This window comes from Campylobacter sp. LR291e (assembly GCF_008633915.1).
Taxonomy (GTDB): domain Bacteria; phylum Campylobacterota; class Campylobacteria; order Campylobacterales; family Campylobacteraceae; genus Campylobacter_D.
Window position 1 is genome coordinate 55,742 of sequence record NZ_VJNV01000015.1, and the last position, 56,108, is coordinate 111,849.

Annotated in this window: 60 protein-coding genes, 6 tRNA genes and 1 pseudogene (2 of these 67 running past the window's edge); 37 read left to right on the top strand and 30 right to left on the bottom strand. The window is 30.5% G+C overall.

The genetic code is table 11. The features are described from left to right. Positions 1-93, bottom strand: the 5' portion of a protein-coding gene (locus FMM58_RS02610; RefSeq protein ID WP_150151541.1) for a hypothetical protein. It extends 729 nt beyond the left edge of the window; the window shows 93 of its 822 coding nt (coding positions 1-93); its start codon is at positions 91-93; its stop codon lies off the left edge, out of view. Positions 94-159: 66 nt separating this feature from the next. Between FMM58_RS02610 and gltX the strand changes: the two genes are divergently transcribed. The 11 genes from gltX to FMM58_RS02665 all read left to right on the top strand — a co-directional run bounded on the left by gltX (position 160) and on the right by FMM58_RS02665 (position 10,069). Then, positions 160-1,560 carry a glutamate--tRNA ligase gene (gene gltX / locus FMM58_RS02615; protein WP_150140132.1) on the top strand — a complete coding sequence of 467 codons (1,401 nt, stop codon included), beginning with the start codon at positions 160-162 and terminating at the stop codon, positions 1,558-1,560. Then, positions 1,544-2,779 (top strand): malic enzyme-like NAD(P)-binding protein, encoded by a 1,236-nt coding sequence (locus FMM58_RS02620; RefSeq protein WP_150140134.1) that lies wholly within the window; start codon positions 1,544-1,546, stop codon positions 2,777-2,779. The genes gltX and FMM58_RS02620 overlap by 17 nt, the downstream gene beginning before the upstream one ends. After that, positions 2,776-3,405 carry a uracil phosphoribosyltransferase gene (gene upp / locus FMM58_RS02625; protein ID WP_150140135.1) on the top strand — a complete coding sequence of 210 codons (630 nt, stop codon included), beginning with the start codon at positions 2,776-2,778 and terminating at the stop codon, positions 3,403-3,405. Before FMM58_RS02620 ends, upp begins: the two co-directional genes overlap by 4 nt. Position 3,406: 1 nt before the next feature. Beyond that, positions 3,407-4,084, top strand: coding sequence for an MqnA/MqnD/SBP family protein (locus FMM58_RS02630; protein WP_150140136.1), 678 nt, complete (start codon positions 3,407-3,409; stop codon positions 4,082-4,084). A 242-nt stretch (positions 4,085-4,326) separates the two neighbouring features. Continuing rightward, complete coding sequence (locus tag FMM58_RS02635) at positions 4,327-4,533, top strand: hypothetical protein (protein WP_150140137.1); 207 nt, start codon at positions 4,327-4,329, stop codon at positions 4,531-4,533. A 176-nt stretch (positions 4,534-4,709) separates the two neighbouring features. Next, complete coding sequence (gene nhaA / locus FMM58_RS02640) at positions 4,710-5,861, top strand: Na+/H+ antiporter NhaA (RefSeq protein WP_150140138.1); 1,152 nt, start codon at positions 4,710-4,712, stop codon at positions 5,859-5,861. Continuing rightward, complete coding sequence (nhaA, locus tag FMM58_RS02645; protein ID WP_150140140.1) at positions 5,858-7,021, top strand: Na+/H+ antiporter NhaA; 1,164 nt, start codon at positions 5,858-5,860, stop codon at positions 7,019-7,021. The genes nhaA (FMM58_RS02640) and nhaA (FMM58_RS02645) overlap by 4 nt, the downstream gene beginning before the upstream one ends. A 22-nt stretch (positions 7,022-7,043) precedes the next feature. Then, on the top strand, positions 7,044-7,526 hold the full coding sequence (locus tag FMM58_RS02650; RefSeq protein ID WP_150140141.1) for a C40 family peptidase: 483 nt from the start codon (positions 7,044-7,046) through the stop codon (positions 7,524-7,526). Continuing rightward, entirely contained in the window at positions 7,526-8,266 is a 741-nt protein-coding gene (gene murI, locus FMM58_RS02655) for a glutamate racemase (protein WP_150140143.1), read from the top strand. Before FMM58_RS02650 ends, murI begins: the two co-directional genes overlap by 1 nt. Positions 8,267-8,275: 9 nt before the next feature. Continuing rightward, entirely contained in the window at positions 8,276-9,034 is a 759-nt protein-coding gene (gene map, locus FMM58_RS02660; protein WP_150140144.1) for a type I methionyl aminopeptidase, read from the top strand. Further along, a complete protein-coding gene (locus FMM58_RS02665) occupies positions 9,035-10,069 on the top strand; it encodes an ATP-binding protein (protein WP_150140146.1) in 1,035 nt (344 codons plus the stop codon). On the opposite strand, the gene FMM58_RS02670 is transcribed toward FMM58_RS02665, so the two are convergent. From FMM58_RS02670 to obgE, 10 genes are all read right to left on the bottom strand, one after another. Further along, on the bottom strand, positions 10,058-11,716 hold the full coding sequence (locus FMM58_RS02670) for a sensor histidine kinase (protein WP_150180368.1): 1,659 nt from the start codon (positions 11,714-11,716) through the stop codon (positions 10,058-10,060). The genes FMM58_RS02665 and FMM58_RS02670 overlap by 12 nt on opposite strands. Then, entirely contained in the window at positions 11,713-12,375 is a 663-nt protein-coding gene (locus FMM58_RS02675) for a response regulator transcription factor (protein WP_150140150.1), read from the bottom strand. Before FMM58_RS02675 ends, FMM58_RS02670 begins: the two co-directional genes overlap by 4 nt. A 31-nt stretch (positions 12,376-12,406) precedes the next feature. Continuing rightward, positions 12,407-12,955: a PhoU domain-containing protein gene (locus tag FMM58_RS02680; protein WP_150140152.1), complete on the bottom strand. Its 549-nt coding sequence runs from the start codon at positions 12,953-12,955 to the stop codon at positions 12,407-12,409. Then, the gene (gene pstB, locus FMM58_RS02685) at positions 12,955-13,710 is read right to left on the bottom strand and encodes a phosphate ABC transporter ATP-binding protein PstB (RefSeq protein ID WP_150140154.1); all 756 of its coding nucleotides are present in this window, start codon (positions 13,708-13,710) and stop codon (positions 12,955-12,957) included. Before pstB ends, FMM58_RS02680 begins: the two co-directional genes overlap by 1 nt. 2 nt (positions 13,711-13,712) lie before the next feature. After that, the gene (pstA, locus tag FMM58_RS02690) at positions 13,713-14,540 is read right to left on the bottom strand and encodes a phosphate ABC transporter permease PstA (RefSeq protein WP_150140156.1); all 828 of its coding nucleotides are present in this window, start codon (positions 14,538-14,540) and stop codon (positions 13,713-13,715) included. Beyond that, a complete protein-coding gene (gene pstC / locus FMM58_RS02695) occupies positions 14,537-15,382 on the bottom strand; it encodes a phosphate ABC transporter permease subunit PstC (protein WP_150140157.1) in 846 nt (281 codons plus the stop codon). Before pstC ends, pstA begins: the two co-directional genes overlap by 4 nt. A gap of 2 nt (positions 15,383-15,384) precedes the next feature. After that, positions 15,385-16,251: a substrate-binding domain-containing protein gene (locus tag FMM58_RS02700; RefSeq protein ID WP_150140159.1), complete on the bottom strand. Its 867-nt coding sequence runs from the start codon at positions 16,249-16,251 to the stop codon at positions 15,385-15,387. A gap of 115 nt (positions 16,252-16,366) precedes the next feature. Further along, on the bottom strand, positions 16,367-17,200 hold the full coding sequence (locus FMM58_RS08640; RefSeq protein WP_190317930.1) for a hypothetical protein: 834 nt from the start codon (positions 17,198-17,200) through the stop codon (positions 16,367-16,369). Positions 17,201-17,212: 12 nt separating this feature from the next. Continuing rightward, positions 17,213-17,497 (bottom strand): hypothetical protein, encoded by a 285-nt coding sequence (locus tag FMM58_RS08645; RefSeq protein WP_190317931.1) that lies wholly within the window; start codon positions 17,495-17,497, stop codon positions 17,213-17,215. Between the two features lie 295 nt (positions 17,498-17,792). Further along, the gene (gene obgE / locus FMM58_RS02715; RefSeq protein WP_150140163.1) at positions 17,793-18,809 is read right to left on the bottom strand and encodes a GTPase ObgE; all 1,017 of its coding nucleotides are present in this window, start codon (positions 18,807-18,809) and stop codon (positions 17,793-17,795) included. Positions 18,810-18,882: 73 nt separating this feature from the next. Between obgE and queC the strand changes: the two genes are divergently transcribed. Beyond that, positions 18,883-19,557 (top strand): 7-cyano-7-deazaguanine synthase QueC, encoded by a 675-nt coding sequence (queC, locus tag FMM58_RS02720; RefSeq protein ID WP_150140290.1) that lies wholly within the window; start codon positions 18,883-18,885, stop codon positions 19,555-19,557. A 97-nt stretch (positions 19,558-19,654) separates the two neighbouring features. Beyond that, positions 19,655-20,100: pseudogene (locus FMM58_RS09315) on the top strand (aldo/keto reductase). Positions 20,101-20,483: 383 nt separating this feature from the next. On the opposite strand, the gene FMM58_RS02730 reads toward FMM58_RS09315, so the two are convergent. From FMM58_RS02730 to FMM58_RS02745, 4 genes are all read right to left on the bottom strand, one after another. After that, entirely contained in the window at positions 20,484-21,224 is a 741-nt protein-coding gene (locus FMM58_RS02730) for a polysaccharide pyruvyl transferase family protein (RefSeq protein ID WP_150180369.1), read from the bottom strand. Continuing rightward, the gene (locus FMM58_RS02735) at positions 21,224-21,694 is read right to left on the bottom strand and encodes a hypothetical protein (protein ID WP_150180370.1); all 471 of its coding nucleotides are present in this window, start codon (positions 21,692-21,694) and stop codon (positions 21,224-21,226) included. The genes FMM58_RS02730 and FMM58_RS02735 overlap by 1 nt, the downstream gene beginning before the upstream one ends. A gap of 84 nt (positions 21,695-21,778) precedes the next feature. Next, positions 21,779-22,966 carry a metallophosphoesterase gene (locus tag FMM58_RS02740; RefSeq protein WP_150151560.1) on the bottom strand — a complete coding sequence of 396 codons (1,188 nt, stop codon included), beginning with the start codon at positions 22,964-22,966 and terminating at the stop codon, positions 21,779-21,781. 38 nt (positions 22,967-23,004) lie between these two features. Next, positions 23,005-23,808, bottom strand: coding sequence for a TerC family protein (locus FMM58_RS02745; protein ID WP_150140171.1), 804 nt, complete (start codon positions 23,806-23,808; stop codon positions 23,005-23,007). A gap of 134 nt (positions 23,809-23,942) precedes the next feature. Here FMM58_RS02745 and topA point away from each other — a divergent pair, with 134 nt between their 5' ends. After that, positions 23,943-26,039, top strand: a complete 2,097-nt coding sequence (topA, locus tag FMM58_RS02750; RefSeq protein WP_150140173.1) for a type I DNA topoisomerase — start codon at positions 23,943-23,945, stop codon at positions 26,037-26,039. A gap of 10 nt (positions 26,040-26,049) precedes the next feature. After that, on the top strand, positions 26,050-26,775 hold the full coding sequence (locus tag FMM58_RS02755; protein ID WP_150140175.1) for a winged helix-turn-helix domain-containing protein: 726 nt from the start codon (positions 26,050-26,052) through the stop codon (positions 26,773-26,775). A 199-nt stretch (positions 26,776-26,974) separates the two neighbouring features. Here FMM58_RS02755 and FMM58_RS02760 read toward each other — a convergent pair whose 3' ends face one another. Continuing rightward, positions 26,975-28,330, bottom strand: coding sequence for a hemolysin family protein (locus tag FMM58_RS02760; protein ID WP_150140177.1), 1,356 nt, complete (start codon positions 28,328-28,330; stop codon positions 26,975-26,977). A 112-nt stretch (positions 28,331-28,442) separates the two neighbouring features. Between FMM58_RS02760 and FMM58_RS02765 the strand changes: the two genes are divergently transcribed. After that, on the top strand, positions 28,443-29,579 hold the full coding sequence (locus FMM58_RS02765) for an MFS transporter (protein WP_150140292.1): 1,137 nt from the start codon (positions 28,443-28,445) through the stop codon (positions 29,577-29,579). Here the strand turns inward: FMM58_RS02765 and FMM58_RS02770 are convergent. The 3 genes from FMM58_RS02770 to FMM58_RS02780 are packed head-to-tail and all read right to left on the bottom strand — an operon-like array spanning position 29,569 to position 31,484. Continuing rightward, positions 29,569-30,345, bottom strand: coding sequence for a UDP-N-acetylmuramate dehydrogenase (locus FMM58_RS02770; protein WP_150140179.1), 777 nt, complete (start codon positions 30,343-30,345; stop codon positions 29,569-29,571). The genes FMM58_RS02765 and FMM58_RS02770 overlap by 11 nt on opposite strands. Further along, a complete protein-coding gene (gene fliQ / locus FMM58_RS02775) occupies positions 30,342-30,617 on the bottom strand; it encodes a flagellar biosynthesis protein FliQ (RefSeq protein ID WP_150140181.1) in 276 nt (91 codons plus the stop codon). Before fliQ ends, FMM58_RS02770 begins: the two co-directional genes overlap by 4 nt. 9 nt (positions 30,618-30,626) lie before the next feature. After that, complete coding sequence (locus FMM58_RS02780; protein ID WP_150140182.1) at positions 30,627-31,484, bottom strand: menaquinone biosynthesis family protein; 858 nt, start codon at positions 31,482-31,484, stop codon at positions 30,627-30,629. A gap of 146 nt (positions 31,485-31,630) precedes the next feature. On the opposite strand from FMM58_RS02780, the gene recA reads away from it, so the two are divergent. The 10 genes from recA to FMM58_RS02830 all read left to right on the top strand — a co-directional run bounded on the left by recA (position 31,631) and on the right by FMM58_RS02830 (position 36,184). Continuing rightward, a complete protein-coding gene (gene recA / locus FMM58_RS02785) occupies positions 31,631-32,659 on the top strand; it encodes a recombinase RecA (RefSeq protein WP_150140184.1) in 1,029 nt (342 codons plus the stop codon). Between the two features lie 3 nt (positions 32,660-32,662). Next, the gene (eno, locus tag FMM58_RS02790) at positions 32,663-33,907 is read left to right on the top strand and encodes a phosphopyruvate hydratase (RefSeq protein ID WP_150140186.1); all 1,245 of its coding nucleotides are present in this window, start codon (positions 32,663-32,665) and stop codon (positions 33,905-33,907) included. A gap of 65 nt (positions 33,908-33,972) precedes the next feature. Beyond that, positions 33,973-34,176, top strand: a complete 204-nt coding sequence (locus FMM58_RS02795; RefSeq protein WP_150140188.1) for a hypothetical protein — start codon at positions 33,973-33,975, stop codon at positions 34,174-34,176. Then, a complete protein-coding gene (locus FMM58_RS02800; RefSeq protein ID WP_150140190.1) occupies positions 34,166-34,825 on the top strand; it encodes an AMIN domain-containing protein in 660 nt (219 codons plus the stop codon). The genes FMM58_RS02795 and FMM58_RS02800 overlap by 11 nt, the downstream gene beginning before the upstream one ends. After that, on the top strand, positions 34,800-35,663 hold the full coding sequence (locus tag FMM58_RS02805; RefSeq protein WP_223810191.1) for a DNA ligase: 864 nt from the start codon (positions 34,800-34,802) through the stop codon (positions 35,661-35,663). The genes FMM58_RS02800 and FMM58_RS02805 overlap by 26 nt, the downstream gene beginning before the upstream one ends. Before the next feature lie 96 nt (positions 35,664-35,759). Continuing rightward, positions 35,760-35,837 (top strand) — tRNA-Pro (locus FMM58_RS02810). Between the two features lie 11 nt (positions 35,838-35,848). After that, positions 35,849-35,925, top strand: a tRNA-His gene (locus FMM58_RS02815). Positions 35,926-35,929: 4 nt separating this feature from the next. Then, positions 35,930-36,006: transfer RNA gene (locus tag FMM58_RS02820), tRNA-Arg, on the top strand. A gap of 9 nt (positions 36,007-36,015) precedes the next feature. Further along, positions 36,016-36,092: transfer RNA gene (locus FMM58_RS02825), tRNA-Arg, on the top strand. Between the two features lie 7 nt (positions 36,093-36,099). After that, positions 36,100-36,184: transfer RNA gene (locus FMM58_RS02830), tRNA-Leu, on the top strand. 246 nt (positions 36,185-36,430) lie between these two features. On the opposite strand, the gene fliI is transcribed toward FMM58_RS02830, so the two are convergent. After that, positions 36,431-37,837 (bottom strand): flagellar protein export ATPase FliI, encoded by a 1,407-nt coding sequence (gene fliI / locus FMM58_RS02835; protein ID WP_150140194.1) that lies wholly within the window; start codon positions 37,835-37,837, stop codon positions 36,431-36,433. Continuing rightward, complete coding sequence (gene folE / locus FMM58_RS02840; protein WP_150140196.1) at positions 37,837-38,409, bottom strand: GTP cyclohydrolase I FolE; 573 nt, start codon at positions 38,407-38,409, stop codon at positions 37,837-37,839. The genes fliI and folE overlap by 1 nt, the downstream gene beginning before the upstream one ends. 124 nt (positions 38,410-38,533) lie before the next feature. On the opposite strand from folE, the gene tig reads away from it, so the two are divergent. From tig to purN, 8 genes are read left to right on the top strand one after another with little or no spacing between them, the layout of a single operon-like run. After that, positions 38,534-39,820, top strand: a complete 1,287-nt coding sequence (gene tig / locus FMM58_RS02845) for a trigger factor (protein WP_150140197.1) — start codon at positions 38,534-38,536, stop codon at positions 39,818-39,820. Positions 39,821-39,830: 10 nt separating this feature from the next. After that, entirely contained in the window at positions 39,831-40,415 is a 585-nt protein-coding gene (clpP, locus tag FMM58_RS02850; protein ID WP_150140199.1) for an ATP-dependent Clp endopeptidase proteolytic subunit ClpP, read from the top strand. Between the two features lie 9 nt (positions 40,416-40,424). Then, complete coding sequence (def, locus tag FMM58_RS02855) at positions 40,425-40,958, top strand: peptide deformylase (RefSeq protein ID WP_150140201.1); 534 nt, start codon at positions 40,425-40,427, stop codon at positions 40,956-40,958. Then, a complete protein-coding gene (locus FMM58_RS02860) occupies positions 40,945-42,450 on the top strand; it encodes a YifB family Mg chelatase-like AAA ATPase (protein ID WP_150140203.1) in 1,506 nt (501 codons plus the stop codon). The genes def and FMM58_RS02860 overlap by 14 nt, the downstream gene beginning before the upstream one ends. Further along, positions 42,451-42,834: a hypothetical protein gene (locus tag FMM58_RS02865; protein WP_150140205.1), complete on the top strand. Its 384-nt coding sequence runs from the start codon at positions 42,451-42,453 to the stop codon at positions 42,832-42,834. Next, positions 42,831-43,922: a DNA recombination protein RmuC gene (locus tag FMM58_RS02870; protein ID WP_150140207.1), complete on the top strand. Its 1,092-nt coding sequence runs from the start codon at positions 42,831-42,833 to the stop codon at positions 43,920-43,922. Before FMM58_RS02865 ends, FMM58_RS02870 begins: the two co-directional genes overlap by 4 nt. Further along, on the top strand, positions 43,919-45,277 hold the full coding sequence (locus FMM58_RS02875) for an NAD(P)H-hydrate dehydratase (RefSeq protein ID WP_150140209.1): 1,359 nt from the start codon (positions 43,919-43,921) through the stop codon (positions 45,275-45,277). Before FMM58_RS02870 ends, FMM58_RS02875 begins: the two co-directional genes overlap by 4 nt. Further along, positions 45,268-45,834: a phosphoribosylglycinamide formyltransferase gene (purN, locus tag FMM58_RS02880; RefSeq protein WP_150140211.1), complete on the top strand. Its 567-nt coding sequence runs from the start codon at positions 45,268-45,270 to the stop codon at positions 45,832-45,834. The genes FMM58_RS02875 and purN overlap by 10 nt, the downstream gene beginning before the upstream one ends. Positions 45,835-45,836: 2 nt before the next feature. Here purN and FMM58_RS02885 read toward each other — a convergent pair whose 3' ends face one another. The 5 genes from FMM58_RS02885 to FMM58_RS02905 form a co-directional block, all read right to left on the bottom strand. After that, positions 45,837-46,613, bottom strand: coding sequence for a hypothetical protein (locus FMM58_RS02885; RefSeq protein WP_150140213.1), 777 nt, complete (start codon positions 46,611-46,613; stop codon positions 45,837-45,839). Positions 46,614-46,696: 83 nt separating this feature from the next. Then, positions 46,697-47,452: a 3'(2'),5'-bisphosphate nucleotidase CysQ gene (locus tag FMM58_RS02890; protein ID WP_150140215.1), complete on the bottom strand. Its 756-nt coding sequence runs from the start codon at positions 47,450-47,452 to the stop codon at positions 46,697-46,699. Then, positions 47,449-48,714, bottom strand: a complete 1,266-nt coding sequence (locus tag FMM58_RS02895; RefSeq protein ID WP_150140217.1) for a citrate synthase — start codon at positions 48,712-48,714, stop codon at positions 47,449-47,451. The genes FMM58_RS02890 and FMM58_RS02895 overlap by 4 nt, the downstream gene beginning before the upstream one ends. A 116-nt stretch (positions 48,715-48,830) precedes the next feature. After that, positions 48,831-50,003, bottom strand: coding sequence for a cation:proton antiporter (locus FMM58_RS02900; RefSeq protein ID WP_150140219.1), 1,173 nt, complete (start codon positions 50,001-50,003; stop codon positions 48,831-48,833). Next, positions 49,984-50,841 carry a biotin synthase gene (locus tag FMM58_RS02905; protein WP_317845487.1) on the bottom strand — a complete coding sequence of 286 codons (858 nt, stop codon included), beginning with the start codon at positions 50,839-50,841 and terminating at the stop codon, positions 49,984-49,986. Before FMM58_RS02905 ends, FMM58_RS02900 begins: the two co-directional genes overlap by 20 nt. Before the next feature lie 83 nt (positions 50,842-50,924). Here FMM58_RS02905 and FMM58_RS02910 point away from each other — a divergent pair, with 83 nt between their 5' ends. Then, positions 50,925-51,629 carry an NAD(P)H-binding protein gene (locus FMM58_RS02910; protein ID WP_150140223.1) on the top strand — a complete coding sequence of 235 codons (705 nt, stop codon included), beginning with the start codon at positions 50,925-50,927 and terminating at the stop codon, positions 51,627-51,629. An 8-nt stretch (positions 51,630-51,637) separates the two neighbouring features. On the opposite strand, the gene FMM58_RS02915 is transcribed toward FMM58_RS02910, so the two are convergent. The 3 genes from FMM58_RS02915 to FMM58_RS02925 form a co-directional block, all read right to left on the bottom strand. After that, on the bottom strand, positions 51,638-52,054 hold the full coding sequence (locus tag FMM58_RS02915; protein ID WP_150140225.1) for a tyrosine-type recombinase/integrase: 417 nt from the start codon (positions 52,052-52,054) through the stop codon (positions 51,638-51,640). Between the two features lie 349 nt (positions 52,055-52,403). Then, positions 52,404-52,709, bottom strand: coding sequence for an Arm DNA-binding domain-containing protein (locus tag FMM58_RS02920; protein ID WP_150140227.1), 306 nt, complete (start codon positions 52,707-52,709; stop codon positions 52,404-52,406). 218 nt (positions 52,710-52,927) lie between these two features. Further along, positions 52,928-53,003: transfer RNA gene (locus tag FMM58_RS02925), tRNA-Phe, on the bottom strand. A gap of 136 nt (positions 53,004-53,139) precedes the next feature. Between FMM58_RS02925 and FMM58_RS02930 the strand changes: the two genes are divergently transcribed. Together FMM58_RS02930 and FMM58_RS02935 are read left to right on the top strand one after the other, a co-directional pair. Continuing rightward, positions 53,140-54,486: a TrkH family potassium uptake protein gene (locus FMM58_RS02930; RefSeq protein WP_150140229.1), complete on the top strand. Its 1,347-nt coding sequence runs from the start codon at positions 53,140-53,142 to the stop codon at positions 54,484-54,486. A gap of 10 nt (positions 54,487-54,496) precedes the next feature. Beyond that, a complete protein-coding gene (locus FMM58_RS02935; RefSeq protein ID WP_150140231.1) occupies positions 54,497-55,147 on the top strand; it encodes a potassium channel family protein in 651 nt (216 codons plus the stop codon). On the opposite strand, the gene ribD is transcribed toward FMM58_RS02935, so the two are convergent. Next, positions 55,144-56,108: the 3' portion of a bifunctional diaminohydroxyphosphoribosylaminopyrimidine deaminase/5-amino-6-(5-phosphoribosylamino)uracil reductase RibD gene (ribD, locus tag FMM58_RS02940; protein ID WP_411675288.1), read on the bottom strand. Its footprint extends 10 nt past the window's final position; the window shows 965 of its 975 coding nt (coding positions 11-975); its start codon lies off the right edge, out of view; its stop codon occupies positions 55,144-55,146. The genes FMM58_RS02935 and ribD overlap by 4 nt on opposite strands.

Consider the following 56,108-nt stretch of genomic DNA (forward strand, 5'->3'; position numbering starts at 1 on the left):
AATAGGTTCGCTTTCTACTACTATGGCTACTGAGTTTATAACAGCACTAAAACAAGTGCTTAAAAAAAGCAAAATTATCACAATTTTTTTCATTATCAAACCTTTATTTAAGTATAAATATAGCATTATACCAACAAATTATTTAATAAAGAGGTAAAGATGAATGAAATTATAACAACTCGTTTTGCTCCATCTCCAACTGGATATTTGCATATAGGTGGTTTAAGAACAGCACTTTATAATTATTTATATGCTAGGAAAAATAAGGGTAAGTTTTTACTTCGCATTGAAGATACTGATTTACAAAGAAATAGTGAAGAGGCCACTAAGGCGATTTTAGAGGCCTTTGAGTGGATAGGATTAAATTACGATGAAAAAGTAGAGTATCAATCAAAACGTTTTGATATATACAAAAAATATATTCAAAAGCTTTTAGATGAAGGTAAGGCGTATTATTGTTATATGAGTAAGGATGAGTTAGAAGCACTTAGAAAAGAACAAGAAGCAGCCAAACAAAGACCAAGATATAATGGTAAATTTAGAAATTTCAAAGGTGCTCCCCCAAGCGATATAAAGCCCGTTGTTCGTATAAAAGCACCTTTGATGGGTGAAATTTGCTTTAATGATGGTATAAAAGGAGAGATGAAATTTAAAGTAGAAGATATACTAGATGATTTTATAATAGCAAGGAGTGATGGAAGTCCTACTTATAATTTTACCGTGGTTGTAGATGATGCACTGATGGGCGTAAGTGATGTGATTAGGGGAGATGACCACCTTTCAAATACACCTAAGCAAATTATCTTATATGAGGCCTTAAATTTTAAAATTCCAAAATTTTTCCATGTGGCAATGATACATGGAGAAGATGGTAAAAAGCTTTCTAAAAGGCACGGGGCTACTGATGTTATGGAGTATAAAAAAATAGGAATTTTACCTCAGGCCTTGCTAAATTTCTTAGTTAGACTTGGTTGGAGCCATAATGATGATGAAATTTTTTCCTTGCAAGAACTTGAAAACATTTTTGACCCTCATAACATAGGAAAATCTGCTTCTTCTTATAATTTTAAAAAACTAGAATGGCTTAACGCACATTATATTAAGACCCTGCCCTTTGATGAACTTAACAAGCAATTAAAAGAATTTAACTTTGATTTAAGCAAATTTGAAAAGGCTGGTTTTTTGTTAGATTTATTAAGACCTAGGGCAAAGAACTTGCTAGATATTATTAATTCGGCAAATACCATAGTAAATAGGCCAAAAAGCTATAATGAAAAAGCAGTAGCTAAATTCATTAACGAAAATAATATAAAATTGCTAACCGAATTTTCTTTAAGGCTTAAAAATGAAAGCACTACAAAGGAATTTGAAGATTTTACAAATGCTTTTTTAGAAGAAAATAAAACTAATTTAAAAGAATTAGCCCAGCCTATAAGAATAGCCCTAACAGGTAGTGCAGTAAGCCCTAGTATCTTTGAAATGCTTGAGTTTTTGGGTGTTAATGAAAGTAAGGAACGTATAAATTTATTTTTGAAAGGAAAAAATGAGCTTAGAAAATGAAGCTTTAAAATATCATTTAGGCGGCAAGGTTGAAATTTCTCCTACAAAGCCATTAAATTCGGCTAAGGATTTATCCCTTGTTTATAGTCCAGGAGTTGCTACTCCTTGCCTTGAAATAGCAAAAAATAGCGAACTTGCTTATACTTATACAAATAAATCAAATTTAGTAGCTATAATAAGCGATGGTTCAGCCGTGCTTGGACTTGGTAATATAGGTGCACTTGCAGCTAAGCCTGTTATGGAGGGAAAGGCTTGTTTATTTAAAAAATTTGCAAATGTAAATGCTTATGATATAGAGATAAACGCACATAGTAGCGATGAGATTATAGCCTTTTGTAAGGCAATAGCCCCAAGCGTTGGTGGCATAAATTTAGAAGATATATCAGCCCCAAAATGCTTTGAAATAGAAGCAGCCTTGCAGGATTTAGGAATTCCAGTAATGCATGATGACCAGCACGGAACTGCTATTATTACAGTAGCGGGCATTATAAACGCCCTTGAACTTAGTAATAAAAAATTTGAAAATATCAAGGTAGTTATAAGTGGGGCAGGGGCCGCTGGAATTGCTAGTGCTAGAATGTATAGAAAATTAGGTGTTGAAAATATAGTTTTAGTTGATAGTAAGGGCGTAGTAAGCAAGGATAGAACTGATTTAAACGAACAAAAGCAAGAATTTGCCATTGATACAAAGGATAAAAGCTTAAAAGATGCTATGCTAAATGCTGATGTATTTTTAGGGCTAAGTGCCCCTAATATCTTAGATGAGGCAATGGTTTTAAGTATGGCTAGCAATCCTGTGATTTTTGCCCTAGCTAATCCAGTACCTGAAATTAGGCCCGAGATTGTAGCAAGGCTAAGAAGTGATGCTATAATGGGCACTGGAAGAAGCGATTATGCTAATCAAATAAATAATGTCTTGGGCTTTCCTTTTATATTTAGAGGAGCACTTGATGTAAGGGCTACTAAGATTAGTGAAAATATGAAAATCGCAGCAGCGAAAGCCCTTGCAAATTTAGCAAAAGAAGAGGTTAGCGATAATGTTAAAAAGGCTTATAATGTAGAAAATTTAAGTTTTGGAAAAGATTATATAATACCTAAGCCCTTTGATGAAAGAGTAAAGGCAGTTGTTTCTTGTGCAGTGGCTACTCAAGCTGTTAAAGAGGGCATAGCTAAGATTAAAAATTTTGATGAAAAAAGCTATTTTGAAAGTTTAAAATGAAAAATGTTCATCTTATAAATCACGCATTAGTTTCTCATAAGCTTAGCATTTTAAGAAGTGAATTAACTAAGCCAAATGAGTTTAGAATGCTAATAAATGAGTTAACTTGCTTTTTATTAATGGAGACAACTAGGAATTTAACCTTAAAAGAAAGTGTTATACAAACTCCACTTTGCAAAACAAAGGTCCTTGTGCTTAATGAAAAAATCATGCTTTGTCCTATTTTAAGGGCAGGGCTTGGCATGCTTGATAGTGCTCTAAATTTAATCCCAAATGCAAGTGTGGGCTTTTTAGGCTTTAAAAGAGATGAGATAAGTTTAAAGCCTGATTTTTATTTTCATAATTTTCCAAATGATGCCAAAAATAGAACCTGTATAGTAATAGACCCAATGTTAGCTACCGGAGGAACTGCTATAAATGCTTGTGATTTTTTAAAAAAAGAAGGCATTAAAAAAATAATTTATCTTTCTATAATCGCGGCCCCAGAAGGACTTGAAGCATTTAGTAGTGCACATAGTGATATAGAATTTTTTGTAGCTAGTATAGATGAAAAATTAAATTCACAAGGCTATATTTTACCAGGACTTGGCGATGCTGGTGATAGAATTTTTAATACTATGAGTTAATATGCTTTTTGGAAAGATTGATTATATAAATTTATTACCTTTGCATATCTATCTTAAAAAATATCCTTTGCCAAATGGCATTAAAAGGGCTATGGAGTATAAAAAAGGTGTGCCTAGTAAGCTAAATAAGGACCTTTTTTATAAAAGAATTGATGCAGGGGTGATTTCTAGTATACAAAGTGCCAAGAAAAAATATAAGTATTTAGATATAGGAATTTGTGCAAATAAAAGGGTTATGAGTGTTTTGGTTAAAAAAAATACACAAAATTTACAAGATCCTAGTTCGGCAAGTTCAAATGCCTTAGCTAAAATTTTAAAGGTTCAGGGACAAGTTGTAATAGGCGATAAAGCTTTAAAATATTATATAGAAAATGAAAAGGCATATATTGACCTTTGTTCTGTATGGTTTGAAAAAACGGGTTTGCCTTTTGTTTTTGGACGCTTTTCTTGCATTAAGCATAAAATTTTTTATGAAAGGATTTTTAAAAACTATCAACACTCACAAAAAATAAAATTAAAAATTCCTTATTATATACTTGAAAAATACGCAAAAACAAGGCAAATAAGTGTTAAAAATATTAAATTTTATCTACAAAATATCATTTATCATAAAATTTCTTTCAAGGAAAAAAGGGCTTTAAAGCTCTTTTTTAAAATGTATAAATTTACAAATTTTTAAAGTATTTTTATAAATTTAACTATTAAATGTTATGGATTAAAGAAAATACATTAACAATCTTTAATATTTTTAATAATAGAATAACCTTATTTAAATAGAGATAAAGAAATTTATCAAGTATTTTTAAATTTATTCGATGAATTATTTTAACTTTTAAGTTTATTTTTGTTTTTTTGTCCTATAATGTATTCTCAAACTTTTTAGTTTGCCGATTTATATAATGTAGTAAAAAGGAGGAAAAAATGACAATAGATTCAAGTAATTCATCTGTAATGATGAGTGCAAGTACATCTGCTTTAAAAAAGTCAATTGACTCAAGCAGTAATTTAGTAGGACAATTAACAGGGGCTAATCAATCTCAAGCAGTTTCAAGCCCAGCCCCTGAGGTAGTTAGTAAACCAACAGATTCCAGCGTTAGTTCTTCATCAAAACTAGACCTTTACGCTTAAAATTACTTGGTGTCTTTTGGCACCAAGTATTAAAATTTTAAACAAATTTCTAACAAATTTTTATTTTTTTATGATTATTAGCCCTTAACTTCGTATTTTTTAATGTTTTTTTGCTATAATTGAAAATTACTTTTAAATAATCTTAAAAAATTTAATTTTCACACAAAGGAGATCTTATGAGGCAAGCATTTAAAAATCTTATTTTGCACGAGACTTTTCCTGGAATTTTGCTAATCTTTTTTACCATTTTGGCCTTACTTTGCAAAAACTCTTCTCTAAGTGCTATTTATTCTGATTTTTTGCGTGAAAATTTCACCGTGGGTTTTGAACATTTTAATGTAACAAAGCCTCTTGATTTATGGATAAATGACGGTTTAATCGCTATTTTTTTCTTATCTATAGGACTTGAATTAAAATATGAAATTCTAAGAGGGCAATTAAAAAATATACGCTCTGTTTCTTTGCCTATTTTTGGGGCACTTGGTGGAATGATAATGCCTGCTGTAATCTTTGCTGTGATTAATTTTAAAGATAGCTTTGCTATGCAAGGCTGGGCAATCCCTACTGCTACTGATATAGCCTTTGCTGTTGGAATTTTGCTACTTTTAGGGCGTAGAATTCCAACAAGCTTAAAGCTTTTTTTACTTTCCTTAGCTATTTTTGATGACCTGGGTGCTATTATTATAATCGCCCTTTTTTACACAAGTAAATTATCAGCCCTTGCCTTGATAATTGCCTTAATGTGTATTTTCTTTTTATTTTTATTAAATTATTTTCATGTAACTCATCTTTCACTTTATGTACTAGTAGGCGTTTGTCTATGGGTAGCCATGCTTAAAAGTGGGGTTCATGCAACCTTAGCCGGTGTAATAATCGCCCTTTTTATACCACTTGATACAAAAGGAGGCCAATCTTATTTGCATAGGGTTATGGGCAGTTTAACGCCTTGGGTAAATTACTTTATACTTCCACTTTTTGCCTTTGCAAATGCTGGTATTGATTTAAGAGATATGTCCTTGGGTACCCTTTTTGCCCCTGTAAGTTTAGGCGTTTTATTAGGTCTTTTTGTAGGAAAACAAATAGGCGTTTTTATTTTTTCTTATTTAGCTATTAAATTTAAACTTGCAAAAATGCCAGATAATGTTAGATATAGACAATTTTATGGAATTTGTATATTAACAGGCATAGGCTTTACTATGAGTTTGTTTATAGACGCCCTTGCTTATCAAAATAGCGATATTTATGGTCATGCTGATAGACTTGCTATATTACTTGCTAGTTTTATTAGTGCAATTATTGGTTATGTTTATTTAAAGCTAGTTAGATGAATATCTTTTTAAAATTTAAAAATATTGTTAGCAATGAAGCCTTTGGTGGAGTGCTATTAATTATTTTTACTATCTTAGCCTTACTTGTACAAAACGGTTCTTATAATGTATATTATAGGGAATTTTTAAATTTAGATGTGGGCGTAAATATAGGTGAATTTAAGCTTAATAAACCCTTTTTATTGTGGATAAATGATGGATTAATCTCTATATTTTTCTTTTGCATAGGACTTGAATTAAAAAAGGAATTTTTAGAAGGGGATTTTAAAAATCCAAAAAATATTACCCTACCTTTTATGGCAGCACTTGGAGGCATTTTAGTACCTGCCTTGATTTTTTCCATAGTTAATGTTGGTGATTCTTACACGCTTAGAGGCTGGGCAATCCCTACTGCTACTGATACTGCTTTTTCTCTAGCTATTTTGATAATGGTAGGAAAAAGTCTTCCTAGTTCTTTGAAAATTTTCTTATTATCCTTAGCTATTTTTGATGATGTGGGGGCTATTTTAATCATAGCTATTTTTTATACAACCCAGCTTTCAACACTAGCCTTTATAGTAGTGGCTTGTACCATAGTTGCTATGTTGTTTTTAAATTTATTTGGTATAACTAGAAAATCCTTTTATTTTATTTGTTCTTTGATTTTATGGGTAAGCGTTTTAAAAAGTGGAGTTCATGCGACCCTAGCAGGTATTATTACAGCATTTTTTATACCTATGTATAGAAAGGATGGAAGACCTTTTTTAGAAGAAATAGAACATGGGTTAAGGTTTTGGACAGCTTTTATAATTTTACCACTATTTGCCTTTGCAAACGCCGGGGTTAATCTTTCTCACATAGATATAAAATCCTTATTTTCAGGCGTAAGCATAGGTATATTTTTAGGGCTTTTCATAGGAAAACAAGTAGGTGTTTTTGCCTTTTCTTATTTAGCTATTAAATTTAAAATGGCACAATTACCTGTTGATTCAAATTTAAAACAACTTTATGGGGTATGTATATTAACAGGTATTGGCTTTACTATGAGTTTGTTTATAGATGGTTTAGCTTATGAGGTGAGTGATATCTTTAATTATGCAGATAATTTAGCCATACTTATAGCCTCGTTTTGTTCGGGCATTTTTGGCTATATTTATTTGAAATTTTTTGCAAATCGTTAATACTAATTTTTAAAGGGGACAAATGAAACATTATGTTTTGGTGATTTTGCTTGGATTTTTTATTTCAGGTTGTAGTTTTTATCAAAATTCTAGTACTGATGCTACTCAAAGCTTACTTGAATCAAGGATTAAAAATATAGCATCAGGCTGGAAAAAAACGCCTTATGTTTTAGGTGGTAAGACAAAAAAAGGTTCTGATTGTTCTGGCTTTACTCAAAGCGTGTTTGCTGAATTTAATACAGCCATTCCACGCAATACCACAATGCAGTATCAAGCTGGTTCAAAGGTTTCTAAACAAAATCTTCAAACAGGTGATTTAGTCTTTTTTAGGACAGGCAGAGGTCCAAATGGTATGCATGTAGGCATTTATTTAAGTGATTTTAAATTTGTTCATCTTTCTACAAAGGGTGGGGTAAAAGAGGTTTCTTTAAATTCGGATTATTGGAAAAAAAGATATATCGGGGCTAGACGAGTGAATTTTAAAAGTTATGTGGCTAAACGTTAATGAGAATTGGCGTTTTTGATAGTGGGGTTGGAGGACTTAGCGTTTTAAAATCCTTGTACGAGGCTAGGTTGTTTGATGAGATTATTTATTATGGTGATACTGCTAGGGTGCCTTATGGGGTGAAAGATAAGGATACTATTATAAAATTTTGCCTCGAGGCCTTGGAATTTTTTAATAAATTTAATATTGAAATGTTAATTATCGCTTGTAACACAGCTAGTGCTTATGCTTTAAATGCCTTGCAAGACAGGGCAAATTTTAGCGTTTATGGGGTAATTGATGCTGGAGTTTGGGCGACAAAAAAGGTAATTAGCGATAAAAACAAAGAAATTTTAGTAATAGCTACAAAGGCCACTATAAATTCAAAAGAATATCAAAAAAGATTAAAAAAAGAAGGTTTTAACAATATAAAAGCCTTAGCTACAGGGCTTTTTGTGCCTATGGTAGAAGATGGAATTTTTAGTGGGGAATTACTTCAAAGTGCCTTTAATTACTATTTTAAAGATATTAAAAGCCCCGATGCTTTAATACTAGCTTGTACGCATTTTCCTTTGCTTTCAAAGTCCTTACAAGAATATTTTGGGAAAAAAACAAGATTGATTCATTCAGGAGAGGCTATAGTTGAGTTTTTAAAAACTCATAATAATTTACAAAGTTTAAAATACAAAGCAAGGCTTGAATTTTACGCTTCAAGTGATATTAAAAGTCTTAAAAATACTGCTAAAATTTGGCTAAATTAAGGATAAAAAATGATAGAACTAAGAAAACCAGTTGAGATTGAAAAGATAAGAAAGGCTAATCAAATAGTAGCCCGTACGCTTGATTATTTAGAAAAAGAGATAAAAGTGGGTATGAGTTTAAAGCAAGTTGATAAGATGGCAGAAGAATTTATATTAAGTCAAGGAGCAAAACCTGCATTTAAGGGGCTTTATGGCTTTGAAGGTGCTATTTGCATATCTTTAAATGAAATTTGTATACATGGAATCCCTGATGATAGCATTTTAAAAGATGGAGATATAGTAGGGCTTGATATAGGAAGCGTTATAGATGGATATTATGGCGATGCAGCAAGGACCATTGGTATAGGTGAAATTTCAGAAGAAAATAAAAAATTAATTGCTTGTGCAAAGGATGCCCTTTATTATGGTATAGACTTTATAAAAGAGGGTTTGCGTTTTAAAGAACTTTCTGCTGCATTGGGTGAGTTTATTACTAAAAGGGGTTTTGTGCCACTTCGTGGTTATTGTGGGCATGGCATAGGACATAAGCCTCATTTAGAACCTGAAATTTTAAATTATTTAGAAAAGGGAGTAAATGCTAAGGCTGGACCGAAGATTAAAAATGGTATGGTTTTTTGCATTGAGCCTATGATTTGTCAAAAGGATGGCACTCCAAAGCATTATAGGGGAAAATGGAACGCAGGAAGTGTGGATGGCTTAAATACCGCACACTATGAACACTGCGTAGCTGTTATTAATGGACGGGCTGAAATTTTATCTCAAAGTTAAATGAAAAATCTTGCTTTTTTTTATGAAAATCCACCTAAATTTGATATTTTTAATGAAAGAAAGCAAAATTTAGAATTTAAAAATACTCTAATTAAGGGTCCAAAAAATAGTGGCAAAAAAAGCTTAATGCTAAAATTTGCTACAACTTTTAAAAGCGAAGAAGTACTTTTCTTAGATATGCTTGATTTAAGATTTGAAAAAAATAGCTTGTTTAATTTAGTTAAGTTTTTAGAATTAAACAATAAGATTAAAATAGTTTTTTTGTGTAATTTAAACGAAGAATTTGATTTTTCTAGCCTTAATTTACCCCTTATCATTAGTTCAACTTGTAATGATTTAAGCTTAGCAAATTTTAATGAGTTATATTTAGATTTTTTAGACTTTGAAGAATTTATTAGCATTAATAAAAACTTACCCATAGCAAATTTATTAGGTCTTTACTTACAAAGTGGTCGTTCAAATTTATCTTTTAGTCAAGAACTTTTAAGGCAAAGCTTTAGTCCCTTGCAGCTTGAAATTTTAAAATATTTAGCTAAGAATTTGGGCTTTAAACTTAGTATAAATAAGCTTTTTTTAGAGCTTAAAAGAATATTGAAAACTTCAAAAGACAGCGTCTATAAAGAGGTAAAAGAACTTGAAAATAATTTTATTATAAAAAGTATTTATAATGATGATAAAAGGCTTAAAAAGCTTTATTTTAGGGATTTTGGCTTTAAAAATGCCCTTTGTATTAAAAAGGATTTTACGCATTTGTTTGAAAATCTTATTTTAAATGAACTTTTTAAGCTAGAAACTGAATTTTTTTATAATAAATTTTTTTCTTTTTATTCAAAAGAACTTAAAATAGCCTATATTTCCACTCCCACCCTTGATATTGATTTAATCAAGCTTCGCATTAAAAAAATTTTACCAAAGGCCTTAGAACTTAATATTTTCCATATAATTTTTATTACCCTTTCAAGCGAGGAAATTTTTTATGAAAGAGGTGTTAAATTTGAGATTGCCCCCTTTGATAAATGGGCATTAAGCTTTTAGGTTAAAAATAAGGCTTATATTTGTGCCCTTGTCTAAAACACTTTGTAAAGAAATTCGTACTTTGTGAAGTTTTGCAATGTGACTAACTATGCAAAGTCCTAAACCACTGCCCTCGTTTTGATTATTGCCTCTGTAAAAACGTTTAAAAATATTTTCTTGTTCTTTTAAGGCTATGCCAATTCCTTTGTCCTTAACACTTAAATAAATCAAATTTTTACTTTGCTTTAAAGTGATTTTAACTATATTATTTTCAAAGCTGTATTTAATGGCATTTTCTACTAAATTATAAATCATATCCTCAATCAAAGAAGAAAGCCCATAAATTTCATCTACCTCTTCTAAGTTAAGCACTAATTTTATATTTTTTTCAAGGGCTAGCGAGTGTATATTTGTGCTTACATTTTCTACAATTTGCCTTAAATTTACAGGGGTTTTTTTAAGCTCAATTTTATTTTCATCAAAAAAGGACAAAAGCAAGATGTTATCAATCAAGGTTAGCAAACGCTTTGATTCTGTGAAAATATTTTGAATGAAATTTTTTTCATCTTCTTTTTTTATAAGATTATTTAAAAGCATCTCGCTACTTGCCATGATTACTGATAATGGCGTTTTAAGCTCATGTGTTACATTTGCACTAAAATTTCTTTTATAATCTTCATCATCGTTTGCACCTTTATCAAGCAAGATTAATAAGATATTTTTTAGATTATTTTTTACATAAACTGGCAAGGACAATACAAAAAGTAAACGCCCATTTAGTTCAAATTCAAAGCTGTGAGTAAATTTGCCCTTATCCTTGCAAAGTTTTATTAAATATAATAATTCTTCATTGAAATTTTTAAGCTCTGTTAAAGTGCTTAAATTTAAGGCATTGTTTAAATTTAAATATTTTCTTGCTATAAAATTACTTGAAATTATGTCAAAATTTGAATTTATAAGTAAAAAGCCCTCGCTTATGTTATCAACAATCATATCAAATTCTTTGTTTTTAACCTTTATGGTTTTTAACTGCTTTTTTATCTTGCTTTTTTGTTTTAAAATTCTTTTCATAAAAATATCAAGTTCTGGGTAAGGATTTGTTTTTATAGGATTTGAAAGATTGATTTTTTCAATAGGGGCTATGATTTTTTTACTAAGCATTAAGGCTAAAATTAGGCTAAATATCAAAGAAATAATTAAAAAAATTCCTATAAAGGTGCTTAAATTTAATAAAACAAAGAAGAAACTTGGCTTTTCTTGACTTACCCTTAATATAAGCTTATTTGAATTTATCTTAATAAGCTTACTTGCATAAAGGCTTTCTATGTTTAGAGTCTTTGAAATTCTTTGAGTAAAAACAATCTTTTCATTGTTTAAATTTTTGCTTAGAATTTCAACCTCTTGCCGCCCTAAGTGATTATCCATTATACTAGCTTTATTATCGTATAAAACCTCTCCTTTTAAATTTATAATGCTAAGCCTATAAGGACTTAAAATTTGCATATTATCATTTAAAATTTTTTCAATGTCCTTTGGGGTGATTAAGGTTATTTGTTCTTTTAATTTTGTAAATTTTTGATTATCAACTATGAAAACTATGCCAAAAATGCTTAAAATTTGTATGCTAATAATGCCAAAAAAGATTACATAAAAGATTTTTTTCTTCATTCATCTATGCTAAATTTATAGCCAAGTCCATGTATTGTTTTAATAGCCTTGCCATATTGTTTAAGCTTAAATCTAAGGGTATTAATATGCATATCCACGGTGCGAGTTGAAGATACATTATAGCCCCAAACTAGTTCTAAAAGCTCATCCCTACTAAAAACTCGCCCGTAATTTTTCATTAACAAGCCAAGCAAGTCAAATTCCTTTAAAGTTAAAGTTATATTTTCATCATCAATGCTTACCAAGTGAGTATTTTTTGAGTATTTTAAGCCTTTGTAACTTAATACTTCATCATCGCTAGTTCTTCTTAAAAGTGCCTTAATCCTAGCTATTAATTCTAAGGTGCTAAAGGGCTTACTTAGATAATCATCGCTCCCCATATCAAGCCCTGTGATCTTATCAAGTTCGGTACTTAAAGCACTTAGTAGCATTATAGGTAAATGTTTAGTCTTACTCATGGTCCTTAACTTAGTTAAAATTTGCAAACCACTTTCATTTGGTAGCATAATATCAAGTATAATACATTTTGGTATTTGTTTTTCTAATTCTTTCCAAAATTGTAAGGGAGTAGAAAAGCCCTTTGCTTGTAGATTGCTTGAATTTAAGGCATAAAGTATGAGATTTAAAAGCTTTTCATCATCTTCAAGTACAAAAATCAAAATTTACTCCAAAATTTTTTAAAATTATAGCTTATTTAATATAATCAGCTATTTTTTCAAAATATTTTGACAAAAGTAAAAGTTCAAATAAGTAGCTAACATTTTCTTTATCTGCAAGTAGCATTAATTCCTTTTTTATCTGCTTAAATTGTGAATTTATAGCACTTTCAAGCCTATTAACCTCTTCAAAGTTTTTATTTTCATGGGCTTTAAGCATAGTTAAAAGCATATTTGCCATATCAATAAGCATATTAAAAAAATAAGATTTTGGAGTTTTGTTAATAATCTTAGCACAATTAAAACTTGACTTTGCAATAGCCTTTAACTTCGCTGCTTCTTTCATAATCTTTGTTATAAATTCTAAATCATTAGCGATTGGTTGCTGGGTTATGATAAGTAATTTACAATTTTGAAAAAGTTCTTTTTCAAGCCCTTTAATCTGCTTTAGCTTTATTTTTATGTTAGCTACATCTTTTAAATTAAAATCAAGACTTTCATTTAAAATATTGTCAGTTAATTCTTTCATTTTGTCAAATTTATCTTTTAAATCTTTTAATTCTTTTTCGTATAAATCACGCATTATCCAAACCTTCCTGTAATATAATCAAGAGTTTTTTGTTTTTTAGGAGAAGAAAAGATATCCTTACTAACCCCAAATTCTATCATCTCACCCATTAAAAAAAATGCCGTTTTATCTGAAATTCTCGCAGCTTGTTGCATATTGTGCGTTACTATTATTATAGTGTATTGAGTTTTTAATTCATTGATTAAATCTTCTATTTTTAAGGTAGAAATAGGGTCAAGTGCAGAAGTTGGCTCGTCCATTAAAATAACTTCTGGCTTAACAGCCAAAGCCCTTGCTATACATAATCTTTGTTGTTGTCCCCCACTTAAACCAAGGGCTGATTTGTGCAATCTATCCTTAACCTCGTCAAAAATATGTGCCTTTTGCAGACAAGTTTGAACTATCTTATCAAGCAAGGCCTTTTTCTTAATGCCATGCGTTTTAGGTCCAAAGGCTATATTTTCATAAACACTCATAGGAAAGGGATTAGGTTTTTGAAATACCATTCCTACGCGTTTTCTAAGCAAATTTACATTGTAATTTTTATAAATATCTTCTTGATTAAATAAAATTTGCCCCTCTATCCTACAAGAACTTATCAAATCATTTAGCCTATTAAGGCTTTTTAAAAGCGTGGATTTTCCACACCCACTAGGTCCTATAAAGGCACTTACTTCATTTTTCATTAATTTTAAATTTATATTTTTTAAGGCATGAAAATTTGCATAAAATAAATTTACCTTATTTAGCTCAAAGCTTATATTATCCATAATTATCCTTTTTTAAATGGGTTAAAATGATTGATTACATAATTAGAACAAAAATTTATGCAAATAACCATTATTAAAAGAATGACAGCAGTTGCGTAAGCTTGGTTTATAAATTGACCTTCGCTTAAAAGGGCGTACATGTGAACGCTTAAAGTACGTCCTGAATCTGTTAAAAACGCAGTTTGTGCCACCGTGCCAAAGGTATATAAAAGGGCAGCACTTTCTCCTATTATGCGGCCTATGCTAAGTATTATACCTGCTAAAATTCCACTTAAACTACAAGGTAAAACTACGCAAAAAATGGTTCTTAATTTACTTGCCCCTAAACCAAAGGAAGCTTCTTTATAGGACTCATCAACTGCTTTTATGGCTTCTTGAGTGTTTCTTAAAATTAAAGGTAAAATCATAATACTAAGTGTTAAAGCCCCACTAATAAGACTAAGTCCTAAATTTAAATACAACACAAAGGCTAAATACCCAAATAAACCATAAACTATGCTAGGAATTCCAGCTAGTGTTTCGGTGGCTACTACTATTAAGCGTACAAAAAAGGAATTTGAGTTTGCATATTCTTCTAAGAAAATTGCACCAAAAATAGCTACTGTGGTGCAAATTAACAAGCAAAGTATGATTAGGGTAAAGGTATTAATTATAGCTGAAAACATAGACACATTTTCGCTATTATAATGAAGTTCAAAGAGTCTTAAATTTAAATGTTGCAACCCATTAATTAATATATAAAACACTATTAATAAAAAAACACCAATGCTTACACACATTGATAAACGCACTATAAAATTTAAAAACAAAGAAAGAAAATCTTTTTTCATACTTTTGCCTTTTTTAAGGTGCTAAATAAAAGATTAATTAATAAAATAAAGACAAATAAAACAAAGCTTGACGCAATTAAGGCTTCTTTGTGTAAATCAGTGGCATAGCCTAATTCTAAAACTATATTTGTAGTTAGGGTCCTAACCCCATCTTTTATACTTTGTGGAATAATGGCTTGATTACCAGCTACTACTATAACAGCCATTGCCTCGCCTATAGCACGGCCAAGCCCTAAAATAACACTTGCTAAAACCCCACTTTTTGCAGCCCTTAGCATAATGAAAAAAATAACTCTTTCCTTACTTGCCCCAAGCCCTAAACCTGCTTCAAAAAAGGTATGGCTTACACTTTCTAAGCTAGTTTTTGAAACTAAGATTATAGTTGGTAAAATCATAATAGCAAGTAAAATAGAAGCAGCCAGTAAGCCCTTGCCACTAGTATTTAGTATAGTTGCAAGTATTGGCACTATTAAGATAAGTCCAAAAAAACCATAAACTATACTAGGAATTCCTGCTAATAATTCTACTGATGAATTTAAGAAAAATTTCATCTTACCTCTAGCAAAAAAGGCTAGATAAATGGCTGATAAAATTCCTAAAATGGTACCAAAAAATACAGCAAAGGCTGTTACATACAAACTTCCTATAATCATAGGAAAAATTCCAAAAAATTCTGCACTTGGACGCCAAATTGACCCAAATATAAAATCAAAAAAGCCTATTTTAGCTATGCTTGGAACAGCATTTAGCACTAAGAATAAGCATATTAAACAAAGTGCTACAACGCATAAAAAGGCACTAAATAAAAATAAAAATTGAAAAAATTTTTCCTTAAAATTCATATTTATTTTAACTCACTCCATTTAGTGATTTTGCCTTCAAAAATAGCCTTGATTTGAGCCTTTGAAAGATTGTTGATCTTATTTTTTACATTTACAATTATAGCTATGCCATCAATTGCTAAAATATGAGTATTTAAACCCTTTGCTAACTCGCTTTGACTTAATTCTCTACTTACCATTCCTATATCTGCTATGCCTTGTAGGGTTAAATTTATGCCTGTTGAAGAATCAGATTGTTGAATTTCTATTGTGGCATTTTTATTTTCTTTTAGATAAGCCTCTTTTAGCTTTTCAATAAGAGGACTTATAGAACTTGACCCTGCTATAACGATTTTGCCACTAGGCTTTGTAAGCGTGTATTCTTTACTTTCATAAGGAATATATCCAGCCTTGGTTATAATCTCTTGTGCTTGTAAGGAATTAGTGAAATTTAAAAAATCATTAATTAAAGCATTTTCCTTTATGGTTACTACATTAAAGGGGCGAGCTATGGTGTATTCTTTGTTTTTTATATTAGCCACACTTGGTCTTATATCATCTATTAAAAGGGCTTTAACCGAGTTATTTAGTGTGCCAAGCGATATATAACCAATGGCTGATTCGTTATTTGCAACGCTTGTTATCATAACAGCAGTTGAATTTGTAATCTCTGCTTTTTGGTCAATTTTGTCTATTTTTTTATTATTAATCTTTTCAAAAACTTCAAAAAGTTCTACAAAGGCCCCTCTTGTGCCCGAACCTTCTTCTCTTGAAATAATTTGTATATTTTCACTTTGATGTGCTTTCATCGAAGTTAAACTAATAGCACTTAACGCACTTACAACAAGCACGGCAAATAAAGCAGCTACGATTTTGTCAAAAACTTTCATTTTTTCTCCTTTAAATTTTGAATTAAGTGTAAAAAAAACTTGTAAAATTAAAAACTTAAAAAAGTAAAAAATTTGTAAAATTTAAATATTTAAAAAATGTGTTTTGAAAGAAAATTTAAATGTTTAAATCAGTTTGAAACATAGCCTTATTAAATTGAGTTTGTAAATTGTCTTGGGAATTTTTAGTATATTCTTTACTAGCCTTGTTTTGCTCTATAAGCTTTAAAAGCTCACTTCTACTTATATTTTCATTATTTTCTATTAAGGTTTTAAATTCAGGGAATTCATTAACTAAACTATCTTTTTCATCAACTAAATCAGTATCTAACATGTTATCAATTTTTTCTGTTTCGATTCTATCAGTTTGAGATGCTAAATTTTCTAAGCCTAAACCACTTGCCCCACTAAGATTTCTTGAACCATTGCTATCATAATAATTTCTAATATCTTCTGAATACATTCCATCAAAGGCTTGTGTTATAGTATGGTCGTAGTCAACTACTAAGGTTTGAATTTTCTTTCTTGAATCTTCATCTAAAAGTTCATATAAAGCCTTTGTAGCCCATTCTTCATAGCCCTTTTCATCACTTTGTCCATTTGCTACATATTCTAAACGAGTGATTGTCTCGTCTAGATTTTTATCCATTCTTATGCTTTCATTTATCAAATCATCAAGGCTAAGGCTTTGTTTAGAACTTGAATAATTAAAACTTCCTTGCTTAGTTCTACTATCTAAGTTTCCATTTATACTTATGCTTTCTTTATAAGGGCTTGAAGCTTGATATCCTTGTGTACTTATCGCCTTTTTTAAAGTAACAGCTTCATAAAATCTACTCAAATTTTGATTTTTAGCCACGTCTTTAACAGAATTTTTAAGGCTATAAAATTCTTTATTTTCTATCTTGCCATTATTATCATAATCAGCAATGGCAAAATTTCTATTTTGCATTATATCCTTATATCAACCCTCAACAAAGGCTACTGCACTGCCACTTAAAGCCGTACTTCTGTCTTTTAAGCTTAAAAAATCACTTGTATTAAAATTATCTTTTAAAATTCTTAAACTTTCTTGATTTAAATTTAAAGATACTTCTTCTCCATCGTTTATAAATTTAACCTTTGCACTTGCTTGCCTTGTACTAAATTCACTAGCATCTCTTTGTACTTTTTGGGTATCTTGGGCCTTAAAAACGGCTGTGTTTTTGGTATTATAAAAGGTATCGACTGCAAAGGTTATTAAAGACATTTTTTAATCCACACAAACTGGCTTTCCGTTAACTCTTATGTAAGGTAAGGCTCTGCAACCATATTGTTCATTCCATACGGTCTCAGGTCTACAACTATCCTTTTTAATTAAATTTTGCAAAGAACAAGCTATAGCACCATAAGATGCTGACTTGAAAAGGTAGTAAAAATAAAGCTTAGTAAAATGATTTTTTTCATTTTTAAACTTCTTAAAAAATATATTTTTGTTGCAAGGAAACAAATATTAAATTAAACTGAATTTTTAATCATTTTATAATAAAATAATATTTTTGTTACTATTTTTTACACTCATTTAAAAGCTTAAATTTAAGCTCATTTAAGCCTATTTTTTCAAGACTTGAAAACTCTATAATAAAACTAAAATTTTCATTTTTTAAAAATTCTTTAAGCTCATTGCTTTCTTCTTTAAATTTGTTTTTAAACTCAACTGTCATTTTTTGCATATCACATTTTGAAATAGCTATTCCAAAATTCCTTTGAAAAAGCTCATTTGAGAAATTTTCAATCTCCTTTCTTAGTATTAAAAATTGTTCTTTTAAACTCATATCACGGCCTAAATCTAGCATAAAAAGTAAAAATTTAGTTCTTTGAATATGCCTTAAAAACTCCAATCCTAGTCCTTTTCCCTTACTAGCCCCTTGTATAATGCCCGGTATATCAGCCATTACAAAAGAGTTATAATCGTCAACTACGACCATACCAAGCTTTGGGGTAAGCGTAGTAAATTCATAATCTGCAATCTGAGGTCTCGCATTTGACAAAACAGATATTAAGGTAGACTTACCAGCATTTGGAAAGCCTACTAAGCCAACATCTGCTATAAGTTTTAACTCAAGCCTTACTTCCTTGCTTTCGCCATTTAAGCCAGGTTGTGCATAATCAGGCCTTTGGTTAGTTGAGTTTTTAAAATGCGTGTTTCCAAGCCCGCCTTTTCCACCCTTTAAAAAAATTTCTCTTTGTCCATGTTTTGTTAAATCAAGTAAAATTTCATTACTTTTTGCATCTATTATTTGAGTTCCTTGAGGTACTGAAATTTCCAAGTTTTCACCTCTTTTGCCATTTTTATTACGACCCATTCCAGCAAAACCATTTTGTGCACTAAGTGATTTTTTGCCTTGAAAATTTGCTAAGGTATGATTGTTATTATCACAAATTATTATCACATCCCCACCATTGCCTCCATCTCCTCCATCAGGCCCTCCTAAGGGTACATGTTTTTCCCTTCTAAAACTAACTGCCCCTGCTCCCCCATGACCTGAACTTAATATTAATTTTACGCTATCAATAAACATTTTTTGCCTTAAAATTTTAAAAAAAGTATAGCTAAAATTTACTAGGTCTTTGTTAAAATACGCAAAAAAAAGGATTAAAATGAAAGCACTTTGCATAATAAGCGGGGGCATGGATAGTACAACTTGTGCCTTTTTAGCAAAAGAAAGCGGCTATGAGATTGTAGCCTTGCATTTTGATTATAAACAAAGAACTCAAGAAAAAGAAAGGGCTTGTTTTAAGGCTATTTGCAAGGAATTAGGCGTTAAAAAATCTTATATTATAAATGCAGATTTTATAGCATTTATCGGGGCAAATTCCTTAACAGATACTAGTTTAAACATAGCTAAAAATGCCTTAAATTCACAAGTTATCCCAAATACTTATGTGCCTTTTAGAAATGGAATTTTTCTAAGTATAGCTGCTAGTATTGCTGAAAAAGAAGAATGCGAGGCCATTTTTATAGGTGTTGTGCAAGTTGATAATAGTGGTTATCCTGATTGTTCAAAAAAATTCATTAAAAGGGCTCAAAAATTTATAAACGAGGGCAAGGCTAGTGCTTTAAAAATAAAGATTAAAACGCCCTTAGTTAAATTTAACAAGACTAAAATCGTTAAACTTGCCCTTAAAAAAAATATCCCCTTGCACCTTACTTGGTCTTGTTATGAAAGTAACGAGATAGCTTGTGGGGAGTGTGATAGCTGTTTACTTCGCCTAAAGGGCTTTAAAAAAGCAGGAATTAAGGATAAAATTGCTTATCAAATTTTATAATTTTTTTAAAAAATACTTGACTTATAACTACTTTAATGATTTATAATTTTTCAAAGGAGAAAAAATGCAAACAATCACTTTTAACAATGGCGTTAAAATGCCAATTTTAGGCTTTGGGGTTTATCAAATCCCTAACTTAAAAGAATGTCAACGTTTCGTTGAAGATGCTCTGGAAGTAGGGTATAGGAGTATAGATACAGCATCAATTTATTTAAACGAAGAAGCTGTAGGGCTGCTATAAAGGCAAGTGGAGTTAAACAAGATGAGTTATTTATCACAACTAAACTTTGGATTGAAGATGCAAATGAAAGCAAGGCTTTAAAGGCCTTTGAAACAAGTATGAAAAAGCTAGGGCTTGATTATTTGGATCTTTATTTGATTCATCAACCTTATAATGATATTTATGGGGCCTGGAGAAGTATGATTAAACTACACAAAGAAGGTAAAATTAGAGCAATCGGGGTAAGCAATTTTTATGAAAATAGGATAGTTGATTTTTGTCTAACTAATGAGATAAAACCAGCCATTAATCAAAGCCATTGATCAAATAGAGATAAATCCTTTTCATCAACAACAAAAGGCTCAAAAAACCCTTAGTGAGTATGCCATTTCTACGCAATCTTGGGTCTCATTTGGTGAGGACAGAAACGATATGTTTAACAATGCACTTTTAAAAGGCATAGGGCAAAAATATAATAAATCAGTAGCACAAGTGATTTTTTATACAAAGGAATATTGTAGTTATCCCAAAGACAATTAGAAAAGAAAGAATGGTAGAAAATTTCAGTGTCTTTGACTTTCTTTAAGTAATGATGATATGGCTCAGATTGCTTTGTTAGATACTAAAAAAACCTTTTTATGAATCACCAAGACCTCGAAGTTGTTAAATTTCTCAGCAGTATGAAAAAAATAAGCTTTAGTTTTTACTAAAGCTTAAAATTTGAAATTTCTTTTCTTGTGTTTTTTAATTTTTCTTCATCAACTTTCTCGCCCCAAGTTTGTAAAATGCTTAATTTTAAATTTTCTAACATTAAGACCTTTAAATTTTCTATATCAGGGGTATTGCATTCAAAATTAATATTGCCTTGCTTTAAATCATCTACGCTATAAATTGGTAAAATTCCATTCAATGCACTAAATCTTAAACCTTGTTCGTTAGTAATTTGGATTAATATCACATTTATACCCATAGCCACGCAAGGTGCAGCACAATGTAGGGCAGAACAAATCACAAGTCTAGCTTCGTTTTTATATCTATCAAGCAAATTTTTAGTATTTTCATACATGTATTCCCAGCTACTATCGTTATGATTTACTATTGTTTGATTGATAAATTCGCTATTTTCAAGCAAGTAAGGAGGAAAATATTCTTTTAAATTTTCATTAATGCCAACAAAAAATACCTTTTTATACTCGCCTTTTTCTCTTTTATCAAGGGTTAGGGTAAGACAGCGAGAAAAATACGCATCTAATTTATATCTTTGTAAAAATTTCAAAGTATAAAGGTCTCTACAACCTATGCTTTTATCTTTAAAATAATGTGGAAAGTGATAGAAAAAGTGTTTTAGAAATTTTTGGGCTTCTTCTCTAAAATGAGTACCGACAAAAACAGGTCTTAAATCATTAGTAGGCAAAAAATCAAAATTATACGCAAACCAGCCTTGCATTATGCAAGTACTATAACCCCCCCCCCATTAGTATCTTTAAAAAATGCTATTTTATCTCTATCAAAAAATTCATAGCTAAAATTCGCAAAAAGCTTTGAAAGGGCATTTAAAACAGCTATACTTTGGACAAAATCACCTAGATTATAAAAATTAACATTTGCACTATGATAAGTATAATTAAAAATAACAAAGTGATTTTTATTAATATTTGATTGATTAGTATTGTTAAAACTTTGTTTATAGCGAGTAAGTGCTAAATCTCTCATGATTTTTTCAGCGTTTGCATTTAAATTTGAAGTTATGCTTTTTAGATTGTTAGCATTTTGTGTTTGAACTAAGCTTAATTTAGAATTTACTTCGTTATTTATCTCGTTTAATTTTAAATTAAGAGCTTTAAACTTGTTTTGAATAATGGGTTCAACTGCCTTTTGCACAAAAGAACGCATTTTCTTTTTAAGTATTTTAAACATTGTTTTTCCTTTAAATTTTAATAGGTTTTTATTTTATCAAAAAAAAAAAAAAAAAAAATGAATAAAATTTAAAACTTAAACTAGCTATTTCTTGCGATAAACTTCGTTTTTAATTTCTATGCACTCAAAGCCTTTTTTGCTTAAAACAACCACTCTTAAATGTCCTCCATCATCAACCTTGCCCTCGCATAAATATGCCCTTGATGCTATTTGCATAGGTAATTTTGAACGATTTCTATGTCCAAAAATTTCATAAACATTTTTAGAGGTATTTTCGCAAAATTGCATGGCTATTTCTTCGCTTTGTTCGTAGTTTCCAACCCCATATATAAAATCAGCACTCGGTACAAAAGAAAGCATTTGAGGCTTTTTAGGCAATGTATTTACTCCTCCATGAGAACAAAAAATCTTTTTTTTATCATACTCATATAAAAGGCATTCTTTAAGATAAGGGTAAAATTCCCTAGCATCTCTTGGGGTTAATTTTTCTTTGCGAAAATCTTTTAAGGTGTTTACATTAAATTCGCTTGAACTTACTAATTCTCCATTTGCCCATTTTATAAGGTGTCTTTCGTGATTTCCTTCAAGTAAGCATACATTTTTTTTCTTGCAAAGTTTTAATAAATACTTCATTACCTTGCCATTTTCTATGCCTCTGTCTATGTAGTCGCCTAAAAATATATAATACTCATCATCCTTTATATTTTTTAAGTATGTTCTAAGTACGCTATAACAACCTTGAATGTCGCCTATATGGTGAATTTTTTTATAATGGCTTAAATTTGGCATTTCATATAAGCATTTACTCCACTCACTTGGCTTTAAAACTGCGTATTTTTTAGGTGGTTTTTTAAGCATTTTATCCATATTTTGTAAGATTGAATCAGGGGTAAGTAGTCCTTGTCTTTCTGCGTATATAAGGTTATTTTCTCTACATTCTTGCAAAGAAATATCGCTAAAATCAATAATAAACATTTTATAGCGATAATAAATAGCTAAATCCTTATAGGTTTTAAGCGTTTGAGAATACGCATTTATCACGCAAAAATCGCCTTTTTCCATACGTTTTTGAAGGCAAAAAAGTAAGAATTTATATAATTCATTATCGTTTTTATAATCTAAGCTTTTATAGGCATTGTCAAGCTGTTTTGTCCTATTGCATAAAAAACGCAAATCATTAAAATCTAGGGTAAATTCTTTTAATCCATTTTTTTGTATGAATTCATTTTGTCCGGCGTGGTAATTACCTCTTAAAACTAACAATATCCTCAACTTCTCATCCTATTTTTTTTATTATTGTAGCATAAAATTTATTTTGCATTTTTTTGTGCCATTATATTTAAAATTTGAACGCTTAGGGCAAAAAACATTGCAACATAAATATAAGCCTTGTCAATGTGTAAATCTATGCTTTCACATACTAAAACTACGCCTATTAGCACCAAAAAGGCAAGGGCTAAAATTTTAATACTTGGATACCTATCAACAAAAATAGCAATAGGCTTTGAGGCAAATAACATTACAAGTACGGCTAAGATTACAGCTAGTACCATGATTTCTATATTTTGGGCTATGCCAACTGCAGTAATAACACTATCAAGGGAAAAAACTATGTCTATAATGGCTATTTCAGCTACTACTACCCAAAGTTTTGAACTTATTTTAATGTTTAAATTTTCTTCTTCTTTATGAAGTATGCTTTCTTTTAATTCTTTTATGGATTTTATTATTAAAAAAAGTCCACCAAAAAATAAAACTAAATCTCTGCCCGAAATTTCACCCCAAAAATGAGTACTTTCACTAATAGGACCTATAAAAAAGGCAAAATAAAAAAAGCTAAATAATGCCCCGTTTAAATTTGTTAAATCGCCAAAATAAATGCTAAATAAGGGTTTAGTTAGTTTCATTACCCAAAATAGTGAAAAAAGCAGTAAAATTCTTGTAAGCATTGCAAATAAAAGCCCAAGAATTCGCCCCTTATCCCTTAAATGAACTGGCAATTTACTAACAAGAATGGCTAAAAAAATGATATTGTCTATGCCTAAAATTATTTCTAGGGCACTTAAGGTTATTAAAACTAGCCAAGCATCAGGGCTAGTAATCCATTCTAACATTTCTTTCCTTTGTGATTTAAGTGCGTAATTTTAGCAAAAAATTTATACTAAATTATGCAAATTTTAAATTTTTTAGTTAGAATTTTTGGCTATATATGGTAAAGTTTCAAAATTATTTTTTACAAGGGGACTTGATGAAAAAAGGCTTAATTATCGTAGAATCACCTGCTAAGGCTAAGACAATAGCCAATTTTTTAGGAAAAGATTATGATGTTGTAGCTTCAAAGGGTCATATTAGGGATTTGCCAAAAACAAGCTTTGGTATTAAAATAACTGATGATGCCTTTGTCCCTGAATATAAGATTGTAAGTGATCATAGTGATATTGTAAAAGATTTAAAGAAAAGGGCATTAAATGCTAAGGAAATTTATTTGGCAACTGATGAAGATAGAGAAGGAGAGGCCATTGCTTATCATATAGCAAAGGCTATAGGAAAGGATGAAAATTCCTTACCTAGAATCGTTTTTCACGAAATTACAAAAACTGCAATTGATAATGCCTTAAAAAATCCTAGAAAGTTAAATATAAACTCAGTTAACGCTCAACAAACTAGACGTTTGCTTGATAGAATTGTGGGATATAAATTAAGTCCCTTGCTTGGTCAAAAAATTCAAAGAGGATTAAGTGCCGGGCGTGTTCAAAGTGCAGCCTTAAAGATAATTGTAGATAGAGAAAAAGAGATTAAAGCCTTTGTACCACTTGAATATTTTAGTATTGATATGATTTTTAATAAAGATTTAGACGCTGAATTAGTAGAATTTGATAAGCAAAAAATAGAAAAGCTTAGTTTAACCAATAAAGATAGGGCTAAGCTTATTTTAGAACATTGTAAAAATTCAAAATTTCATATCTTTAACATAGAAAGCAAGGAAAGAAAAATTCAAGCCCCACCTCCTTTTATGACCTCTACCTTGCAACAAAGTGCAAGTAATAGGCTTGGTTTTGCCCCTAAAAAAACAATGGTTATAGCTCAAAAACTTTATGAAGGCGTTAAAACTCATCAAGGCGTTATGGGGGTAATAACCTATATGAGAACGGATAGCTTAAATTTAGCTAAGGAAGCCGTGCAAGGGGCTAGAAATTTTATTAAGGAAACTTTTGGAGACAAATACTTACCAAGCAAGGCTAATATTTATACCACAAAATCAAATTCCGCCCAAGAAGCACACGAGGCTATAAGGGTTACAAATCTTTCTTTTACCCCGAAAATCGCAGAACAATTTTTAGACAAGGATGAGTTAAAACTTTATTCTTTGATTTATAATCGCTTTTTAGCTTGTCAAATGGCACCTGCCCTGTCTCAAACTCAAAATGTTTTTGTTAAAAGTGATAAGGCAGTTTTTAAAATAAGTGGTCGTAAAATTTTATTTGATGGCTATTATAGGGTTTATGGGGATATGGATAAGGATAAAATTTTACCAATCTTAAATATAAATGATGAATTAAACATACAAGATTTGAAGCTTAGCACACACTATACAGAAGCCCCACCAAGATATAGCGAGGCAGGTCTTGTTAAAAAACTTGAAAGCCTAGGTATAGGAAGACCAAGTACGTACGCCCCTACAATTAGCATTTTAACAAATAGAGAATATGTAACAATAGATAAAAAGCAACTTATCCCAAGTGAAATAGCCTTTAATGTGATTGAACTTTTAGAAAAAAATTTTAGCGATATTGTGGGTAGTGAATTTACAGCAAAGCTTGAAAATACGCTTGATGATATAGCAGAAAATAAGGCTGATTGGCAAGAAACATTGAAAGATTTTTATTATCCTTTTATGAGAAAGATTGAAGAAGGTAAAACTAAGATTGCAAGTCAAAAGACCTTTGTAAAGATTGATGAAAGGTGCCCTGAATGCGGGGGCGAACTTGCCATTAGAAAGGGTAGATTTGGCGAATTTATAGCTTGTTTGTCCTTTCCAAAATGTCGTTATTCTAGGAAATTAGATAATAGCAATGAAACAAATTTTAGCAAAAAAGAGGCTAAAAAAATAGGCGTAGCTTGTCCTTTATGTAAGGAAGGCGACATAGTAGAAAGAAGTTCAAAACGTGGGAAATTTTATGGGTGTTCAAGGTATCCAAAATGCAATTTTGTAAGCAATTATAAGCCAAGTGATGAAAAATGCGAAGAATGTGGTAAAAATATGATAATTAAAGAGCTTAAAAAAGGAACTTTCTTAGAATGTTTAACTTGCAAAATCAAAAAGCAAGTTAATACCCTAGAATAAGGGGTTTATTATGGAAAATGAAATTCTAGCCTGTATTAAAGAAATGCTAAATGGCGATGAAAAGCTTGATTGTAACACTGCTTTTAAGCTAGCTAAGAAATTTAACAAGGATGCTAAATTTATAGGGGAAGTGGCTCAAAAAAATGGTATTCGTATTGATAATTGCGAACTTGGGCAATTTGGGCATTTAGATTTTGATAAGGGTAGGCATGAGCTTTTAAAAATTATTGAACCTTATTTGGATGAAAATGGTAAAATAAGCTGTGCTAAGGCTAGAGAGTTTGTAAAAATGAATGTGAATTTAAAGGCCGTGCGTTCACTTTTAAAGACTTATGATATAGGGGTTACTTATTGTGAGCTTGGTTGTTTTAAGGAAAAAAGGAATAAAGAATTGATAGTAAAAACTAAGACTTGGATAGAAAATGGTAACGGGGACGTACTTTTTGGCAAAGGAAAAACTGAACTTTTAGAATTAATTGCACAAACTGGAAGCTTACTTCATGCTGCAAAAATGATGAATCTTAACTATAAAAAGGCTTGGACACATTTGCATAACTTGCAACAAAATAGCCAAGAACAGCTTGTAATCACTAGGCAGGGTCGCTCTCAAGAATCGGGTACTAAGCTTACTGATAGGGCACTAGAACTTATGAAAAATTACTCAATCTTACAAAAAGATATAGAAGAATACGCAAATAAACGTTTTAAGGAATTATTTTTTCAAACGAAGGAATAAATTTTTGTTTTTAAAAAACTAGTTATGCATAAAGCTTATATCCTAACACAAGCTTAGTACTATTTAAGCTTTTACTTTCTAATTTTTGTTTTAAAATAGTGCAAATAGTTATTTTAAAAAAATATTTTTTCTTATTTAAATTTTTTTATTGTTGGTAAATTGATTTAATTGTACATAAATTCAGCCCCAAAGGGCTAAATTATTCAATGGTAGGTTTTTTAGTTACTTTTACAAGCTCAATTGAATTTGCATCCATTTTACAAACTTCATAGGTGCAAAGCTCATCATCTATAATGTCACCAACTACTGGCAAACGTCCTAAAAGATTAAACACATATCCACCAATTGTAACTTGTTCTAAATTTTTATCATAACTAATCAATAAAAGCTCTTCAACCTGTTCTATATCGCAACGTCCTTGAAATTCATACACATCATCGGATATTTTTTTATAACTATCTTCTTCATTTTCATTTTTAATTTCTCCAATAATTTCTTCTAAAATATCTTCCATAGTTAAAATTCCAGCAGTACCCCCATACTCATCAATAACTAAGGCTACGTGAGAACGTTCTTTATTCATCATTACAAGTACCTTTGAAATGCTAATATTTTCTGGTACTATAATCAAAGGCTTTATAAAATCATCTATCTTAGCCTTATTTTCAGAAAGTTCATTTTTAACTATATCTCTAATGTGTATCATGCCTACAACGCAATCCTTTGAACCATCTATACAAGGAAAACGTGTATGTTGGTGAGTGTAAAGAATTTTTAAATTTTCTTCGTACGAGTTTTGTTTATCAAGGCAAATCATATCGCGACGTGGGGTCATAACCTCCTTAGCCATTGTATCGCTAAAATCAACAGCATTTCTTATAATCTCAGTTTCAAATTCATCTAAAACTCCACCTTTTTGACTTTCACTTGCTATAAATTTAATCTCTTCTTCTGAATGCGTTAATTCATATTCTTTTGCTGGTTTTATCCCAAAAACCTTTAAGGCAAGGGCTGCTAATATATCAAAGATTTTAATACAAGGAAAAGAAATTAACCAAAACCAATGCAATGGTCTTGCCACCCAAAGCACAGTCCTATCTGCAATGGCGATTGCTATACTTTTTGGGACAAGTTCTCCTAAAACCACATGTAAAAGCGTTATAGCACTAAAAGCAATTATAAAGGCTAAACTATGAATAATTACAGGGCTTGTATGAAATTTACTTAATAAAGTTTCAAGCATACTTGCAAGGGCTGGTTCTCCTATCCATCCAAGGGCTAGAGAACTTAAGGTAATACCTAATTGACAAGCACTAAGATAGGTATCAAGCTTAGAGGTTACTTTTAAAGCCATTTTTGCATTAGGTCTTTTTTCTTTTAAAAATTCTTCTAATTTAGAACGACGTACCTTTACTATGCTAAATTCAGACAATACGAAAAAACCATTTAAAAAAACTAAAACAAAGGCGATGAAAATCATCAAACTAGAATAACCTACATTAAAGGTGTAAGTAGTAGCAGTTTGTGCAGTATCTATGAATTGACTGGGGTCCAATTAAACTCCTTAAAAATAAAATATACAATTATACACAATGAAAAGGATATTTTAGCTTAAGTATTTTTTATATAAGCTAAACTTAATTTTGATTGTGTTTAAATTAAAAACTATGAAAGCCCTACAACTTCTTATAATTTTTACAGCAATGCTAACCCTTGCACTCCTTTATGCACCTCAGCCTTTAATGCCTTTGCTAGCAAGTTATTTTAATGTAAATTTAAATCAAATTTCTTGGATTATGAGTATAGCTTTAATTCCCTTAGCCATTAGTCCTTTAATCTATGGTTACTTGCTTGAAAATTTTTCCTTAAAAAAAATTCTTATTGTTTCTTTGTTTGCTTGTGCGATTTTGCAAATTTTAGGTAGCTTAGTCTTAAATTTTTATATATTTTTAAGCCTTCGTTTTATTCAAGCTTTATTTATTCCAGCGATTTTAACCTCTCTTCTTACGCTTTTAACAAGGATTGATACAAATAATATTCAAAAAAACATAGCATTTTATATAGGGGCTACCACCTTTGGAGGCTTTGTAGGTAGAATTTTTGGAAGTTATTTAAGTGATATATTCTCTTGGGGAATTGCCTTAAATTTCTTTGCCTTTTTAATGCTAATATGTGCCTTTTCTTTAATGCTTTTTAAACAAAAATACTCAAATTTAACGCAAAAAACAAGCCTTAAAGATTATATACCCTTTTTCAAACAAGCAAAATTTATAGCCCTTTTTATCTGTATTTTTACAATGTTTTTTGCCTTTCAAAGCATAACTTCTTTTTTGCCCTTTCACTTAAAAGAAGTGTTTAAAGATATAACTCAAACTCAAATAGGACTTGTTTATGTTAGCTATCTAACAGGGGTTTTAAGTTCTTTGCTTATAAATAAAACAATTCAAATTTTAAAATCTCGCTCAAATACGGCAGTTTTTGGGCTTATAAGTTTTATAATGGGTTGTTTTTTTGTAATGGTTAAGGATTATTATTTCAGCTTTTTTGCAATGTTTGTAGTGTGTAGTGGAATGTTTATTTGTCATGCGATTTTTTCAGCAATGATAAATTTAAGTACTACAAAAAAAGGCTTAGCAAATGGACTTTATCTTACTATTTATTATAGTGGAGGAGCACTTGGTTCGGTTTTGCCAGGAATTTATTATCAAATTGTAGGCTGGGATTTTCTTTGCACGTTAACTGCGTCTTTATTGTTTTGTTCTTTGCTTGGATTTTTAAGGTATAAAAAGGATTTTAAATTATAATTACTTCTTCAACAAGCTTTATGCCGTGAGTTTCATAAACCCTTTTTTTAGCAAGTTCTATAAGAAAAAAGGCATCATCAAAACTAGCATTTTTTTTATTTATTAAAAAATTTGCGTGCTTATCACTAATCATAGCATCATTTTTACAAAAGCCTTTAAGCCCAACGCTTTCAATCAAACGACCCGCAAAATCACCACTTGGATTTTTAAAAATACTACCAAAAGAAGCCCCGCTTGGTTGATTATTTCTAAGATTTTTTAAAAGTGCGTCTTTTTCATTATCAAAACCAAAAAAAAGCTTAAATTTAGCCTTGAAAAAAATGTCTTTTAAATCACAAAAGCGATAGCTAAAATTTATATTTTCTTTTAAAATTTCTTTATTGCTAGTAGTGATACTTATTAAATTTAAGCTAATATTTTCATCCTTTAAACCTGCATTCATTTTTAAAAGCCCACCAAGTAGACCTGGAATTTTTTGTAAAAATTCAAAGCCTTTAATATTGTGTTTTTTAGCAAAATTATACATTAAAGAAGAAGGGGTGGCACAGCCTATTTCAAGGATTACAAAATTATTATTTTGTTCTAAGATATTAATAAAATTAAAATTTTTACTTAAAATTCCTAGTGTTTTTTTCTTATCACTTACCAAAAGATTATTAGCCCCACCGATTATAAATCCATTAAAGTTACAAATTTCATCTAAAATTTGTACTTCAAAAGGACTACCTATTCGAACAGAGCTATATTTTTTAAAATCAATTATCATTGATACTTGATAAAAAGTGGAATTTGATCAAACACACCCGTGGTAAAATCAGTCATTGTAGAAATCATCCAAGGCATTAAAAAGATAAGCACAACAACTACTAGTATGATTTTTGGTACAAAGGCTAAAGTCATTTCGTTAATTTGCGTAGTAGCTTGAAAAATACTTATTAAAAGTCCAGCACCAAGACCAGCTAAAAGCATAGGCAAGGCTATAGTAAGTGTTACTTTAAAGGTTTGAACGCCAAGGGCGACAAGGGTACTTTCATCCATATTTTTCCTTTAAGAATATCTTGCGTTTTCATACTCGCAAGGGATTAAATAATTTTCTACATTAATTATTTTATCATAAAATTTATACTCATAGCCTAATTTAAACAAAATATTTAAGGCAAGCAATTGTTCTTCATTCATGGATATTGAATTTTTATTTGCGTATAGATTAAGATAGGTATCTAAATTTGTAGCATTGACCCTTATTAAATTTCGTTCAAATAACATTTTTGACATTATTTTTTTATTATTATGTGCTAAATCAACAGCTTTTGTTAAATCCTTTTCTATTAAAATTGCATCACTTATAGGCAAGGATCTTCTAAGTGCCATTCCACCAAGTGGTAATGGAATTTGTTCTTTTGCAAATTCTAGCCACAAATCCCAAATTTCAGTCTCAACGCATAAATTTTCATCAAAATCTAAAATGCTTTCATGTATTAACACACCAGCATCCACCTCGCCACTTAAAACAGCTTTTTCAATGTCTAAGAAATTCTTATAAACTATCCTAGCATCCTTATACTTCATACGAAAAAGTAAGGCGTTTGTGGTATTTGCCCCACTTAGTGCTACTTTGAAATTTTTTTTTAAAGTGGTATTCTTTTTTTTGATAAGCTTTGGTCCATAACCTTGCCCAAAACTTACAGCCGTTCTTAAAAGTGCGTATTCTTTTGCTATTAAAGGATAAACTCCAAAAGATATAGCACTCACATCAAATTCATTTTGCAGGGCAAAATCATTTAAGCTTTGTATATCAAGGGCCTTATTTTGATAATTAAAATTCCTAACCCAGCCAAATTTTATAGCCATATACATAAAAATATCATCTGCATCAGGAGAATGTGCTAAATTTATAGTTTTCATTGATTAAACCTTATTTTTATTAATCTTAAAATTCATTTTACACCCTTAACATTATAAAAAAATTTAGCCTTGAAATTTTAACAAAAAAAACTTATGTTAAAGATATCTTTGTAAAATTATAATTTAATTAAGTAAAAGGACTGCAAATGGATGATAATAAGAAAAAATCCTTAGACGCTGCTTTAAAAAGCCTTGATAAAGCCTTTGGAAAGGGTACTATTTTAAGGCTTGGAGATAAAAAAGTTGAAAAAATTGATGCAATTTCTACAGGTTCTGTTGGACTTGATTTAGCCTTAGGCATAGGTGGAGTGCCAAAGGGAAGAATTATAGAAATTTATGGACCAGAGGCCTCTGGTAAAACAACTTTAACTTTGCATATCATAGCAGAATGTCAAAAAGCAGGTGGAGTTTGTGCCTTTATAGATGCCGAACATGCCTTGGATGTAAAATACGCTAAAAATTTGGGCGTAGATACAGATAATCTTTACATTTCTCAACCTGATTTTGGCGAACAAGCTTTAGAGATTGTAGAAACTATAGCAAGAAGTGGGGCTATGGATTTAATAGTAATTGATAGCGTTGCAGCCCTTACCCCAAAAGCAGAAATAGAAGGCGATATGGGAGACCAACATGTAGGACTTCAAGCAAGATTAATGAGCCAGGCATTAAGAAAGCTTACGGGCATAGTTCATAAAATGAATACAACTGTTATTTTTATCAATCAAATTCGTATGAAAATCGGTATGATAGGTTATGGTACCCCTGAAACTACAACAGGTGGAAATGCCTTGAAATTTTACTCTTCGGTTAGACTTGATGTTCGAAGGGTTGCTACATTAAAGCAAAATGAAGAACCTATAGGCAATCGCGTTAAGGTAAAGGTAGCTAAGAATAAGGTAGCACCTCCATTTAAACAAGCTGAATTTGATGTAATGTTTGGCGAGGGTTTGAGTAGGGAAGGTGAGATTATTGATTATGGTGTAAAGCTTGATATTATCGATAAAAGCGGTGCTTGGCTTTCTTATAAGGATAAAAAACTAGCACAGGGTAGAGAAAATGCTAAAATCTTTTTAAAAGAAAATCCAAAAATAGCAGATGAAATTGTCGTAGCGATAAGCAATTCTATGGGCTTAGATAATGCTTTAACTTCAAATGAAGAAGATGAAGAGGAGTAAAAAATGCTAGTTATTGAAGATATTATGGCTTATGAGGTGCTTGATAGTAGGGGTAATCCAACTATCAAAGCAGAAGTTATTTTAAATGATGGTACAAGTGGTAGTGCTATAGTACCAAGTGGGGCAAGTACTGGTTCAAAAGAGGCCTTAGAACTTAGAGATAATGATGAAAGATTTAATGGAAAAGGCGTTTTAAAGGCTGTTGCAAATGTAAATGAAAAAATAGCCGATGAGCTTATCGGTCTTAATGCCTTTGAGCAAGGCATTATTGATGAAACCTTAAAAGAACTTGATGGTACGCATAATTACTCAAATTTAGGAGCAAATGCTACCCTTGGCGTTTCAATGGCTACAGCTAGGGCAGTTGCAAATTCTTTAAATATACCTTTGTATAGGTATTTAGGTGGTGCAAATGCTAGTGTTTTGCCCGTGCCTATGTGTAATATCATAAATGGTGGGGCTCATGCAAACAATAATGTAGATTTTCAAGAATTTATGATTATGCCTTTTGGTTTTTTAACCTTCAAAGAGGCATTAAGGGCAGTTTGTGAAATTTATGCTATCTTAAAAAAAGAATTAGCTAATCTTGGGCACTCAACTGCCTTAGGTGATGAAGGTGGTTTTGCTCCAAATTTAGCAAATAATACTGAACCAATAGAGCTTTTAATGACTTGCATTAAAAAGGCAGGTTATGAAAAAAATATAAAAATAGCTCTTGATATAGCATCTAGTGAATTTTACAAGGATGGAAAGTATCATTTAGAAAGTACGAGTTTGAGTAGCGATGAGCTTATTAAGCTTTATGTTGACCTTTGTGACAAGTATCCAATTTATAGTATTGAAGATGGCCTAGCAGAAAATGACTTTGATGGCTGGATAAAATTAACTGAAAAACTAGGCAAAAAAATTCAACTTGTGGGGGACGATTTATTTGTTACAAATGAAGATATTTTAAGAGAGGGCATTATTCAAAAAATGGCAAATGCTATTTTAATTAAGCCTAATCAAATAGGCACTATATCTCAAACCATGAAAACAGTGCGTTTAGCACAAAGGCATAATTATAAATGTATTATGAGTCATCGTTCAGGTGAAAGCGAAGATGCCTTTATAGCCGATTTTGCTGTAGCATTAAATACAGGTCAAATTAAAACAGGTGCACTAGCAAGAGGTGAAAGAACAGCAAAATATAATCGTTTATTAGAAATAGAACTAGTAAATAATGAGTATTTAGGAGAAAAACTCTGAGCGATTTACTTAAAGAATATGATGAAAGCACGAAAAAACGAGGTCTTTATGCTTCGATTTTAAAAATGTTTTTTTGGGCACTTTTAGTTAGCATAGGTGCTATTTATTTTGGAAATATGCTTTTTGGGCAATATTCCCTTGATACTATGTTATCATTAGAAGCGACAAAAAAGGATTTAAACAGAAAAATTTTGTTTTTAAAAGAACAAAATTCCAAGGCACAAAAGGATTATTTTGAATTACAAGGATTATACCCAAATGAAAAATAAAATTTTATTATTACTTATATGTTTAGCTTGTTTAAAGGCAGATGACAACCCATTTGCTGTAGAACAAAATGCAAGTATTGTATTGCCTCAAGCCTTTCAAAGAGAAGAGATGAAATTTAATTCTGATGCAAGAATTTTAAAAAGTATAACTTTTAATTATATAAAGCTTGATGGCACTGAAGAAAGCGTGAGCGTGGATATTAATAAAAGTATTGATTGGCATGAAACCTATGCTTTTTCTCGTTCTAAAACCCCTGATGCTAGTCAAATTTTAGATGTATCAGTAACCATTCCTGAAAAAATAGATCAAAACATGGAGGCAAATAGTTCAATAAATATAGAAATGCCTTTACAAACCGAACAAATTTATGAATACATAGCTTATACAACCTATAAAAATAAGATTAAATTTAATACTCAAGATGAGATAATTTCTGATTTTGCAATAGGCAATCCAAGCAAGATAGTAGTGGATTTTAAATCAGATAAGATAAGTCCAACTAAGAACATAAGACTTAATAATTCTTTGTTTAAAAGGATTGATTTTGGCTCACATAAGGGCTATTATCGTTTAGTAATTTATTTGGATGGAAAATATAGCTATCATATAGATAAAGATGCAAATGGCTATACTATCAAACTTTTTTAAATTTTGTTTTTTTAATTTAATATTTGTAGATTTAGCAGTGGCCAATGAGCTTTTATTGTTTAGTAATTTTAACGAAAAAAATTTCAATGATGAAAACATAAAAGTCTTTATGATGAGTGAAAAGCTTGATGGAGTGCGTGGAATTTGGGACACAAAAAGCTTTAAAAGTAGAAAAAATTATATTATTAAGGTACCTAGCGATTTTATCAATAATTATCCACCCTTTGAGTTAGATGGAGAATTTTTCATACAAAGGGCTAGTTTTGATGAAATTTCAAGCCTTATTAGAAGTGATGATATTACAAATAAGCTTTGGGAAAGGGCTAGTTTTAATGTCTTTGACGTACCTAATGCTTGTAAAGAATTTAATCTAAATCCTTGCACACTAGAAAATCGCTTAAATATTTTAAAAGAGTATTTAGAAAAGTACCCAAACTCAAGGCTTAAAATCATACCACAAATTAAAATTCAAAATTTAGCACATTTAAAAACATATTATGAAGAAATTTTAAAAAAGGGTGGCGAAGGCTTAATTATCCGTAAAAATGAGCTTGATTATGAGAAAAAACGTTCAAATTTAGCTTTTAAATTTAAGCCTTTTTTTGATGCAGAATGTGAAGTTGTAGGCTATACAAAGGGCAAGGGCAAAAATATAGATAAGGTCGGGTCCTTACTTTGTAAAATGCAAGATGAAAGGGTGATTAAAATAGGCTCAGGCCTTAAAGATAAAGACAGAATCAACCCTCCACCAATCGGCTCAATTATCACTTATAAATTTAATGGTTTAACTAAAAATAACCTGCCTCGTTTTCCCGTTTTTTTACGCATTAGAAATTAAAAAAAATGTAAAAATTATATGCTAAAACTTATAGCAAGGCTTTATTTAACTTGACTTTGTAATATTTTTTCGTTAAAATACTTGCTTTATTTATTTCGGGGTGTAGCGCAGTCTGGTTAGCGCACCTGGTTTGGGACCAGGGGGCCGAAAGTTCGAATCTTTTCACCCCGACCATTTTTAAAATGGTGAGTGTAGCTCAGTTGGTTAGAGCATCAGATTGTGGTTCTGAGGGTCGTGGGTTCGAGACCCATCACTCACCCCACTCGGCGTTCGTAGCTCAACTGGATAGAGCGACAGACTTCGGATCTGTAGGTTATGGGTTCAATTCCTATCGGGCGCACCATTGTTTTGAGCGCTCATAGCTCAGCTGGATAGAGCAACGGCCTTCTAAGCCGTAGGCCAGAGGTTCGAATCCTCTTGGGCGTACCATTTTTTTGCGGATGTGGTGAAATTGGCAGACACGCCAGACTTAGGATCTGGTGCAAAAATGCGTGAAGGTTCAAGTCCTTTCATCCGCACCACTTCTTTATAAATTTTTTGTAATCTCATAAAAATTTGTGTTATAGCTAAAAATAGATATTAAAATTCGTTAAAGCGTATATTTTATCTGTATGTATTTGTTATAATTATTAGCAGTTTAGGATTTTATATAAATTATGGCGTTGATATTTATTTTTTAAACGATAAATAAAACATTTACATAAATTATATTTTTTTTCTAGGACTTAAATTAATGTTTTAAAATTACCTTTTGCTAAATTTCAAACTTAAACTTTTGCCTTTGTTGCTACATTTGGTGGAAGTGGTACATTTGTCTTTGTGGTTGCTAAATTTGGTTGTACATTAGCAACTGGTGGAAGTGGTACCTGGCTATCAATACCCTTTAAAAGTTCAAGCATTTCTTCAAATTCAAAATTTTCATTAGGTTCTTGCATCAGGAAATTTTGCATAAAATCCTTTTTTGCCACGGCTTCATCAAGTTCTTTATCTGTTCCTTTTTGATAAGCCCCAATCCTAAGCAATACTTCATTTTCCTTTAAAAGTGAATTTAAACGTTTAAATTTCATAACCAATGCCCTATGTTCTGGTTTTATAATATCATTCATTACACGAGAGGCCGAATTTTGTATATTAATAGGAGGATAAATACCATAATCAGTCATTTCACGGCTTAAAACAATATGCCCATCTAATATAGAACGACTCTGATCGGCAATAGGGTCACTCATATCATCCCCATCAACTAACACCGTAAAAAAGGCAGTTATAGTGCCCTTGCCCTCTTCTTTGCCTGCCCTTTCCATAAGTTGGGGTAATAAACTTAAAACGCTTGGAGGATAGCCCTTTGTAGTAGGTGGTTCGCCAAGGGCAAGGCCAATTTCTCTTTGTGCCATTGCAAAACGAGTAACACTATCCATTATGAAAAGCACGTCATGCCCCTTTTCTTTAAAGTATTCAGCCACACTCATAGCACAAAAGGCCCCGTATTTTCTCATCAAAGCACTATCATCGCTAGTTGCAGCAATAATAACTGTATTATCAAGCTTTCCATTAAGATTTTTTTGTATAAACTCAGGTATTTCACGGCCTCTTTCACCGATTAGGGCTACTACTTTTATGGTAGCCTTTGAATTTTTTACTATCATTCCCATTAAGGTAGATTTACCTACCCCGCTACCTGCAAAAATGCCTAGTTTTTGACCAACTCCACAAGTTAATAGCCCATCAATTGTCTTAACCCCAACTGGAAAAATCGTATCAATTAAACTTCTTTTCATAGCATCAATGGGTGCTTTCATAATAGGAATATAATGCGTTGGTTCTATATTTTCCTTGCCATCCTTTGCTCTCATGAATGGGTCAACCACTCTTCCTAAAAGCTCATCGCTAACGCCTATTTGCATTCCAGCATCGCTTATAAACGCCTTATCGCCGATTTTAAAGCCCTCTATAAAAGAAAATGGACTTAAATAACTATAATTATCCTTTATTTCAATAACCATAGCCAGAGTTTGTAATTTATCATTAGTATTTGAAACTAATTGTACTATATCGCCAATACCTGTTTTTAAGCCCTTAATCTCTAAGCTAGTTGGCGAAATTTTTGTAATTTCTCCAAAAACTACGCTTAAATTTTCTCGTCCTAATCTTTCCCTAAGTTTTTCTAATTTCATTAAAAACGAACCTGTTTAAAAGAATTTATCAAAGAAAAAAATTCCTTTCTAGTCTTTTCATCTTTTAAAAAAATGCCCCTAAGTGCAGAAGTTGAGGTAGTGCAATTTACTTTTTCCACCCCACGCATTTCAACGCATAAATGCCTTGCCTCAATAACCACGCCAACGCCCTTTGCTCCTACATTTTGCATTAAAGCATCTGCTATTTGTTCGGTTAATTGTTCTTGTATTTGAAGTCTTCTTGCAAAAATTTCAACTAATCTAGGAATTTTACTTAAGCCAACTACCTTTTTATCAGGTATATAAGCAACATGCACACGACCAAAAAATGGCAATAAATGATGCTCACAAAGGCTATAAAATTCAATATCTCTTACAAGCACCATTTCGTTATTCGAACTTTCAAATAAAGCATTGTTTAAAATATCTTTTACATCTTTTTTATAGCCACTAGTAAGGTATTCAAACGCCTTAAATACGCGTTTTGGTGTATTTATAAGTCCTTCTCTGTTAGGATTTTCGCCTAATAATGTTAATATAGTTTTAATGCAATCTTGAAATTTTTCTTGCAAACTTAACTCCGTTATAGTAAAAAAATTTGCGTATTTTATCATAAATTGCTTTAAAAATTTTGCAATCAATAAGGAAAAATTTGCTATGATTACTCAAAAATTTTAGTTTTTAAGGGAAAATACAATGCAAGTTAAAGCAACACAACTAGACTCTGTTAATGCAAATGTAGATGCTAGTATTTCAAGCACTGCTATGCAAACGCAAATTCAAAAATTAGCCAAAGAAGCATCAAAAAGTGTTAAAATGGATGGTTTTAGACCAGGGCATGTACCTGTAAATGCAGTATTAAAAAGATACGCAAAAGAATTAAAGCAAGATGCAGAACAAAGATTATTAAAAGAGGTTATAGATTTAGCCTTAAAAGAACTTAAAAAGGATACAACTGAACTTGTAGGACAGCCTTATTTTGAAAAATTCGAACAAAAAGATAATGGCATTGAGACTAAATTGGTACTTTCATTTAGACCTAAGATTGAACTTAATGAGTATGAAAAATTAATTCCTAACTATGAGATACCAAAGGCTAGCAAGGAAGAATTTGAAGAAAAGAAAAATCAACTTTTAAGAAGATATGCTACAACTGAGACTGTGGATAAGCAAAGTTTAGAAGAAAAAGATTTTGCTAAATTTGATTTTGAAGGCTTTGTTGATGGGATTGCTTTTGATGGAGGTAAGGCTGAAAATTATGTATTAGAAATAGGCTCAAAGCAGTTTATCCCAGGTTTTGAAGATGGCATGATAGGCATGAAAAAAGGTGAAGAAAAGGAGATAAAGGTTAAATTCCCGGATAATTATAATGCTAAAAATTTAGCAGGAAAAGAAGCTATCTTTAAGGTAAAATTACATGAAATTCAAGTCTTAAAAATGCCAGAAATTAACGATGAACTTTTAAAAAAGCTTTTGCCAAATGAAGAAAAGCCAAGCATTGAACTTTTAGATAAACAAATAGAAGAACAAATTCATAATGAAAAATTGTATAAATTAATAAATGAAGAATTAAAGTCAAAATTTGTAGATTCTTTGATTGAAAAATTTGATTTTGATTTACCTCATGGCATAGTAGAACAAGAAACAGATATACAATTTAGAAATGCTTGGGTAAATTTTAGCGATGAAGAAAGGCAAAGTTTTGCTAAGGACAAGGATAAGGCAAAGGAAAAAAGAGATAGCTTTAAGGATGATGCAAAAAAAAGCGTTAAACTTACCTTTATAGTTGATGAGTTAGCAAGACTTAGAAAGATTGAAGTAAGCGACCAAGAACTCGTACAAGCAGTTTATTTTGAAGCCTATCGTTATGGAATGAATCCTAATGAACATTTAGAAAATTATAAAAAACAAGGTGCCTTGCCAGCCTTAAAAATGGCTCTTGTAGAAGAAAAACTTTTCCAAGATATTTTTATCAAAAAATAAGGACGTATAAATGAATATCCCTTTTGTTGTAGAAAAGACAAGTAGAAGTGAGAGATCTTATGATATATATTCTCGCTTATTAAAAGATAGAATTGTAATGTTAAGTGGTGAGATTGAGGACAATATGGCATCTTCAATAGTAGCCCAGCTTTTATTTTTAGAAGCAGAGGACCCACAAAAAGATATTTATCTTTATATAAACTCACCAGGTGGAGTTATAACAAGTGGTCTTAGTATTTATGATACTATGTGTTATATAAAACCTGATATTTGCACTATTTGCATAGGACAAGCTGCTTCTATGGGTGCCTTTTTATTAAGTTGTGGTACTCAAGGAAAACGTTTTGCCTTGCCAAATGCTAGAATTATGATTCATCAACCACTAGGTGGGGCTAGAGGTCAAGCAACAGATATTGAAATTCAGGCCAAAGAAATTTTGCGTTTAAAAGCAGTTTTAAATGAAATTTTAGCAAAAAATACCAAGCAAAAATTAAGCAAGATTGCTAAGGATACGGATAGAGATTTTTTTATGAGTTCAACCGAGGCTAAGGAATATGGCATTATTGATAAGGTTTTAGAAAAAAGCTTTAAGTAAGGTATTTTTGTGATAAGAAAGATTATAACCTACCCAAATAAGAGACTTTTTTTGACCTCAAAAGAAGTGCTTGAATTTGACTCAAAACTTCATATTTTACTTGATGACATGTATGAGACTATGATAGCAAATAATGGCGTAGGTATAGCAGCTATTCAAGTAGATGTGCCACTTCGTGCCTTGCTTGTAAATATACTTGATGAAAATGAAGAACAAAAAAAAGAAAATTTACTTGAGATTATAAATCCTAAGATAACCCCACTAGGAGACGAGCAAATCACTTGTACAGAAGGATGTTTAAGCGTGCCTGAATTTTTTGAAGAAGTAAATAGGTATAAGCATATTTTATTAGAATATCAAGATCGCTTTGGCGAATTTCAAAGACTTGAAGCAAGTGATTTTTTAGCAGTTGCAATCCAGCATGAAAATGACCATTTAGATGGACATCTTTTTATAGAGAGAATTTCTTATCTTAAAAGAAAAAAATTTGACACAGAATTTAAGAAAAAACAAAAATTAGCTAAAAAAAATGAAAAAGCTTAAATGTGTTAGTTTTGATGATAATCTTGATTTAATCGATGTTGAGTCTGTTTTTACTAAGGGATTACCTGGTTTTAGCATAGTAGGACTTGCAAATACAGCTATTAAAGAAAGTGTTGAACGTATTAAGGCTGCCTTAATAAGTTGTGATTTTACTCTACCTGCTAGGAAAATCACTATAAATTTAAGCCCTTCAGGTATTCCAAAAAAGGGCTCTCATTTTGATTTAGCAATCGCAAGTTTAATCTTAATGCAAAATGATGATATAGATGAGTTTTTTGTCCTTGGAGAACTAGGGCTTGATGGTAGCATAAAAAGTACAAATGAGCTTTTTTCCTTGCTTTTATTTTTAAGCACAAAGCTTAAAACTGCCAGGGTTGTAGTGCCAAAAAGCATAGCCATGAAGGCAAGTATGATTCCTAATTTAGAAATTTATGGGCTTTTAAATTTAGATGAAGTAGGAGAATTTTTTAAAGAAAAAAATTATGAAAAATTTCGAGTAAATAAGGCTCATCCACTCTTTGAAAAGCCTTTGATTATAGACAATGAAATTTTTATAGAAAATTCAGATTTTAAATTAGATTTTTTAGATATAAAAGGGCAAGAAAATGCTAAAAGGGCTTGTTTAATCGCAGCCCTTGGTATGCATAATATTTTATTTGAAGGAAGCCCTGGAAGTGGTAAAAGTATGTGTGCTAAACGTTTAGTTTATATTATGCCACCTCAAAATTTAAAAGAAATTTTATTACAAAATGCTTATTTATCTTTAAATTCAAAAAACTGCGAATTCACAAAAGAAAGGGCTTTTCGCCACCCTCACCATACAAGCACCATGGCTAGTATTTTTGGAGGCGGGGTTAAAAATGCTAAGATTGGCGAGGTTGCCCTAGCAAATGGAGGAGTGCTTTTTTTTGATGAATTTCCTCATTTTTCAAAGCAGGTTATAGAAAGTTTAAGAGAGCCCTTGCAAGATTATAAAATTCATATTTCAAGGGTAAATTCAAAAACTACTTATGAGACAAAATTTAGCTTTATAGCAGCACAAAATCCTTGCCCTTGTGGAAATTTATTTTCTAAAAATTTAGATTGTAGGTGTTCTGAGATTGAGATTAAAAAGTATAAAAATCGTATTTCAGCTCCCATTATGGATAGGATTGATTTATACGTTGCTATGGATGAGATTAGCAAGGATGATAAGCCAAGTTTTAGTTCAAAGGAGTTAAGCGATATGGTCTTAAATGCCTTTAAATTTGGCAAAAAAAGAGGTCAAAAGGAATTTAATGGTAAATTATGCGATGAAGATTTAAAGCATTTTTGCATTTTAGATAAGGATGCACAAGGAGTTTTAGATGTTGCAATTTCGCGTTTTAAATTATCTCAAAGAGGTATTAATAAAAGCTTAAAGGTTGCTAGAAGTTGTGCTGACCTTGATGAAAGTGAGCTTATCAAAAAAGAACACCTTTTAAATGCTTTAAGTTATAGACAAAGGATATAAATGAAAAAATGGCTTTTTTTAATACTTTTTGCTACAAAATTATTTTGTAATGTTGATTCTTCAAATTGTACCTATGTAAGTGCTGATAACATGCTATTTATAGCTATTACTCATAATTGCAATACTATAGTTTGCGATAATATCCAAGGTCAATTTGCTAATTATAAAACAAAAAAGGTTTATACTTTTAAGGGTAGTGTTAAGGGAAGTTCGTATAATAATTTAGAATTTAAATTTAAAAATATAACAGATTCTTATATTATTCGCCAAAATGAGTTATTTACTATACAATATAATAATTTATTACAAACTACTCCCCTTACGCCATGTAATAGCAACTCAAGCCATTCTTTGCAAAGAATTTTTTATGGGAAAAGTAGATGAGTGAGCTTGAAATTTTACTTTTTATACTTTGCATTTGTTTAATTATTTTTTCTTTATTTATGCTTTATAAATACTATAAAATAGGCATACAAAAAGCACAACTTCTTATAAAAAATGAAATTTTAGAACAAAGCCTAAATGAAAATAAGACAAATGCTGATAAGCAATTAAAAGAAAGTGAAAATTTTTTTTCACAAAATAAATTTTTATTAAATGAGAATTTAAAAGAATTATTAAAGCCCTTTGAAGACAATGTTAAAGAATATGCAAAACGTTTAAATGATAACGAGGTTAGCCTTAAAACAAATATAGATAATATATTTAAATTTACTAATCAATTAAATAAGGATGCAAATAATTTAACTAGAATTTTAAAAGGCGATAAAAAAGTTCGTGGAAATTTTGCCGAAATGCAACTTCAAAGCTTACTTGAAAATAGTGGTTTAATCTTAAATGAACACTACACACTGCAAGTACCTGTTAAATACGATAAAAAAACTTATATTGCCGATGTTGTCTTGTCTTTAACAAATGAAAGAAAAATAATTATTGATTCAAAATTTTCCCTGCCTGATGAACTTAATTTTGAAAATATTGATGATGAAGCGTGTTTAAGTTTGGCGAAAAATTTAAAGGCTAGGATAGATGATTTAGGGACAAAGCCTTATGTTCAACTTGATTATCAAACTTATGATTTTATTTTACTTTTCATACCTTATAATAATTTATTAGATTTAGCATTAAATGTTGACAAAAATTTATACAAATACGCACTTGATAAAAAGATATATTTAGTTACGCCTTATACCTTGTTTATGGCACTCAAAACCATACAAATTTCTTGGAATAATACTAAAAGTAGAGAAAATTTAATAAATGCCTTTGAGGCCTTTTCAAAATTTCATGATAAATTTGCAAGTGTGATTGATGATTTTAACAAGCTTAAAAGAGTGCAAGATATCTTTATAAACAATATTGCAAATATAGACAATAAATTAATAAGTGGTCAAGGAAGTTTAAGTTCTCATGTTAAAAAACTTGAAGAATTAGGCGTTAAAACTCAAAAAATTTTACAGGAACAAAGATGAAAAGAATTTTTAATGATAGCAATTTTTTAGATGAAAATGCTAAAAAAAAGGGTTTAGATACTATTATTTTAATGGAAAATGCAGGGGCTAATTTAGCTAAAATTATTAAAAAAGCTTGTAAAAAAAGAAATATTAAAAGGGCTAAAATTTTATTTTTACTAGGTGGTGGAAATAATGCAAGTGACGGGCTTGTAGCAATGCGTCATTTAAAAAGGGTTAGTGCTTTTAAACTTAATTTTATGGAAAATGAAAATTTTAAAAAACAAGAAAGTATTTTAAAAAATTATAATTTTAAATTTTTAGAAAAGGAGCCAAATTTTAAAAAATATGAGGTGATTGTTGATTGTATTTTAGGAACAGGGGTTAAAAGAGAACTTGATGAAAAAACTTGTGAAATTTTAAATAAAGTAAATGAAAGCAAGGCCTTAAAAATAGCTTGTGATATACCTACAGCACTTGGTCAAAAAATTTGTTTTAAGGCTAATATTACAGCTTGTATGGGTGCTTTAAAAGAAATTTTACTTGAAGATTTTGCAAAAGAATTTGTTGGAAAAATAAAACAAGTAAGGCTTGGAATTTCAAATAAAAAATTTATTCCAAATGCTGATTCTTTTTTACTTCAAAAAAAGGATTTAACATTAATAAAAAGAAAAATTAATGCAAATAAGGGAAATTTTGGGCATATTTTTATAGCTGCAAATGCAAGTGCTGGTTCGCTAAGTGCCCTTGCTGCACTTAATTTTGGGGCCTCTCTTGTATCCTTACTTGCTAAAAAAAGCTTTTCTCCTCTTATAATGTTAAAAGAAAAATTAAGCAAGGAAGCTAAGGTAGTAGCAATTGGAATGGGACTTGAGGATTTAAGCATTTTAAAAAATCCCTTGCTTGATAATTTAGCTTTGGTGCTTGATGCAAATTGTTTTTTAAGCAAGGATATTTTGCCACATTTAAAAAGGGAAAATGTAGTTTTAACCCCTCACCCAAAGGAATTTTCAAGGCTTTTAAAGCTTTGTTTTAACGAAGATATAAGCGTTGATGAAATTCAAAAAAATCGCTTTTTTTATGCTAGAAAATTTAGTCTTGCTTATCCTTGTGTTTTGGTTCTAAAGGGGGCAAATCCTATAATTTGTCAAAAAGAACAAATCTTTGTTGTAAATCTTGGCATGGCAGGTCTTGCAAAGGGTGGAAGTGGGGATTGTTTAAGTGGAATGATAGCTTCAAATTTAGCTACAAATTTCACCCCTTTAAATGCAGCAAGTAACGCCGTACTGGCCCATGCTTTAGTTTCTAAAAAATATAAATTTAATCAAAATAGCTTTGATGCTTTAAAATTAATAAAGGGTTTAAAATGCTTGTAAAATTGGCAGTTTTATTTAGTGGGAATGGAAGTAATTTAGAAAATATTTTAAATAAATTACATAAAAAAGCTATAAACAATAATAGCTTTGAGATTGTGCTTTGTTTGTGTAATAAAAAAGATGCCTTTGGTATACAAAGGGCTAAAAAATTTGGACTTGAAACGATAATAATTGAAAATAAAAATTTTCAAAATAGGCAAGATTTTGATAAAGTTTTGGTTGATGAAATAAAAAAAAGTGGGGCTCATTTAACGATTTTAGCCGGGTTTATGCGAATTCTTAGCCCTGTTTTTACGCAAAATATAAAAGCCATTAATCTACACCCATCGCTTTTACCACTTTTTAAAGGGGCAAATGCCATAAAAGAAAGCTTTGAAAGCGATATGAAGGTAGCTGGGGTAAGCGTTCATTTTGTAAATGAAGAATTAGATAGTGGAAAAATCATAGCTCAAAAGGCCTTTGAAAAAGGGAATTTAAATTTTAAAGACTTTGAAAAAAAGATACACGAACTAGAATACGAACTTTTACCTCAAGCTATAATTTCGCTTTTTGAGTAATCTTATTCAAGTCTTAAATTAATGCCATCATCTTGTATAACTTGTGCAATAGAAGCTGGCATATAAGCTGCTATGCTTTCAAGATTTTCCCTGCTGCTTAAAGTGCTATCAAGGGCTAATTTTAATTCTAAATTTTTAGCCACTAAAACCTTACCTGTAGTAAGAGAAACTATTTTAAAATTAACCAAAGCATGAGCGTTTAGGGTTTGCATAAAGATATAATTTGTATCTAAAACATAAAAATCCTTTAAATAAATTATAATCAAATAATCAGTGAATTTAGAATACATCTTATTTTTATTTTTTTCTTGTTTTAAATAAGGACTCACATCAACTATACTAAAATAGCCACTTGGTTGTAAAGAATTTAAAGTTTTTTGAGTTTGATATAAGCCGTTTGCTTGTGTGTTCGCCTTGTATAATCTAAGGGAATTTATAATTTTTTTTGCAAAAAGCTTAGATAAAATCGCAGGTCTTATATCAAGTTCGTTTAATCTATAACCAAAGGTACTACTAACACCTATTAAAATGCCAAAGTCAATATTTTTATCTTTTTTTGCCCTAGCACTTTTTCTCGCTTCTTCTTCTCTTATACTAGAAGTATCAAGCAAACCCTTTTGTTCATCAAGTTTTTGTGTAGGCATATTTTGATTAAGTTCTATGATATTTAATCTATCCTTGCTTTTGTCTATTTTTATAACCTTTTTTTGAGAAAAATTATTAGCAAGTATTATTTCTTGGGCAAATATTAATAAACAAAAAATTATAAAAAATTTCATTATTATCCTTTTTAAAGGCTAAATTATACTAAAAAATTTTAACAAAATTAGCAATAAAAATTATTTTTTAAGTTTTGATTTATTTATAGAAATTCTTCTAAGAATTCTTTTTTAGCAACTGCTATAAAAGGGCTAGTGGTAAATTTTTCGCTATTATAATCTAGCAACCTGGCATTAAAATTACACATAAAACCTCCATTTTTATGTATTAAAAAATCACCAGCCGCTAAATCCCAAATATGTAAACTTTCAAATCTCTTATAAACCCCTGCCTCGCCTTGCAAAAGTAGACCAAATTTTAAACCTGAACCACATTTTATAGTTTCAAGTTTATTAGTTTGTATAAAATTTTCATCTTCCTTGCTTGGATAATGAACGCTTAAAAGGGCTTTAAATTTGCCTTTTTCAAAATTATTTGTATTTAAAATTTCATCATTTTTATAAAGCTTACTATCTTTGTGAGCGTAAAAAATATCATTAGTTATTGGACTTTTAATAAGTCCTAAGATAGGTCTATTTTTATGAATTAAGCTTATCATAACGCAAAATTCATTTGAATTTTTTAAAAAACCATTTGTACCATCAAGTGGGTCAATTAACCAAAAATATTCTAAATTCTTTCTTTCATCAAAGGATAATACCCTTTCTTCTGAACAAATTTTAATATCGCTTTTAGCTAAAATTTCACAAATTATCTCATTTGACACAAGGTCAGCAGAGCTTAAAGGACTTCCATCATCCTTTTTAAAAACCTTAAGTTGTTTTCTTTCATTTAAAATAGCCTTAGAAGCTTGATTTGCAGCATCTAAGGCTAAATTCAAACAAGTGTCTAAATTCATCTTTGTTTTTCGCCAAGATAAAGTTGGCGAGGGCGAACAATTTTTAAACTAGCTTGTTCTTTTAATTCTATCCATTGGGCTATCCAGCCAGGTGTTCTACCTATAACAAAAAGTGTAGCAAACATTTCATTTGGAATGCCTAAGGCCTTTAAGATAAGACCACTATGAAAGTCCACATTTGGATATAAATTTCTTTGTACAAAATAATCATCTTGCAAGGCTATTTCTTCGATTCTACTTGCTACTTTAATTAAATTTGTATCTATGCCAATTTCATCGATTAATTGGTCTCTTAATTTTTTAAGCACCTTTGCCCTAGGGTCAAAATTCTTATAAACCCTATGACCAAAGCCCATTAATCTAAATGGGTCGTTTTTATCCTTTGCCTTTTTAATAAATTCATCAACCCTATTAACTGTTCCTATTTCTTCAAGCATTCTAATAACGCCTTCATTTGCCCCACCATGTGCATGTCCCCATAAAGCACCGATACCAGCACTTATACAAGCATAAGGGTGAGCGTGAGTAGAACCAACAGCCCTAACCGTAGAAGTAGACGCATTTTGTTCGTGGTCAGCATGTAGCATAAACACAGTATCAAGTGCCTTTACTTCTATAGGTCTAAGTTTTACATGGTCATATGGGTAAGTTCTTAACATATAAAGGAAATTTTCAGTAAAACCTCTATCTAAATTTGGATAAGCCATAGGAAAGCCGTTTTTATAGCGATAAGCAGTGGCCACTATAGTGGGAATTTTTGCAACAATTCTTGCGGCCATTTCCATATATTCTTCTTCTATGTCCATATTTAAATGATCAGGATAAAAGGTAGAAAGCGAAGCAACTGCAGCTTGTAAAACAGCCATTGGGTGTGCATTATCTGGAAAAGCATCAAAAAGTTTATGCATACCTTCATGTATAAAAGAGCGTTTTTTAAGCTCATATCTAAAATCATCCAATCTTTTTTCGTCTGGCAAATTTTTATAAAGTAGTAAATGCACGACATCTAAGAAAAGTTTATTTTCTGCAAGCCACTCAATAGGATATCCTCTATGCAATAAAACACCATTTTCCCCATCTATATAGGTAATTTCTGACTTACAAGTAGCAGTTGAAGTTAAACCCTCATCATAAGAAAACATTCCTGTTTGTTTATAAAAACTAGACATATCCACAACACTTGGACCTAAACTTGCATCATAAATAGGAAATTCGTAGTTTTTACCATCTCTATTATCTGTGATTGTAATTGAATTTGACATTTTTTCTCCTTGTTTTTGGTTTGGTTAATTTACATATTGTAACAAAAAAAGCTTTTATTAAAATTTGACTAAATTGATTTAAGTAAAATATATTTTTTTTTGAGTAAAAAAGTAACTTAAACACTATTTTTAAAATGTGCTATTAATTTAATTAAACTCATTACAAATAAGGCTTCAAATAAGGCTGTTAAAATAAGGGCTGAGTAAAAATTTTCATCTATTAATTTTGCAGAATAAGAAAGCGTAGCTGTTGCGATAAGTAATGTTAGGGGCATGGAATGAGAAAGGGTAAATAAAATAGTGTGTAAAAAGCCTAATTTTTTTACAAAAACCATAGCACTGATAAATCTTATAAGTATCATTGCAAACATTAAAACAAGGGCTTTTAATAAAATTTTATATTCTAAAACTATTCTTAAATCAACAGTGCTTCCTATATAAATAAAAAAAATCGGTATTAAAAAACCATAGCCAAAGCTTGAAAGTTTGTATTCTAAATCATATTTGTGATTAAAAAATGTAGCTATAAATGAACCTGCCACAAAGGCTCCAAGCACCACTTCTAACTCGGTTAAAAACATAGCTATAATAATAAGTATAAAAATGGCTACGCAAAAACGAATATCCCTTTCGTTTTTATCCTCCCAAGGCATTAATATAATTTTAAGCTGAGGATACCACCAAAATAAAATTCCAAGTAATTTAAAGCCAAGCAAACAAAGAACTAAAAAGACACATAAGTAAAATATATTTTGTGCTACTAAAATAAGGCTTGAATTTTCACGCAAAAATGCACCCATTATAGTTAGGGCTATGATTGAAACTACTTCTGCTATTGTAGCAATTAGCATAGAAGTATTTAACCAAAATGCCTTTTTACCAAATTCTTTAAATAGAATAGTTAAAAGCCCCACACTCATAACAGGCATGATTAAAATAAATATTAAAGAAAGTTCAAAAATCCATACTATAAGTGTTGAAAGTATGTAAAGTAAGCTTATGTATAAAAAAGCCTTTTTTGCAATACCTTTATCTATGTAAAATAAATCGCGCAAATTTACTTCCATTCCAGCAATAAACATTAGATAATAAAAGCCAATATTTGCTAAAAGTTTTAAATTTTCACTCTCACTAATAAGTCCAAAATACGCCAAAACAGCACCTAAAATCAACTCAGCCACCGATATAGGTAAGCGAAAAAGCTTAGCTAAATAAGGCGAAGCCAGTAAACAAAGGGCTATTAAGGCTAAAAATTGTAAATCATTTAAATTAGTGGCACTTTGTTGCAAAAGCAAATCCCATATTTCTTAACTTTTTTATGTCCTTGCTAGGTTCTTCTCCCTTTGTAGTAAGATAATCACCCACCACAATGGCACCTGCTCCATTTTCAAAAATTTCATATTGTCTATTACCTAAAATTACTTCCCTGCCACCTGCTACCATTACGACGGTTTCGCCTAAGCATTCTTTAGTATCTTTGATAATTTTAAGGGCTTCATCGGCATTAAGGGGTGGAATTTGTAAATTTAAATTTTTATTTGCTATAAAGAAATTTACAGGACTTGAAAAGGGTTTTAGTTCTTTTAGCGAATTTCTTAAACTAATCCTATCTTCATTACTTTCTCCAAGTCCATAAATTCCACCACAGCAAAGCATAAGCCCTGCTTCTTTTGCGTTTAAATTTGTCTCAAAACGACTCTCCCAAGTATGAGTTGTACAAATTTTTGAAAAAAACTCACGGCTAGTTTCAAGATTGTGATTATAAGAAAAAATGCCTACTTTTTTAAGTTCTTTTAAATGTTCTAAATTAGCTTGTCCATTACAGGCTATTAAAAGCAAATTTGGTACTTCTTTTTGCACAGCACTAGCTGCACGACATACATATTCAAGTTTTTCATCATTTAAACCAAGCCCAGCAGTAACAAGACAAAAGCCAAGAGCTTCATTTTTATAAGCTAGTTTTGCTTCTTTAACTATTTGTTCTATAGGCTTTTGTTTATATTTTTCAATATCTGTTTTTACAAAGGCACTTTGAGTACAATACTTACAATCTTCACTACAATTTCCACTAGCTATATTACAAATAGCACAAAGCATAATTTCCATATTTTTTCCTTTTTTTAAAATGTGAAACTTTAGCAAAAGTTTCCTTAAATTTATTATTTACAAAAATACATTAAAATTATAAAAATTGTTAAAGGAGTTAAAACATGAAAGTATTTAAAATTTTAATTTTAAGTCTTTTTTGTGTATTAAATTTAAGCTTTGGTAAAGATTCGTCGCAAAATTTAAAGATTGCCGTCCTAGCAGCAAATGGCAAAACTGGCTCTTTGATAGTAAAAGAAGCACTAGATAAAAAGGTACAAGTTACAGCCTTTGTAAGAAATTCTACTCAAAGACTGCCACAAAATGCTAGTATTATTAAAAAAGATATCTTTAATCTTACAAGCGATGATTTAAAAGATTATAATGTAATAATTGATGCTTTTGGAGAATGGAAAGATTTATCCTTGCATAAAAAACATATGCAACATTTAATTAATATTTTAAAAGATAATAATGCTAAATTTATAGCAATAGGTGGGGCTGGAAGCTTGTTTGTAGATAAAGAACATCAAATTAGATTAATGGATAGTCCAAATTTTCCTGATTCTTATAAGGGTGTTGCAAAGGCCACGTACGAAGCTTTTGAGGTGTTAAAAACTTCTAATCTTAATTATATTTATGTAAGCCCACCAGCTACATATATAGCAGATGATAAAAAATCAGGTTATATTTTAGGAAGTGATGAGTTATTTACAAATTCAAACAATGAAAGCAGTGGAAGTTATACTGACTTAGCTGATGCAGTTATTGATTTAGCCTTAGATAAAAATGCTAAAACAAAAACTCATGTTAGTGTGGTGAGTAAATAAACATTAATTTAGCCCAAAAGGGCTATTTCTGTTGTTTCATCACTGATACCTATTTTTAACAATTTTTCCTTATTTAAACTATCTCTGTGTAAGCGTCTTTCTCTGTTAAAGGATGGAAACACAAAGCCATTATTAATAATGCAAAATTGTGATTGTTCTTTTAAAATTTTTATAGCATAAGTACTTAATGCCATTTGATGAGAATAACCCATTTTCATTTCATTAGCAGATATAGTCCAAGTTTTTTCTGCAAAGTCTATATAATCCCATTTTATACTAGTGGTATTAATAGGGCAATTTACACAAAGAATTTGTAAATAAATAGCCCTTTTAGTTTGTAAGTTTATTTTGTCATCGCTTTTTAGGTAGTGTAAAAATTCTTTTAAAAGCTTGTCATCGGTAATGGATGATAATCTGCTATCTATCCCATTTTTCGTTTAAAATTTTTTGAGATTGGAAATTCTGTGTGTAATTTAGGAATAAAATTTTTATTTATAACTTCATCTATTTTAGCTCTTGTAAAAACTTCGTTCATATTATCAATTAATCGGTGTATAGTTTTTCTAAGCGACTTAATTCAGGGTCGTTTGGGTTAAAAATAGCTTCTAAAATACTTAAAATTTCGCTATATTTAATGCTCTTTATATCGCGATTTGCAAAGCTTGGTAAGATATATTTTTGATGGGACTTGTAACCTTTGATAAATAGCTTTCTTTTTTACCTTCTTTACGCTTTTTAGTTATGATACTATTAAATAAACTACCATACACATATTTATCTTTTTTCGTCCCTTAAAGTGTGTATATCCTTGCCATTATTTATTTCTATTAATATTTGAATAGCCTTTTGTCGTGCTATTTGTGTGGTAAAGATATTTTCACGCCATTGACCGATTTTTATATATTGTTCTTTGTCGTATGTGCTAGGCTTATATTTTAAGCTAAATGTTTTAGTGCCTTTGGGGTTGACAAAAATATATAATTCTTTTGGATTGCCAACAGCTCTTTTATGTTGTCTTTCTTTAGGGATTAATTTTTTTATATCCCTATCTTGCAAAAAAGTTTTTGCGATATTACTCATTTTTCATTCTTTTTTTAAGATTTTGAGCGAGTACTATCTTAATGATTTTTTTACTACCCTAATATGCCCCTTAATTTTTTTTTGTAATCAAAAAAAATTGAAACAAATTAAGACAAATCAAAAATAATCAAATACCGCTTTTTAGGCTTAAAACAAGGGAATTAAAAGTAATTAAAAGGGATTGTTTGAAATTGAAATAAACTTAAAGTTAGCTTAAATGGTGGTTAGAGGCAGAATCGAACTGCCGACACGCAGATTTTCAGTCTGCTGCTCTACCGACTGAGCTATCCAACCACTTTGTTGTAGTATTTTGTGTAAATTGTAATTTTATCTTTTTATCTTTAATCCAAGTTTAAATTTAGCATAAAATTTTATTTTTATTAAAGTTTTAATTGTGTAAAATCTTTGTTTTTACAAAAAAGAGGTTTTATTGAAACAATTTGGACTTGATAGACGCACCTTTAAAATTTTTCTAATTGGTTATATTGTCATAGCACTAGGTGGTGCTTTTTTACTTTCTTTTAAACAAACTCATAACGGGGATTTAGATTTTTTAGATGCTTTTTTTATGAGCACATCAGCTGTTAGCCTCTCAGGACTTTTAGTAAAAAATACAGCTACTGATTTTACGCTTTTAGGACAATTAATAATACTAGCCCTAGTTCAAATAGGAGGGCTAGGCTACATGGGAATAGGGCTTTTTGTATATATTCTCATACGCAAAAAAGTAGGCTTTAGTGGTAAAAATTTATTAAAAGAATCCTTGCTTTATCCTACAATGGATGGCTTATTTAAATTTTTTAAAAAGGTTTTGCTTTTTATAGTTGGGATTGAGATTATCGGTGGAATTTTATTAACACTTCGATTTGCACTTGATATGGACTTTAAACAGGCCCTTTATTTTGGCTTTTTTCATTCAATTAGTGCATTTAATAATTCAGGATTTAGTATATTTGAAACAAGTCTTATGGATTATAAATTTGATTTAGCTATAAATTTAATTATAACAAGCCTTGTTATAATAGGTGGTCTTGGGTATTTTGTATTAATTGAAGTATATTTTTTTCAAAGAAAACGTTTGCAAAATATAAGTTTGCATACTAGGGTGGTATTGTTAGCAACCCTTATTTTAATACTTTTTTCTACCATTGTTACCTTTTGTTTTGAGTATTCAAACGAGACTAGTATAGGTAGTTTTTCTTTAATCGATAAGCTTTTAAATTCTTATTTTATAGCAGTAAATTATAGAACATCTGGTTTCAATATGATTGACATATCCAGTTTAAAGGATGCTAGTTTATTTTTTGGTGCCTTATTTATGGTAATAGGTGGGGCACCAGGTGGTACTGCTGGGGGTATGAAATTAACCACGCTTGTAGTTTTATTATTATATGCTTATTGGTCTATAAGAGAGGGTAGGGTTAGAATTTTTGGTTATGAAATATCTCAAGAAATTATCTCAAAAGCCTTTGTTATAGCGATTGGTTCGGCTGTTTATATAGTAGTTTGTGCGATTTTACTTTCCTTAATGGAAACAGAATACCCATTCATAGCCCTTTTATTTGAAACATCCTCAGCCTTTGCTACAACAGGACTTTCAGTAGGTGATGGAGGAAATTTGTCACTTTGTGCTACTTTTAATGATTTTAGCAAAAGTATTATAATAATTATGATGATAAGTGGTAGAATAGGTGTTTTTGCCTTTTTCCTTTCTGTATTTAGTCAGGACAAAAAGGGCATTCATTTACAATATCCACAAGGTAGGATAAATTTATAAAGGATAGATAATGAAGGGTAAAACTTATGGAGTTATAGGACTTGGAAAATTTGGAGCTGTTGCAGCAGACGAGCTTTTAACCAATGGGCATACGGTTATTGTGGCAGATAAAAAAGAAGATGCCTTAAAAAGTTTGCACAATACGCCAAGCTATGCTTATATTTTAGATTCTACAAGCACTGTAGCACTTAAAGAGGCTGGTTTTCACGACGTTGACATAGTGATTATTAGCATAGGTGATAATATAGAAAAAAGTATTTTAACCTTAATGGCATTAAAAGAAATCGGCGTTACAAATATCATAGCTAAGGCTACTTCAAATATACATGGTCAAATTCTTTCAAGGCTTGGGGCAACTCGAGTTATTTATCCTGAAAGAGAGAGTGCAAAAAGGCTTGTGAAGGAATTTTTAACCCAGGATATTGACTTTGAAATTTTTGAATTATCAGCAAATACCATTCGTGCTATAAGATTAAATATAGATGATAAATTAGCTGGAAATTCCTTAAAACATATTGCACAAAATATGCGTTTGATAGCCTATAAAAAGGCAAATTCAGATTGGGAGCTTTTGCCTGATTTAGAAACTACCTTAGTTTATGCTGGTGATGTTGTAGTATTGCTTGGAACCATTAAAGAATTAAAAGATTTTGAACATTAATCATTTAAAAGTTCATAAATTCCATAATTATCATCATTAAAAGTACTCTTATATAAGGGCTTAAATTTAGCATTTACACAAAGGCTTTTTGAAGTATTAAGAATAGAACTTTGAAAGATTAAAAACATATCCATTTCATCTTTAAAGGTCTTAAAAAAGTTTTCCCCACCCTCATACATTATAAATTTTGTATTTTTTGGTAGTTGTGTATAAATCTTACGCTCTTTTACCTTAAAAAGTGGAATTTCTTTATCAAAGCTATCTAAATTTTGCTTAGAAAAAATACATAAATTTGGAGCTTTGCTAGAGCAAAGCCTAGAATCTAAAATGGGTCTATCCTTTCTTATGGTTTGTCCACCTATGGCTAAAATATCAATTACTGAGCGAATTTTATGAGCGTAAGTTCTGCTTAATTCATTGCTTACTATTTTACCAAGCATTGAACCATTCATACTAAGTGCTAGTTTAAAGAGCTTAAAAGTACCATTTTGCCACTTTATAAAGGGTTTAATGAGTTCTTTTGCCTTGTTTTCTAAAATACCCATTTGCACCTTCACACCATTTTGCTTTAAAAACAAAGCCCCACCACTTGCTAAATCATTTTCATCCTTTGTGCCTATGAAAACTTTTTTAAATTTTAACTTAGCAAATAATCTAGCACAAGGAGGGGTTTTTCCTTGGTGATTACAAGGTTCAAGCGTTACAAAGGCAAGGGCATCTTTTAATAAATTATTATGATTTTTGCAAATAAACTCATGTGCTAAATTTGGCTCATTTGGTATTATTAATTTTGGATTTAAATTTTGTAAAGCAGTTTTTATAGCGTTTAATTCAGCGTGTTCACAACCTGCCTTTTCATGGGCTTTTATACTTAAAATTTGTTTATTTTTATCTAAGATAACACAACCAACAGCAGGATTAGGATAGGTTAAAAATTGATATTTCCAAGCCTCATCAAGGG

Excerpts from the sequence above, each read along its gene's own strand:
- gltX (WP_150140132.1), top strand. The coding sequence starts at position 160 with ATGAATGAAATTATAACAACTCGTTTTGCTCCATCTCCAACTGGATAT.
- FMM58_RS02620 (WP_150140134.1), top strand. The coding sequence starts at position 1,544 with ATGAGCTTAGAAAATGAAGCTTTAAAATATCATTTAGGCGGCAAGGTT.
- upp (WP_150140135.1), top strand. The coding sequence starts at position 2,776 with ATGAAAAATGTTCATCTTATAAATCACGCATTAGTTTCTCATAAGCTT.
- FMM58_RS02630 (WP_150140136.1), top strand. The coding sequence starts at position 3,407 with ATGCTTTTTGGAAAGATTGATTATATAAATTTATTACCTTTGCATATC.
- FMM58_RS02635 (WP_150140137.1), top strand. The coding sequence starts at position 4,327 with ATGACAATAGATTCAAGTAATTCATCTGTAATGATGAGTGCAAGTACA.
- nhaA (WP_150140138.1), top strand. The coding sequence starts at position 4,710 with ATGAGGCAAGCATTTAAAAATCTTATTTTGCACGAGACTTTTCCTGGA.
- nhaA (WP_150140140.1), top strand. The coding sequence starts at position 5,858 with ATGAATATCTTTTTAAAATTTAAAAATATTGTTAGCAATGAAGCCTTT.
- FMM58_RS02650 (WP_150140141.1), top strand. The coding sequence starts at position 7,044 with ATGAAACATTATGTTTTGGTGATTTTGCTTGGATTTTTTATTTCAGGT.
- murI (WP_150140143.1), top strand. The coding sequence starts at position 7,526 with ATGAGAATTGGCGTTTTTGATAGTGGGGTTGGAGGACTTAGCGTTTTA.
- map (WP_150140144.1), top strand. The coding sequence starts at position 8,276 with ATGATAGAACTAAGAAAACCAGTTGAGATTGAAAAGATAAGAAAGGCT.
- FMM58_RS02665 (WP_150140146.1), top strand. The coding sequence starts at position 9,035 with ATGAAAAATCTTGCTTTTTTTTATGAAAATCCACCTAAATTTGATATT.
- FMM58_RS02670 (WP_150180368.1), bottom strand. The coding sequence starts at position 11,716 with ATGAAGAAAAAAATCTTTTATGTAATCTTTTTTGGCATTATTAGCATA.
- FMM58_RS02680 (WP_150140152.1), bottom strand. The coding sequence starts at position 12,955 with ATGCGTGATTTATACGAAAAAGAATTAAAAGATTTAAAAGATAAATTT.
- pstB (WP_150140154.1), bottom strand. The coding sequence starts at position 13,710 with ATGGATAATATAAGCTTTGAGCTAAATAAGGTAAATTTATTTTATGCA.
- pstA (WP_150140156.1), bottom strand. The coding sequence starts at position 14,540 with ATGAAAAAAGATTTTCTTTCTTTGTTTTTAAATTTTATAGTGCGTTTA.
- pstC (WP_150140157.1), bottom strand. The coding sequence starts at position 15,382 with ATGAATTTTAAGGAAAAATTTTTTCAATTTTTATTTTTATTTAGTGCC.
- FMM58_RS02700 (WP_150140159.1), bottom strand. The coding sequence starts at position 16,251 with ATGAAAGTTTTTGACAAAATCGTAGCTGCTTTATTTGCCGTGCTTGTT.
- FMM58_RS08640 (WP_190317930.1), bottom strand. The coding sequence starts at position 17,200 with ATGCAAAATAGAAATTTTGCCATTGCTGATTATGATAATAATGGCAAG.
- FMM58_RS08645 (WP_190317931.1), bottom strand. The coding sequence starts at position 17,497 with ATGTCTTTAATAACCTTTGCAGTCGATACCTTTTATAATACCAAAAAC.
- obgE (WP_150140163.1), bottom strand. The coding sequence starts at position 18,809 with ATGTTTATTGATAGCGTAAAATTAATATTAAGTTCAGGTCATGGGGGA.
- FMM58_RS02730 (WP_150180369.1), bottom strand. The coding sequence starts at position 21,224 with ATGCAAGGCTGGTTTGCGTATAATTTTGATTTTTTGCCTACTAATGAT.
- FMM58_RS02735 (WP_150180370.1), bottom strand. The coding sequence starts at position 21,694 with ATGTTTAAAATACTTAAAAAGAAAATGCGTTCTTTTGTGCAAAAGGCA.
- FMM58_RS02745 (WP_150140171.1), bottom strand. The coding sequence starts at position 23,808 with ATGTTAGAATGGATTACTAGCCCTGATGCTTGGCTAGTTTTAATAACC.
- topA (WP_150140173.1), top strand. The coding sequence starts at position 23,943 with ATGAAAAAAGGCTTAATTATCGTAGAATCACCTGCTAAGGCTAAGACA.
- FMM58_RS02755 (WP_150140175.1), top strand. The coding sequence starts at position 26,050 with ATGGAAAATGAAATTCTAGCCTGTATTAAAGAAATGCTAAATGGCGAT.
- FMM58_RS02765 (WP_150140292.1), top strand. The coding sequence starts at position 28,443 with ATGAAAGCCCTACAACTTCTTATAATTTTTACAGCAATGCTAACCCTT.
- FMM58_RS02770 (WP_150140179.1), bottom strand. The coding sequence starts at position 30,345 with ATGATAATTGATTTTAAAAAATATAGCTCTGTTCGAATAGGTAGTCCT.
- fliQ (WP_150140181.1), bottom strand. The coding sequence starts at position 30,617 with ATGGATGAAAGTACCCTTGTCGCCCTTGGCGTTCAAACCTTTAAAGTA.
- FMM58_RS02780 (WP_150140182.1), bottom strand. The coding sequence starts at position 31,484 with ATGAAAACTATAAATTTAGCACATTCTCCTGATGCAGATGATATTTTT.
- recA (WP_150140184.1), top strand. The coding sequence starts at position 31,631 with ATGGATGATAATAAGAAAAAATCCTTAGACGCTGCTTTAAAAAGCCTT.
- eno (WP_150140186.1), top strand. The coding sequence starts at position 32,663 with ATGCTAGTTATTGAAGATATTATGGCTTATGAGGTGCTTGATAGTAGG.
- FMM58_RS02795 (WP_150140188.1), top strand. The coding sequence starts at position 33,973 with ATGTTTTTTTGGGCACTTTTAGTTAGCATAGGTGCTATTTATTTTGGA.
- FMM58_RS02800 (WP_150140190.1), top strand. The coding sequence starts at position 34,166 with ATGAAAAATAAAATTTTATTATTACTTATATGTTTAGCTTGTTTAAAG.
- FMM58_RS02805 (WP_223810191.1), top strand. The coding sequence starts at position 34,800 with ATGGCTATACTATCAAACTTTTTTAAATTTTGTTTTTTTAATTTAATA.
- fliI (WP_150140194.1), bottom strand. The coding sequence starts at position 37,837 with ATGAAATTAGAAAAACTTAGGGAAAGATTAGGACGAGAAAATTTAAGC.
- tig (WP_150140197.1), top strand. The coding sequence starts at position 38,534 with ATGCAAGTTAAAGCAACACAACTAGACTCTGTTAATGCAAATGTAGAT.
- clpP (WP_150140199.1), top strand. The coding sequence starts at position 39,831 with ATGAATATCCCTTTTGTTGTAGAAAAGACAAGTAGAAGTGAGAGATCT.
- FMM58_RS02860 (WP_150140203.1), top strand. The coding sequence starts at position 40,945 with ATGAAAAAGCTTAAATGTGTTAGTTTTGATGATAATCTTGATTTAATC.
- FMM58_RS02865 (WP_150140205.1), top strand. The coding sequence starts at position 42,451 with ATGAAAAAATGGCTTTTTTTAATACTTTTTGCTACAAAATTATTTTGT.
- FMM58_RS02870 (WP_150140207.1), top strand. The coding sequence starts at position 42,831 with ATGAGTGAGCTTGAAATTTTACTTTTTATACTTTGCATTTGTTTAATT.
- FMM58_RS02875 (WP_150140209.1), top strand. The coding sequence starts at position 43,919 with ATGAAAAGAATTTTTAATGATAGCAATTTTTTAGATGAAAATGCTAAA.
- purN (WP_150140211.1), top strand. The coding sequence starts at position 45,268 with ATGCTTGTAAAATTGGCAGTTTTATTTAGTGGGAATGGAAGTAATTTA.
- FMM58_RS02885 (WP_150140213.1), bottom strand. The coding sequence starts at position 46,613 with ATGAAATTTTTTATAATTTTTTGTTTATTAATATTTGCCCAAGAAATA.
- FMM58_RS02890 (WP_150140215.1), bottom strand. The coding sequence starts at position 47,452 with ATGAATTTAGACACTTGTTTGAATTTAGCCTTAGATGCTGCAAATCAA.
- FMM58_RS02895 (WP_150140217.1), bottom strand. The coding sequence starts at position 48,714 with ATGTCAAATTCAATTACAATCACAGATAATAGAGATGGTAAAAACTAC.
- FMM58_RS02910 (WP_150140223.1), top strand. The coding sequence starts at position 50,925 with ATGAAAGTATTTAAAATTTTAATTTTAAGTCTTTTTTGTGTATTAAAT.
- FMM58_RS02920 (WP_150140227.1), bottom strand. The coding sequence starts at position 52,709 with ATGAGTAATATCGCAAAAACTTTTTTGCAAGATAGGGATATAAAAAAA.
- FMM58_RS02935 (WP_150140231.1), top strand. The coding sequence starts at position 54,497 with ATGAAGGGTAAAACTTATGGAGTTATAGGACTTGGAAAATTTGGAGCT.